At 66.7% G+C, this 56,500-nt stretch carries 54 protein-coding genes, 2 pseudogenes and 1 riboswitch (1 of these 57 cut by a window edge); of the genes and pseudogenes, 27 read left to right on the top strand and 29 right to left on the bottom strand.

The annotated features are described in order from the left end of the window. The 10 genes and pseudogenes from A5745_RS00295 to A5745_RS00250 all read right to left on the bottom strand — a co-directional run. On the bottom strand, positions 1-769 hold the 5' portion of the coding sequence (locus A5745_RS00295) for a lysophospholipid acyltransferase family protein (protein ID WP_076114719.1). It extends 17 nt beyond the left edge of the window; 769 of the gene's 786 nt are visible here — the first part of the coding sequence; it begins with the start codon at positions 767-769; its stop codon lies off the left edge, out of view. A 5-nt stretch (positions 770-774) separates the two neighbouring features. Next, complete coding sequence (locus tag A5745_RS00290; RefSeq protein WP_076114718.1) at positions 775-2,043, bottom strand: cytochrome P450; 1,269 nt, start codon at positions 2,041-2,043, stop codon at positions 775-777. Between the two features lie 59 nt (positions 2,044-2,102). Beyond that, positions 2,103-2,761 (bottom strand): annotated as a pseudogene (locus A5745_RS00285) (maleylpyruvate isomerase family mycothiol-dependent enzyme). A gap of 90 nt (positions 2,762-2,851) precedes the next feature. Continuing rightward, positions 2,852-4,336 (bottom strand): aldehyde dehydrogenase family protein, encoded by a 1,485-nt coding sequence (locus tag A5745_RS00280; RefSeq protein WP_076114717.1) that lies wholly within the window; start codon positions 4,334-4,336, stop codon positions 2,852-2,854. Positions 4,337-4,427: 91 nt separating this feature from the next. Next, positions 4,428-5,642 carry a cytochrome P450 gene (locus A5745_RS00275; protein WP_076114716.1) on the bottom strand — a complete coding sequence of 405 codons (1,215 nt, stop codon included), beginning with the start codon at positions 5,640-5,642 and terminating at the stop codon, positions 4,428-4,430. Beyond that, entirely contained in the window at positions 5,642-6,607 is a 966-nt protein-coding gene (locus tag A5745_RS00270) for an SDR family oxidoreductase (protein WP_076114715.1), read from the bottom strand. Before A5745_RS00270 ends, A5745_RS00275 begins: the two co-directional genes overlap by 1 nt. Further along, on the bottom strand, positions 6,600-7,742 hold the full coding sequence (locus tag A5745_RS00265; RefSeq protein WP_076114714.1) for a spirocyclase AveC family protein: 1,143 nt from the start codon (positions 7,740-7,742) through the stop codon (positions 6,600-6,602). Before A5745_RS00265 ends, A5745_RS00270 begins: the two co-directional genes overlap by 8 nt. A gap of 3 nt (positions 7,743-7,745) precedes the next feature. Continuing rightward, a complete protein-coding gene (locus tag A5745_RS00260) occupies positions 7,746-8,858 on the bottom strand; it encodes an ABC transporter substrate-binding protein (RefSeq protein ID WP_076114713.1) in 1,113 nt (370 codons plus the stop codon). An 87-nt stretch (positions 8,859-8,945) separates the two neighbouring features. Next, on the bottom strand, positions 8,946-9,800 hold the full coding sequence (locus A5745_RS00255) for a CbbQ/NirQ/NorQ/GpvN family protein (RefSeq protein ID WP_076114712.1): 855 nt from the start codon (positions 9,798-9,800) through the stop codon (positions 8,946-8,948). Between the two features lie 64 nt (positions 9,801-9,864). Beyond that, entirely contained in the window at positions 9,865-11,577 is a 1,713-nt protein-coding gene (locus A5745_RS00250; RefSeq protein WP_076114711.1) for a nitric oxide reductase activation protein NorD, read from the bottom strand. A 98-nt stretch (positions 11,578-11,675) separates the two neighbouring features. Here A5745_RS00250 and A5745_RS00245 point away from each other — a divergent pair, with 98 nt between their 5' ends. The 8 genes from A5745_RS00245 to metE all read left to right on the top strand — a co-directional run bounded on the left by A5745_RS00245 (position 11,676) and on the right by metE (position 21,611). After that, positions 11,676-12,839 (top strand): acyl-CoA dehydrogenase family protein, encoded by a 1,164-nt coding sequence (locus A5745_RS00245; protein ID WP_076059343.1) that lies wholly within the window; start codon positions 11,676-11,678, stop codon positions 12,837-12,839. Next, positions 12,836-13,936: an acyl-CoA dehydrogenase family protein gene (locus A5745_RS00240; RefSeq protein WP_076059341.1), complete on the top strand. Its 1,101-nt coding sequence runs from the start codon at positions 12,836-12,838 to the stop codon at positions 13,934-13,936. Before A5745_RS00245 ends, A5745_RS00240 begins: the two co-directional genes overlap by 4 nt. Continuing rightward, a complete protein-coding gene (locus A5745_RS00235) occupies positions 13,933-14,862 on the top strand; it encodes an SDR family NAD(P)-dependent oxidoreductase (protein ID WP_076114710.1) in 930 nt (309 codons plus the stop codon). The genes A5745_RS00240 and A5745_RS00235 overlap by 4 nt, the downstream gene beginning before the upstream one ends. Further along, positions 14,862-15,509, top strand: coding sequence for a nitroreductase family protein (locus A5745_RS00230; protein ID WP_076059337.1), 648 nt, complete (start codon positions 14,862-14,864; stop codon positions 15,507-15,509). The genes A5745_RS00235 and A5745_RS00230 overlap by 1 nt, the downstream gene beginning before the upstream one ends. 86 nt (positions 15,510-15,595) lie before the next feature. Further along, positions 15,596-16,903 carry a TetR/AcrR family transcriptional regulator gene (locus A5745_RS00225; protein WP_076114709.1) on the top strand — a complete coding sequence of 436 codons (1,308 nt, stop codon included), beginning with the start codon at positions 15,596-15,598 and terminating at the stop codon, positions 16,901-16,903. 96 nt (positions 16,904-16,999) lie between these two features. Next, positions 17,000-17,842, top strand: a complete 843-nt coding sequence (locus A5745_RS00220) for an SDR family oxidoreductase (protein ID WP_076059334.1) — start codon at positions 17,000-17,002, stop codon at positions 17,840-17,842. A gap of 548 nt (positions 17,843-18,390) precedes the next feature. After that, positions 18,391-19,032 carry an SDR family oxidoreductase gene (locus A5745_RS00210; protein WP_076114707.1) on the top strand — a complete coding sequence of 214 codons (642 nt, stop codon included), beginning with the start codon at positions 18,391-18,393 and terminating at the stop codon, positions 19,030-19,032. A 9-nt stretch (positions 19,033-19,041) separates the two neighbouring features. Continuing rightward, positions 19,042-19,238, top strand: a riboswitch (cobalamin riboswitch). A gap of 90 nt (positions 19,239-19,328) precedes the next feature. Further along, positions 19,329-21,611 carry a 5-methyltetrahydropteroyltriglutamate--homocysteine S-methyltransferase gene (metE, locus tag A5745_RS00205; protein ID WP_254848466.1) on the top strand — a complete coding sequence of 761 codons (2,283 nt, stop codon included), beginning with the start codon at positions 19,329-19,331 and terminating at the stop codon, positions 21,609-21,611. Here metE and A5745_RS00200 read toward each other — a convergent pair. After that, on the bottom strand, positions 21,608-23,347 hold the full coding sequence (locus tag A5745_RS00200) for a DUF3556 domain-containing protein (RefSeq protein WP_076059327.1): 1,740 nt from the start codon (positions 23,345-23,347) through the stop codon (positions 21,608-21,610). The two genes, metE and A5745_RS00200, sit on opposite strands and share 4 nt — an antisense overlap. Before the next feature lie 122 nt (positions 23,348-23,469). On the opposite strand from A5745_RS00200, the gene A5745_RS00195 reads away from it, so the two are divergent. Continuing rightward, positions 23,470-23,697, top strand: coding sequence for a hypothetical protein (locus A5745_RS00195; RefSeq protein ID WP_076114705.1), 228 nt, complete (start codon positions 23,470-23,472; stop codon positions 23,695-23,697). Positions 23,698-23,807: 110 nt separating this feature from the next. Here the strand turns inward: A5745_RS00195 and prpD are convergent, their stop codons facing one another. After that, entirely contained in the window at positions 23,808-25,298 is a 1,491-nt protein-coding gene (prpD, locus tag A5745_RS00190) for a 2-methylcitrate dehydratase PrpD (protein WP_139329366.1), read from the bottom strand. Between prpD and A5745_RS00185 the strand changes: the two genes are divergently transcribed. Together A5745_RS00185 and A5745_RS00180 are read left to right on the top strand one after the other, a co-directional pair. After that, positions 25,239-26,483 carry a diguanylate cyclase gene (locus A5745_RS00185; protein ID WP_083662621.1) on the top strand — a complete coding sequence of 415 codons (1,245 nt, stop codon included), beginning with the start codon at positions 25,239-25,241 and terminating at the stop codon, positions 26,481-26,483. The two genes, prpD and A5745_RS00185, sit on opposite strands and share 60 nt — an antisense overlap. Before the next feature lie 136 nt (positions 26,484-26,619). Beyond that, a complete protein-coding gene (locus A5745_RS00180) occupies positions 26,620-28,002 on the top strand; it encodes an FAD-dependent oxidoreductase (RefSeq protein ID WP_076114702.1) in 1,383 nt (460 codons plus the stop codon). Between the two features lie 4 nt (positions 28,003-28,006). On the opposite strand, the gene A5745_RS00175 is transcribed toward A5745_RS00180, so the two are convergent. Further along, positions 28,007-28,516 (bottom strand): DoxX family protein, encoded by a 510-nt coding sequence (locus tag A5745_RS00175; RefSeq protein WP_076114701.1) that lies wholly within the window; start codon positions 28,514-28,516, stop codon positions 28,007-28,009. A 17-nt stretch (positions 28,517-28,533) separates the two neighbouring features. On the opposite strand from A5745_RS00175, the gene A5745_RS00170 reads away from it, so the two are divergent. The 3 genes from A5745_RS00170 to A5745_RS00160 are packed head-to-tail and all read left to right on the top strand — an operon-like array spanning position 28,534 to position 31,449. After that, positions 28,534-29,199: an NADPH-dependent F420 reductase gene (locus A5745_RS00170; RefSeq protein ID WP_254848465.1), complete on the top strand. Its 666-nt coding sequence runs from the start codon at positions 28,534-28,536 to the stop codon at positions 29,197-29,199. A 46-nt stretch (positions 29,200-29,245) separates the two neighbouring features. Further along, entirely contained in the window at positions 29,246-30,838 is a 1,593-nt protein-coding gene (locus A5745_RS00165) for a pyruvate, phosphate dikinase (RefSeq protein ID WP_175879739.1), read from the top strand. Continuing rightward, entirely contained in the window at positions 30,835-31,449 is a 615-nt protein-coding gene (locus A5745_RS00160; RefSeq protein WP_076114699.1) for a MarR family transcriptional regulator, read from the top strand. Before A5745_RS00165 ends, A5745_RS00160 begins: the two co-directional genes overlap by 4 nt. Position 31,450: 1 nt before the next feature. Here the strand turns inward: A5745_RS00160 and A5745_RS00155 are convergent, their stop codons facing one another. The 3 genes from A5745_RS00155 to A5745_RS00145 form a co-directional block, all read right to left on the bottom strand. Continuing rightward, complete coding sequence (locus A5745_RS00155) at positions 31,451-32,701, bottom strand: WS/DGAT domain-containing protein (RefSeq protein ID WP_076059313.1); 1,251 nt, start codon at positions 32,699-32,701, stop codon at positions 31,451-31,453. 4 nt (positions 32,702-32,705) lie between these two features. Continuing rightward, entirely contained in the window at positions 32,706-33,611 is a 906-nt protein-coding gene (locus A5745_RS00150; protein WP_076059311.1) for an alpha/beta fold hydrolase, read from the bottom strand. 93 nt (positions 33,612-33,704) lie between these two features. Next, complete coding sequence (locus A5745_RS00145; protein WP_076059309.1) at positions 33,705-34,181, bottom strand: VOC family protein; 477 nt, start codon at positions 34,179-34,181, stop codon at positions 33,705-33,707. A gap of 138 nt (positions 34,182-34,319) precedes the next feature. On the opposite strand from A5745_RS00145, the gene A5745_RS00140 reads away from it, so the two are divergent. After that, positions 34,320-35,180 (top strand): alpha/beta fold hydrolase, encoded by an 861-nt coding sequence (locus A5745_RS00140; protein ID WP_076059307.1) that lies wholly within the window; start codon positions 34,320-34,322, stop codon positions 35,178-35,180. Here the strand turns inward: A5745_RS00140 and gnd are convergent. Both gnd and A5745_RS00130 read right to left on the bottom strand, forming a co-directional pair. Next, entirely contained in the window at positions 35,173-36,195 is a 1,023-nt protein-coding gene (gene gnd / locus A5745_RS00135) for a phosphogluconate dehydrogenase (NAD(+)-dependent, decarboxylating) (protein ID WP_076059306.1), read from the bottom strand. The two genes, A5745_RS00140 and gnd, sit on opposite strands and share 8 nt — an antisense overlap. A gap of 14 nt (positions 36,196-36,209) precedes the next feature. Further along, positions 36,210-37,619: a glucose-6-phosphate dehydrogenase gene (locus A5745_RS00130; protein WP_076114698.1), complete on the bottom strand. Its 1,410-nt coding sequence runs from the start codon at positions 37,617-37,619 to the stop codon at positions 36,210-36,212. Between the two features lie 117 nt (positions 37,620-37,736). On the opposite strand from A5745_RS00130, the gene A5745_RS00125 reads away from it, so the two are divergent. Beyond that, complete coding sequence (locus tag A5745_RS00125) at positions 37,737-38,564, top strand: adenylate/guanylate cyclase domain-containing protein (protein ID WP_076114697.1); 828 nt, start codon at positions 37,737-37,739, stop codon at positions 38,562-38,564. Here the strand turns inward: A5745_RS00125 and A5745_RS00120 are convergent. Further along, entirely contained in the window at positions 38,540-38,725 is a 186-nt protein-coding gene (locus tag A5745_RS00120; protein ID WP_076114696.1) for a hypothetical protein, read from the bottom strand. The genes A5745_RS00125 and A5745_RS00120 overlap by 25 nt on opposite strands. 212 nt (positions 38,726-38,937) lie before the next feature. Between A5745_RS00120 and A5745_RS00110 the strand changes: the two genes are divergently transcribed. Continuing rightward, the gene (locus A5745_RS00110; protein WP_076114694.1) at positions 38,938-39,627 is read left to right on the top strand and encodes a guanylate cyclase; all 690 of its coding nucleotides are present in this window, start codon (positions 38,938-38,940) and stop codon (positions 39,625-39,627) included. Between the two features lie 5 nt (positions 39,628-39,632). Here A5745_RS00110 and A5745_RS00105 read toward each other — a convergent pair whose 3' ends face one another. The 4 genes from A5745_RS00105 to A5745_RS00090 form a co-directional block, all read right to left on the bottom strand. Then, on the bottom strand, positions 39,633-39,956 hold the full coding sequence (locus A5745_RS00105) for a putative quinol monooxygenase (protein ID WP_076114693.1): 324 nt from the start codon (positions 39,954-39,956) through the stop codon (positions 39,633-39,635). Positions 39,957-40,279: 323 nt separating this feature from the next. Further along, the gene (locus A5745_RS00100) at positions 40,280-40,870 is read right to left on the bottom strand and encodes a peptidoglycan endopeptidase (RefSeq protein ID WP_371336747.1); all 591 of its coding nucleotides are present in this window, start codon (positions 40,868-40,870) and stop codon (positions 40,280-40,282) included. Positions 40,871-41,014: 144 nt separating this feature from the next. Beyond that, entirely contained in the window at positions 41,015-41,350 is a 336-nt protein-coding gene (locus A5745_RS00095) for a hypothetical protein (protein ID WP_139329367.1), read from the bottom strand. A 70-nt stretch (positions 41,351-41,420) separates the two neighbouring features. Beyond that, on the bottom strand, positions 41,421-41,819 hold the full coding sequence (locus A5745_RS00090) for a VOC family protein (RefSeq protein WP_076114691.1): 399 nt from the start codon (positions 41,817-41,819) through the stop codon (positions 41,421-41,423). Between the two features lie 200 nt (positions 41,820-42,019). Here A5745_RS00090 and A5745_RS00085 point away from each other — a divergent pair, with 200 nt between their 5' ends. Together A5745_RS00085 and A5745_RS25260 are read left to right on the top strand one after the other, a co-directional pair. Further along, positions 42,020-42,409: a DUF732 domain-containing protein gene (locus tag A5745_RS00085; RefSeq protein WP_076114690.1), complete on the top strand. Its 390-nt coding sequence runs from the start codon at positions 42,020-42,022 to the stop codon at positions 42,407-42,409. Between the two features lie 222 nt (positions 42,410-42,631). Then, positions 42,632-42,901, top strand: coding sequence for a DUF2510 domain-containing protein (locus A5745_RS25260; RefSeq protein ID WP_076114689.1), 270 nt, complete (start codon positions 42,632-42,634; stop codon positions 42,899-42,901). 135 nt (positions 42,902-43,036) lie between these two features. Here the strand turns inward: A5745_RS25260 and A5745_RS00075 are convergent, their stop codons facing one another. Together A5745_RS00075 and ychF are read right to left on the bottom strand one after the other, a co-directional pair. Then, positions 43,037-43,465 (bottom strand): hypothetical protein, encoded by a 429-nt coding sequence (locus A5745_RS00075; protein WP_139329365.1) that lies wholly within the window; start codon positions 43,463-43,465, stop codon positions 43,037-43,039. Between the two features lie 66 nt (positions 43,466-43,531). Further along, positions 43,532-44,629 carry a redox-regulated ATPase YchF gene (gene ychF / locus A5745_RS00070; RefSeq protein WP_076114687.1) on the bottom strand — a complete coding sequence of 366 codons (1,098 nt, stop codon included), beginning with the start codon at positions 44,627-44,629 and terminating at the stop codon, positions 43,532-43,534. 131 nt (positions 44,630-44,760) lie between these two features. On the opposite strand from ychF, the gene A5745_RS00065 reads away from it, so the two are divergent. Continuing rightward, positions 44,761-45,963: a DUF6542 domain-containing protein gene (locus A5745_RS00065; protein WP_217695254.1), complete on the top strand. Its 1,203-nt coding sequence runs from the start codon at positions 44,761-44,763 to the stop codon at positions 45,961-45,963. Here A5745_RS00065 and A5745_RS00060 read toward each other — a convergent pair. Next, entirely contained in the window at positions 45,960-46,964 is a 1,005-nt protein-coding gene (locus A5745_RS00060) for a 4-hydroxy-3-methylbut-2-enyl diphosphate reductase (protein ID WP_076114685.1), read from the bottom strand. The genes A5745_RS00065 and A5745_RS00060 overlap by 4 nt on opposite strands. A 96-nt stretch (positions 46,965-47,060) precedes the next feature. On the opposite strand from A5745_RS00060, the gene A5745_RS00055 reads away from it, so the two are divergent. From A5745_RS00055 to A5745_RS00040, 4 genes are all read left to right on the top strand, one after another. Continuing rightward, the gene (locus A5745_RS00055; RefSeq protein WP_076059283.1) at positions 47,061-47,666 is read left to right on the top strand and encodes a lipid droplet-associated protein; all 606 of its coding nucleotides are present in this window, start codon (positions 47,061-47,063) and stop codon (positions 47,664-47,666) included. After that, positions 47,663-48,913, top strand: a complete 1,251-nt coding sequence (gene xseA / locus A5745_RS00050; protein ID WP_076114684.1) for an exodeoxyribonuclease VII large subunit — start codon at positions 47,663-47,665, stop codon at positions 48,911-48,913. The genes A5745_RS00055 and xseA overlap by 4 nt, the downstream gene beginning before the upstream one ends. Next, positions 48,906-49,163, top strand: coding sequence for an exodeoxyribonuclease VII small subunit (locus tag A5745_RS00045; protein ID WP_076059369.1), 258 nt, complete (start codon positions 48,906-48,908; stop codon positions 49,161-49,163). The genes xseA and A5745_RS00045 overlap by 8 nt, the downstream gene beginning before the upstream one ends. A 61-nt stretch (positions 49,164-49,224) precedes the next feature. Continuing rightward, on the top strand, positions 49,225-50,319 hold the full coding sequence (locus A5745_RS00040; protein WP_076114683.1) for an NAD-dependent epimerase/dehydratase family protein: 1,095 nt from the start codon (positions 49,225-49,227) through the stop codon (positions 50,317-50,319). A 26-nt stretch (positions 50,320-50,345) separates the two neighbouring features. Here the strand turns inward: A5745_RS00040 and A5745_RS00035 are convergent, their stop codons facing one another. From A5745_RS00035 to A5745_RS00025, 3 genes are read right to left on the bottom strand one after another with little or no spacing between them, the layout of a single operon-like run. Further along, positions 50,346-51,893 (bottom strand): carboxylesterase/lipase family protein, encoded by a 1,548-nt coding sequence (locus tag A5745_RS00035; protein ID WP_076114682.1) that lies wholly within the window; start codon positions 51,891-51,893, stop codon positions 50,346-50,348. Positions 51,894-51,899: 6 nt separating this feature from the next. Next, on the bottom strand, positions 51,900-52,697 hold the full coding sequence (locus A5745_RS00030) for a dienelactone hydrolase family protein (RefSeq protein WP_076114681.1): 798 nt from the start codon (positions 52,695-52,697) through the stop codon (positions 51,900-51,902). 11 nt (positions 52,698-52,708) lie between these two features. Next, positions 52,709-53,398, bottom strand: coding sequence for a DUF4245 domain-containing protein (locus A5745_RS00025; protein ID WP_076114680.1), 690 nt, complete (start codon positions 53,396-53,398; stop codon positions 52,709-52,711). A 79-nt stretch (positions 53,399-53,477) separates the two neighbouring features. Here A5745_RS00025 and glpX point away from each other — a divergent pair, with 79 nt between their 5' ends. From glpX to A5745_RS23905, 3 genes and pseudogenes are all read left to right on the top strand, one after another. Further along, positions 53,478-54,533, top strand: coding sequence for a class II fructose-bisphosphatase (glpX, locus tag A5745_RS00020; RefSeq protein WP_170874436.1), 1,056 nt, complete (start codon positions 53,478-53,480; stop codon positions 54,531-54,533). Positions 54,534-54,560: 27 nt separating this feature from the next. After that, positions 54,561-55,961, top strand: a complete 1,401-nt coding sequence (locus tag A5745_RS00015) for a class II fumarate hydratase (protein ID WP_076114679.1) — start codon at positions 54,561-54,563, stop codon at positions 55,959-55,961. A 29-nt stretch (positions 55,962-55,990) separates the two neighbouring features. Beyond that, positions 55,991-56,500, top strand: a pseudogene (locus A5745_RS23905) (hypothetical protein); the annotation flags it as partial.

The raw sequence follows: 56,500 nt of genomic DNA, 5'->3' as shown, positions 1-56,500 counted from the left end.
ACCGGCGCTCGCTGGCCAGTCGATCGAGCGCGGTCTGCATCACCGCACGCACATGCGCGTCGACGTCGGAGACTTCCGGCTTGTCGCCGAACCGGGCGCGGATATCGATCGGTTTCAAAACATCGGTCACGATCTTGGTCGGCAGCGGGAGATTGGGCGGCATAATCACGCTCAACCCGAACGGGAACCCCAGGGTCACCGGCAGAATGTCCGACCGAAACCGCGACAGGCCCAACCGCTTCGCCAACCAGGTCCCTCGAGTCAAGAACAACTGGCTCTCCTGCCCGCCGACGGACACCGCCGGCACAATCGGCACCCCCGCGGCGATCGCCGACCTGACATATCCCGTGCGCCCATTGAAGTCGACGACGTTTTCGGCCAATGTCGGCCGGTACGCGTCGTAGACGCCGCCGGGGAAAACCAGCACGACTCCTCCCGACCGCAGCGCTTTGACGGCGTTTTCCGTGCTGGCGTGGATCACGCCAAGACGCGTGAACACGCCGGCCAGCGGTCCGGCAAACATCCCGTCGTGACCCAGCGTGTACAGCGGGCGGTCGTAGCCGAATTTGCGGTAGAACGCTGAGGCGAAGATCAGCACATCGGGCGTCAGCATGCCGCCGGAATGGTTGGACACCAGCAGCGCGCCGCCCCGTACCGGCAACGATTCCAACCCGCGCACCTCGAAGCGGAACCAGCGCCGCGCTACGGGGCCCGCCGCATTGACGAGCCGCTCCGTGAATCCGGGATCCCACCTGGCGGTTTCGTGCATAGCGCTCACGCGATCGGGCTGAATCCCAGGTGCAGCTCGGTGAGGCCACGCATCTGCCACGTCGGTTCGTAGGTATAGCGCCGGGCATCTGGAGGACCGTGCTGTTCCTCGGCGATGCTGATGTCTGCCATCCGGTCGAGGATGCGATTGAGCGAGATCCGTCCCTCGGCCCGGGCCAGGGGTGCGCCGGGGCAGGAATGATTGCCCCGTCCGAACGCGATATGTTCGCGAACATTGGTCCGGTCAATGCGAAACTCGTTGGGGTCATCGAATTTACGGACGTCCCGGTTGCTCGCACCGGGAAGTAGCATCACAGTGCTGCCCGCCGGAACCTTGATGTCACCGATGGACGTCGATGTCCGCGCCATCCGGAAATGACACTTGACCGGACTTTCCATGCGCAGTGTCTCTTCGACGAAAGTCGGTATCTTGCTCCGGTCTTCGCGAAGCAATTTTTGGAGCTCCGGATGTTCGGCGATCGTTCGTACGGCGAAGCTGAGCAACTTGGTGGTCGTTTCCTGTCCGGCAGCGAACAGGAAGGTGGCGAGCCGGACGACGTCGATGACTTCGGGAGTCGAGCCGTCGGGATACTTCGCCAGGGCCAGCTCGGTCAGCACGTCGGATCGCGGTTCGCGGCGGCGCTCGGTGATGTGAGTGGTGAACTTTTCGTCGAGGTACTCGAGCGGGTTGTGTGCGCGCGTCACCGAGTCGTCGTCGATCCCGCCAGGGACCTGGCCGGAGAACGCCGCCCGAAACTCCTCGTGGTCTTCCGTCGGAACACCCAGCAGATCGGCAATCACCAATCCCGAAAAGGGTCGCGCGTAGTCATCCAGGAACTCACACGTTCCGCGGGAGACGAACTCGTCGAGCTGCGCATCGGCGAGCCGCCACATGAAGTCTTCATTTTCCTTGAGCCGCTTGGGAGTCAGCAGGCGGCTGAGCAGCCCCCGCGTCCGGGTATGGTCCGGCGGATCCTGGGTGACGATGTGTTCGCTCATCGGGATCTGCGTGCGATGCTGCTCGATCAGCTCGCCGATGTCGTCGCCCACGGGCTCGAAGGGCAGGCCCGAAAAGGGGCCGGCGACCGAGACACATGAGGAGAAGGACGGATCCTTGTACACCGCGAGGGCTTCCTGGTGCCCCGTTATCGCCATGACGCCCTGTTCGGGTTGCGGCATCACCGGGCAACGGCCGCGCAGGTGGTCGAAATAGGGGTACGGATCGGGGATAAGGGAAGCGTCGGTGAAGAAATCGACCGAGTCGAAATCAGTCATTCCGTCATACCCTTTCGCGCGTCACCCGGCCCTCCGTCAAATCTAGAACGGAACAAAAATTAGGTCAAATCGCCAGGAGGAGCAGGTACCCGCTCGAGCAGCCGTGCCAGGCCCGGCCCTTCGAGCAGATGCAAGAGCGCGGTGCGGCCGCTGACCGCCATCATGAGCGCGGCGACCGGTCCGCGAATCTCGGCACCCCTCCCCCAGGTCCGACGAATATCGTTAGCGCGCAGGCTGATCCCGCGCAGGCGGCCCAACGGAACGAAACCGAACGGCCACGGACCGGTCAGGAAATCCATCGCCAGCGCCGGCAACTGCGGGTCGGGGGCAAACGGCAGGCCGAGCGGGATCCTGATGTCGCCACCGTGCACCAGGACGTCAGCCAACGGATCGAGTGGGCCGAACAACGGCGGACTGATCCGGCGATCCGCGCATTGACGCAGGCTGGCGGCGATATCAGAGGCCGGCCGCCGCGCGCCCTGTCGGGCCAACTCGTCGATCGCGCGCGCCATGCTCCGACGGCGCAGCGCGAGGCTCAGAAATGCCGGGGTTCCGTCTGTGATGGTGCTGACGATATGGGCGGCCACCGTCTTGACGTCCCAGCCATCGCACAGGCTGGGGGTGGCCAACTGCGCCTCGTCCAAACGATCCAGCAGATTCCGATGCGGCGCCGTTCGTCGGCGACGGCGGCGAACACAAACTCGCGTTCTTCTCGCATCCGCGGCTAGACCTAATGCGTCGAGATTGCCGTCATGGCTGCGATCGGCTCCAAAACCACAACCCTGACGGCAATCTCGACGCCGGCAACTCAGCCGACGGGATAACCCACGGATTTGATCTCTGTGTACTGGTCGAACCCCGCGACGCCGTTCTGGCGGCCCACCCCGCTGTGCTTGTATCCGCCGAACGGGGTGTCGGCGCCGTACGGCGCCCCGCCATTGACGCCGATGAAGCCGGCCTTGATCCGGCGAGCCACCGCCAGCGAATGCTCCAGCGAGCCCGACATCACGTTGCCGGCCAATCCGTACACGCTGTCGTTGGCGATCCGGATCGCGTCCTCCTCGTCGTCGAACGGGATCACCGACAGCACCGGCCCGAAGATCTCCTCTTGGGCGATCGTCATGGAGTTGTCGACGTCGGTGAAAAGCGTTGGGCGGATGAAGTATCCCTTGTCGAAACCGGTCTCCGCGCCGGGCCCACCGACCAGTGCAGTGGCGCCCTCTTCGACGCCCTTCTTGATGTAGCTCGTCACGCGGTCGAACTGTCGCTGCGAGATCACCGGACCGCACAGGGTCGCGGGATCCTGGGGGTCGCCGCACGTGACGTTCTCGTAGATGCCCTTGAGGATTGCCACACCCTCGTCGTAGCGAGACCGCGGCAACAACATCCGGGTGGGATTGGCGCAGCCCTGGCCCGCGTGCATGCACGGGGCGATGCCGATCGCACATGCCAATCCGAAGTCGGCGTCCTCGAGAACGATGGTGGCCGACTTGCCGCCGAGTTCGAGGAACAGCCGCTTCATCGTGGCAGCGCCTTTTTCCATAATCCGCTTGCCCACGACCGTCGAGCCGGTGAACGAGATCAGGTCAACCTTGGGCGAGAGCGTAAGCTCTTCGCCCACAAAGTGATCCGAGGCGGTGACGACGTTGACGACGCCGGCCGGGATGTCGGTCTTTTCGGCAATCAGCCGGCCCAGCCGGGTCGCGTTGAACGGGGTATTGGGCGCTGGTTTGAGCACCACCGTATTGCCAGTTCCCAGCGCCTGGCCGAGCTTGTTGAGGGTGACCTCGAACGGGAAGTTCCACGGCACAATCGCGCCGACTACGCCCACCGGCTCCCGCCAGACCTTGATGGAGGTGTTGGCGCCGGTCAGGCTGATCACGCGGTCCCCGAGGTCGGTTTCCCACGCGTACTCGTCGATCAGTCGCGCCGGGTACTTCAGTCCGTCGGCCAGCGGGGCGTCCAGCTGGGGGCCGAAGGTGATGGCCCGTGGGGAACCAACTTCGAGGATGAGTTCCTCGCGCAGCTCCTCCTTCTCGGATTCGATCGCGTCGTGCAGTTGCAACAGGCAGCGCTTGCGAAGCTCGCGGTTGGTCGACCAGTCGGTCTCGTCGAAGGCGCGCCGGGCCGCGTCGATGGCCCGGTGCATGTCCTCCTTCGACGCGTCGGCGACCTCGCCGAGCGATTCCTCGGTCGCCGGGTTGATGTTGGTGAAGGTGCCCGCCTGGCCCTCGACGAGCTTGCCGTCGATCATCATTTTGGGCTCGAAGCGAACCTTTACAGCCTCGGTCATATCTGTCACTCTCTTCTGCGTCGTTTGAAGGGCTACGGAGAGCCTTACTGGAAACTAGCCGATTGACAAGTTGCAACCGCTGCGGGGCTGGTCACTGGGGGTCGAACAGCACCGGGACCGACGTCGGCGACCGGAAAACCTGCCCCCGTATGTGCGGGTCGTCCCCGTCGGGGTCCAGTCGAAGATTCGGCAGCCGGTCGAGCAACAGGTTGATGGCGGTGCGCATCTCCAGCCGCGCCAGGTGCATGCCGAGGCAGACGTGCACGCCGTGCCCCCAGCCGAGGTGTCCCCTGGCCTGTCGGTAAATGTCGAACGTGTCGGGATCGGGGTAGCGGTCTTCCTGCCGGTTGGCTGATCCCAGCATCGGCATCACCGTCGAGCCGGCCGGGATCGGCACCCCGCCGAGTTCGGTGTCGCGGGTGGCAACCCGGGTGATGGTCAGCAGGGGCGGTTCCCACCGCACGCCCTCTTCGATCGCCTGGGGCAGTAGCGATCGGTCCGCGCGGATGGCGTCCATCTGCGCGGGGTCGGACAGCAGTGCCAAGAGCAGGCTGCCCAGCGCGCGATAGGTGGTCTCCACCCCCGCGGGCAGCAGTAGGCGCAAGAACGAAAAGATCTCCTCGTCGTCGAGCTTCTCCCCGTCGATCTCCGCGTGGGCCAGCGCGCTGATCAGATCGTCCTTCGGTTCGGCGCGGCGGGCGTCGAGGATCGGCGCGAAGTAGTCACATAGCGCGGCCGACGCCGCGAGCCCGCGTTCCGGATTGAGGATCCAGCTCAGCAGGGAGATGGACCAGCGCTGGAATTGCGGATAGTCCTCCTCCGGCAGGCCCAGCAGGCCGGCAATGATCTGGCTTGGATAGTCGAAGGTGAATTCCTTGACCAGGTCGGCCTTGCCCTTCGCCGCGAACTTGTCGATCAGGCTGTTGGCGACGCGACCGACCAGCTCGTCCTCCCAACGCGCTAAGGCCTTCTGCGAGAACGCCTTTGACACCAGCGACCGCAGCCGGCCGTGCACCGGTTCGTCCATGCCGAGCATCACGCCTTCGCCGAGCACCGGACCGAACGCCGCGATGACAGCCGCCGACGAGAACGTTTCGTTGTCGCGCAGCATCTGCTGGGCTTCCTCGTGGCGGTAGACGATGAACACCGGCTTGGACTCCTCGTGGGGCATTCCCGAGGTGTCCAGGCGCTGGACCGGCTCCTCGCGGCGCAGCCGCGCCAGTTCCGTGTAGGGGTCGCGCACGTCGCCGGAGACGGCGTCGTCGAAGGCGCCGAAGTCTTCCAGGTCGTCGAAAAGCTGTTCCATTACTGCTCCTTTGATCCCAAGCGCCGCAACACCGACGCCGGTAGAACTCGAGCGGCGAGCACCATCAGCCGTTGGCCGGCGGTCAGCGGCCATGTCCCGCCGCGCATCGACCCCTGTCTGGGGATGCCCAGCACGATCCGGGACATGTGGTGCATGCCCGAGGCCGGGAGGATCCTGTTGAGCGCCAACAGCATCGAGGCATCGGGTCCCACGCCGCGACGACGGAACGGCACACGGTCGCCCAGCGCCTTGACCAGGCCGTCGGTGAACCGCTCGGGTGGCCTGGCGAAACGGATCGCGAAACGGCCGCGGGTGTTCATGGTGGTATGCAGCCGCGCGTAGGGGCCGTCGAAATCACGGTCGTCGGTGGTGCCCGCGTCGGTGATGATGTCGGTGTCGTACACGCCGGTCACCAAAACGGTGACGCCGAGGCCGAAGGGCGCGATCTCGCACGCCATCGCCTCACCCCATCGCTCCAGCGCCCCCTTGGCCGCGGAATACGGCGCGGTGCCCGGCTGGCCGCGCACGCCGGACGCGCTGGACACCAGCACGATGCGTCCCTCGCCGGCCGCGCGCATCGCCGGCAGCAGCGCCTGGGTGAGCGCGACGGGGCCTATGACGCTGGTGGCGAACATCTTCTGCCACAGCTCCGTGTCGGTCTCCTCCACCATTCCGGCGGCGGAGATCCCCGCGTTGTGCACCAGCGCGTAGGGCGCGCCGACGGCTTCCTCAATTGTCTTGGCGGCAGCGGAGATTGACACCGCGTCCGTAAGGTCGAGCTGCACGCCGACGAGACGGTCGTCGTCACCGGCCGCTCCCGTCGCCTCGCGCAGCGCCGCGATCCCCTTCTCGGGTGCGCGCATCGCCGCGATTACCCGCCACCCCTCGCGGTGGAGGCGCACCGCCGAGGCGAAGCCCAGGCCACGGGAAGCGCCGGTGATGACGACGCTACGAGGATCAGCCATTCTTACTCGGGGTTGCACAGGCACCCTCACCGGGCGCCGGCGGTTGGACTTGCGGTCGGCCGTTGGGTTCCCCGCTCGCCCAGGTCGACCAGATGCCGACCGAGTACGGGCCCTGCGCCCCTGCCTTCTCGTAATACCCTTGCGGGTCATACACTTTGGCCTCCGGGTAGGGCCACGGGCAGGCCACCGAAGTCGCCGCATGGCTGACCTTGATAGCCCAGAACCACGCCCCGTACGCGAAGTAGGAGACATTGATAATGGCGAACATCACGAGGAAGGTGCCGAGCACCGGGCGCGTCGGAAAGACCTTGGCCTTGGCGGCCAGCTTCTCCGCCACCGATTTACCCGTGTCGTCGCGATAGCACAGGATCGCCGCGGGCACCATCACGAACGTCACCGAGAAGGACTCCCAGATCAACGGGAACTGGAACGTCGTGCCGGTGAATACCGAGCCCCAGGGAATCACCTGCGAGTAGATGTACATGCCCCAGTGGATGAGGGTGTTTTCCAGAAACGCATCCATGACGAAGCCGATCACCATCGTGATCAGACCCAGGCACACCAACGGATGTCGCGACACGAACGCCTGCGGCCTGTGCTTGGCCTGCAGCTTCCGCAGGATCCAGACGGCCGGAAAGTAGGGGCCGAAATAGAACATCACGTAACCGAAAACTACAAACGGTTCGACCGTCGGCGACAGCGACACCAGCGGCCACGACTCCGGCCAGTGGACGAGATCGGGGTTGTACACCGCGAACGGGGCCCAGTTCATGATCGGGTCCTGCCACACGATCAGCGTCGTGCACAAGAACATCAGCATGACCGGACTGCCCGGATTCCGTCGCCAGCCTCGGATAAAGACCAGCAGCAGCACAATGAGCGCCACCACAGTGGCAGCATCCAGGAACCCGATGTAGTCCAGCCCGAATTGGAACTTGACCGGGCGCGGCCGGCCCACGACATTCGGGTTGGCGACCCGCGGATCCAGGGCGACACGGCGGTTCGCGATGAAGAAGAGCGCGAACGCCGCCAGCGCAGCGCCGGCGATCCAGCCACCCCAGCCGCGTTTGCGGCTTCGGGGCGGCGATTCCGGCTTCTCGTCGGCGGCAAGCGGTGCGGATTGGTCAGTGCTCATTTCTCACTCTCCGAAGCGATCGACCAAGTGCGAGTTGGTGCCGTCGGCGTCCAGGGTGCGTGCGACCAGATAGCCGGCACCCATCCACGCGCGCCGCGTCCATTTGCCGAAGGAGACCCGGGTGCCGGGCGCACCGGAGGCGGCGGGCATCATCTTCACCCGCTCCAACGCCTCTTTAACGCCGCGCGGGCTGAGCGGGTGCGCATCCGCGAACGCACGCACAAGTGTGGCGGCGACGTCACGGTTGACCACCGACACGCAATATTCGGGGCGGCTACCGTCGTACTTCTCGGCGTAACGATCGAGGAAGTCCTGGCCGACTCGATTCGCCTCGTCATACTGATCGACCCCGACCCAGCCCATGAATGCGTCCCACATGATCGGGTTCACCCACGCGTTCTGGAAAGCCGTCGTCGTGAATCGCGGCGGGTCCCAATCGACGGCCTGCAGCGCCGGGTTGATGAACACGATCCCAAAGCCGAAGCCCAGATGCACGATCGCTTCGGCCTTCGCATCGTGCAGGGTGCGGACGGCTTCATTGATGTCCTGCGCGGTTTGGGCGATCGCCGCTTCAGCAACGATGCGAATGCCATTGCGGCGGCAAGCGCTTCGCAGGTTCTTGAGGTAGCTCTCGCCGATCAGGTTCTGCTCGACGAGGACGCCGATCTCGGAGAGTCCGCGTTTGGCGACGAGGTCCGCGATGAAGATCGGCTCGTCGGTCATCGAACCCTGCGGGAAGGAGAACGTCCATTCGCCCAACCAGTCGTCGGTGCCGGTGACGCTGATGGCGGGGACCTTGAACCGTTCTTGGATCGCCTCGCGGGTGGGCACGCAGTTGTCGGTGATGTGCGGGCCGAACACCACCAGGCAGCCTTCGTCGACGAGCTCGCCGAAGGCATCGATCACCGCCTTGACCGACCCCTTCGGCAGCCCCTCCACTTCGCGGTAGATCATTTGCACCGGGCGATCGATCAGGCCCTGTTGAAGGGCTTCGTCGAACACGAGGTCAAAGCACCGCGTGAAACTCGCCATCAATTCCTCGGGAAAGCCCGGCGGCAGCGTGAAGTCCATCAGATAGCCGACCTTGATCGGCTCAGCAGTGCTTTCGTAGGACATCTGACCTCCCGGGTGGCGATCTCGTGCGCGCCGATCCGAAAACCTAATATTTGTTCAGACCCTAGCGGGGCCGGTATACAGCGTCAATCATCGCGCCCCATCAACCCCGGATCCGCCCAGATAGATGTCGACCATCTCGCCCAGGCCTTTGCCCACGGCCACGTCGTCGGTCAGTGGCCCGGCGATCGCCGCCCGGGCCGCCTCTTGCAGTGTCAGGCCCTCCGCGACGAGCCGGCCCGCCGCGATCAGCACGCGCGTCGAGGCTACCTCGCGCAACCCACCGGTTTCCAGCCGGCGGATCGCCTGCCCGAAACGCACCAGCTCGGCTGCGGTCGCATCGTCGACACCCGACTCGTGCGCAACGATGGCCTCCTCGACATCTGCTGCGGGGAAACCGAATTCGATGGCGACCATGCGCTGACGTGTGGAATCCTTCAGGTCCTTGAGCACACTTTGATAGCCGGGGTTGTAGGACACCACGAGGCCGAATCCGGGGGCCGCGTCCAGTGTGACACCGAGCCGTTCGATGGGTAGCTGGCGGCGGTGGTCCGCGAGTGGATGCAGCACCACGGTGGTGTCCTGACGGGCCTCCACGACTTCGTCCAGATAGCAGATCGCGCCCTCGCGCACCGCCCGGGTGAGCGGACCGTCCACCCACACCGTCTCGTCGCCCTGCAGCAGGTACCGACCGACCAGATCCGCGGTGGTGAGGTCGTCATGGCACGCGACGGTGATCAGCGGCCGGCCGAGGTCGAAGGCCATCGCCTCGACGAAGCGGGTCTTGCCGCACCCCGTCGGGCCCTTCAAGACGAGGGACAAACCCTGGCGGTACGCCGCCTTGAAGATTGCCTCTTCGCTGCCAATCGCCTTGTAGTAGGGCCGCACCGTGTCCGCCTCGGGGGTCACGCCGTTCCGGTAAGCGACTCCGGACTCGTCGGCCATTGCGTCCCCTCTGTCAGCCGCAGCACCGCGGTGTTTTCGAGCCTATCCGGAACAGATGTTTGTTTCAAGCCCGCTGAACAGCTGGTTTGGACACCCTTCGATGAACCTCAGCCGATCGTAATGCGGACCGGAAGAGCGGTCCGATCACGCCGGCGAGCTGATCGGGCCGCGCGATCGTCGCGTGCGCGGTGCTGCCGAACACCCGGCGCAATGACTGCACATCGGTTCCCGCGCCGATCGTCAGACATACGCAGCCGGTGCCGCGGCGGCGCGCCTCGATCAGGGCGCGGCGCGCATCCGCGGCACCGTAAGCCCGCTCGTAACCGTGGTCGTACGCGAGCCCGTCGGACAACACCACCAACAGCCGCCGCGACGTGCCTCCGCGTGCCTCGAGCACCGCCGAGCCGTGGCGGATGGCCGCGCCGAGGCGGGAATACGCGCCGGGTTCGAGGCTGTTAAGCCGCTTCATGACCCGGGAGTCGAGATGGTCGTCAAACCGTTTGACGGGCACCATGTTCACCGCGCGCCGGCCCTGCGAGTAGTAGGCGTAGAGCGCGACCCGGTCGCCCAGATCGTGCAGTGCCACAGCGAGATTGGCGACCGCCGCACGCTGTTGTTCGTGCACCGTGCGTCCGACCGTTCCTGGCTCCGCCGCCGACCCCGACACGTCGAGCAGGAGCAGCACCGACAGGTCGCGTCGGCGCCGCAGGCTGTCGAGGTATACCGCCTCGTCGGGCACCGACCCGGCCAGCACCTCGACGCGAGCTTCGACCGCGGCGTCGATATCGATGTCGTCGCCCTGCGGCTGGCGGTGGCGGCGGTGCAGGCCCATCCCCAGTCGCGATAGCGGGCGCCGCACGCCGATGGCGGCATCGATCGCGTGGGTCGCCGATGGCTTGATTTCCCCCTCGATTTCGCGCACGGTGCACCACGCGGGCCGGTAGCTCCTGCACGTGACATCCCATTCCGGATAGGTCACGCCGTCGACGTCGCTGTGGGTTTCGTGGTCGTCGACCTCCTCGCTCGCGGTTGACGCCAGCGAGGCGACGGCGTGCAGGCCGCGGTTGGCGGAGTTCGTCCGGTGCGTCGGGGTATCCGCGCCGGGCGGACCACCGCCGCTCCCGGTCTTACGCGCCGAAGACAGCATCTTCTTCAGCCACTTGCCGATGAAGCCGCCCCCGCCCACCGGGCTGGTGAACATGTCCGGGTCGTCGGAATCGTCGATCGCGCCGTCCTCTAGCTCCTCGAGTTGCTTCGCGCCGTCCCCGCGCGGGACATGAACGGCGTTGCGCCGGTCCTCAGGCTTGGCCGAACCCGCGGCCAGTACCTTCGCGGCACGGATCACCCCGAATTCCGGCGGCGGGTCGTCGATCGCCTCCCTGCTCTCGGCAATTCGCAGGGAATCGACGGCCGACCCGGTGCGACTCGCGACGTCTCGGTTGCCCATCGATGCCAGCGTGCCCGGCAGCAGATAGCTATTGGCGACCAATGCGCGATGACCCTCGATCGCCAGATACCGCTTGGCCAGCCGTGGACGCCGGACCAGGGAACGCACCACGTCGGGGTCCAGGCTGCCGGCCGCGAGCATCGAGGCCTGGACGGCAACCGCTTCGAGTTTCGCGCGGGCCGGCGCGGAAGGATCCAGGTAAATCGTCTGGCCGTCGGTCCACGACGGCTCACCCGGTTGCAGTTCAGCCACCGCCACCGCACTGCCCGCAAGGGCGGAGGCCAGCAGGCCGAAAACCTGCGGCTGGTCGCCAGGAGCGTCGCTCGGCACGCTCCACCTCCGAACCTTGGACCGCGTTGACCAAATATCTGTTCCAACGTAAAGTCCGGGGCTTGGCCCAGTCAATCGCGCGAGGTAAACAAGAGAACGTGGATTTCTCCTACCCGGCGGAGGTGGAACAGTTCCGCGCCGAGCTGCGCGACTGGCTGTCCGCGAATCTGACCGACGAGCTGATCGCCGCCCGTCGCCCCTCCGGCCGCGACGACGCCACCTTCGCGATGCTGCGCGCCTGGAACCACACGATGGCCGACGCCGGCTGGGCGGCCGTGTCGTGGCCGCGCGAGTACGGTGGCCGCGGGGCGACGGTTCTGGAGCAGCTGGTCTACACCGAGGAAACCACGCGCGCTCGGGCACCGTTGCCGCTCAACGTCATTGGCATGAACAACATCGCGCCGGCGATCATGCAATACGGCACCGAGACGCAGAAGACGACGCTGCTCCCCCGCATGATGCGCGCGGACGACATCTGGTGCCAGGGGATGTCCGAGCCGGAAGCGGGATCCGACCTGGCCGCGCTGCGCACCCGCGCGGTGCGCGATGGGGACGACTTCGTCGTCAACGGACAGAAGATCTGGACCTCGCTGGGGCATCGCGCCGACTGGTGCCAGCTCTATGTGCGTACCGATCCGGAGGCCCCGAAACACAAAGGGATCTCGTGCCTGATCGTCGACATGACGCTGCCCGGCATCGAGGTCCGCCCGCTCGTCACCCTCAACGGCGACACCGATTTCGCCGAGATCTTCTTCCACGACGCGCGAGTTCCGGCGGACGCGCTGCTGGGCCCGCTGAACGGCGGCTGGCAGGTGGCCACCACCACGCTCAGCCACGAGCGCGCCGGGGCCGCACGGCTCTACGCCGAGATGCAGGTGCGGCTGGAGGAATTGGTGTCCGACTTCGCCGCCGCCGATGACGCGCAGGGCATCCTTCAAGACCCGGTGACACTGCGTCGCCTCGGCGAAATCGGGGTGCGCATCAAGTATCTCGAATTGCTGTGTCAGCGCTCGATTTCGGCGACGCTGCACGGCGGCTCGGACAAGACTGCCATGGGCTCGGCCAGTCTCGCCAAGAGTGTCTGGGGTGAGATCGGACAGGACATGGCCGCCCTGGCCTTCGACGTGCTGGGCACCGGCGGGGAGCAGCACCGGTGGGCTGACTACCGCCTGACGTCGCGCTCACTGACCATCGCCGGCGGCACGACCCAGATCAACAAGAACATCACCGCCCAACGCGTGCTCGGATTGCCGCGCCAATGAACCTCGAATTGAACGACGAGCAGGTCGCGCTCCGCGACACGGCGCGACACTTCCTCGCCGAGAAAGCCCCGATTTCTGGACACGTGCGCGCTCTACTCGACGACCCGACCGGTACCACCGGCGCCGTCTGGCGCGGCCTCGCCGACCTCGGAACGACCGGGCTGTTGGTGCCGACCGAGTACGGCGGCGCCGGCATGACGATGGTCGAAGCGGGCATCGTGGCCGAAGAGCTCGGCGCCGCCCTGCACCCGGGACCGTGGCTGTCGAGCGCGGTTGCCGCGCCGCGCGCGCTGGCCAGGCTCGGCGTTGGGGCCGAAGCGGCCGACCTTTTGACCGGGATCGCCGACGGAACCACGATCGTCGCCGTCGGACCGCTCGATCGCAATGACGCTGCGGTCAGCGCCGCCGGGCGCGACCGCGACGGCGTGCTGCGGGGCGAGGTCACCATATCCGACGCAGCCGCGGCGAACGTCCTGCTCGTACTCGCCGAGTACGAGAACGGGACCGGGCTTTTCGCGGTGAAGACCGACTCCGCCGGCATTTCGGTGGCCCCCCAGCGCGGTATCGACCAGACCCGCAAGCACTTTCGAGTCGCGCTCGATGACGCGCCCGCACACCGGCTGGCCACGTCGTCCCCGGACGCCGTTGCCGCGGTGGTCGACGACGTGCTCGTTGCCACGGCCGCCGACGCGCTCGGCGCCGCGCGGGCCGTGATGGACCTAGCCATCGAATATGCCAAGGTGCGAAAGCAGTTCGGTCAGGTCATCGGCTCGTTCCAGGCCATCCAGCATCTGTGCGTCGACATGTACGAAACGGTCGAGTTGGCCCGCAGCGGGGTGATCCACGCGTTGTGGGCGGCGGACCACGCCGATGCGCAGCAGCGCCATCTGGCAGCGTTGCGGGCAAAGGCGTTCGCCGGACGATTGGCCACCGTGGGCGATACCGCGATCCAGGTGTTCGGGGGCATCGGCTACACCTGGGAACACGATGCCCACCTCTACCTCAAACGGCTGCTGAGTTGGAGCGAGTTCCTTGGTGGCCCCGACGGCTATCTCACGGAACTCGGTGCGCGTCTTGCGAAAGACGCTGTCTCATGATCGATTTCACCGACCAGGTCGCGATCGTGACAGGAGCGGGCCGGGGGCTCGGCCGGCTGTATGCGCTGGAGCTGGCCCGACGTGGCGCCTCGGTGATCGTCAACGACCTGGGCGGCACGATGCACGGTGACGGGTCCGACGCCACGGTCGCGGACCAGGTCGTCGCCGAGATCGAAAGGGAGGGCGGCGTGGCCGTGGCCTCGCACGACTCGGTCGCCAGCCCGGAAGGCGGCGACGCGATCGTCGAGATGGCCCTCGCGCGCTTCGGCCGGCTCGACGCCGTGGTCAGTAATGCCGGGATTTTCAACAGCATTCCGTTCGACGAGCTGTCCGCGGACGACTGGCGCAAGATGCTCGGCGTGCATCTCGACGGCGGGTTTTACCTGAGCCAACCGGCGTACCGGGTGATGAAGCGGCAGCGCTATGGCCGCTTCGTGTTCATCTCCTCCTCGGGCGGCATGTTCGGCCAGCCGTTGGAAGCCCATTATGCGGCGGCCAAGGCCGGGCTGGTCGGGTTGTCGAACGTGATCGCGATCGAGGGCGCCGAGCACGGCATCCTCTCCAATACCGTGCTCCCGTTCGGCTTTTCGCGCATGGTGACCGAAACCGTGGGAGACCCGAAAGCCCTTGACGAAATTGGGTTCTTGGGCGTGATCAAGCCCGAGCTGGTCATACCCATGGTTGTTTTCCTGGCGAGCCGGGCCTGCCAATTCAGCCACCAGAACTACTCGGCCTGCGCCGGTCGTTTCGCCCGTGTCTTCGTCGGCCTCGGCCAGGGCTGGCTCGCCGAGAAAGACAGCACCCCGACCGCCGACGACATCGATGCTCACCTTTCCGAAGTCTCGGCAACCGAACCGTTCACCGTGCCCGACTCGATCTTCGAGGAAGTCTTCGCCGTGGCGGCCCAGCTCGGCGTGGGCACCTGATGGACATCGAGTATTTGCTCACCGCAACCCGGTCCGCGCGCAAGTCGCTCGACCTGGACGCGCCCGTCGACATCGACGCCATTCGAGAGTGCCTGCGCATCGGGTTGCAGGCCGCCAACGGCTCGAACCAGCAGGCGTGGCGGTGGCTGGTGGTGACAGATCCCGTGTTGCGGGACACAATCGCCGAGCTGTACCGACAGGCTTATCTGCTCAGGGTCGGCGGCCACCTGCTCGCCGAGATGCTGCCGGCCGGAACGCCGGAGGGCCGGCTCATGTCGTCGACGGAGTGGTTGGTTGAGAACATGGCGCGGGTGCCGTTGTTGGTGATCCCCTGCTATCAGCCGTACCTGCCGCGCATCGACGGCGACGAGTCGTTTCACCAGGCCACGCTCTACGGATCGATCTTCCCGGCGGTGTGGAACTTTCAACTGGCGTTGCACACCCGCGGCTACGGAACGTGCGTTACGACATTGCACCTGCACCGCGAAGGCGAGATCCGGCAGCTGCTCGGGATTCCGCAGACGTACGTCCAGGGCTGCCTGCTGCCGGTGGGCCGCCTGAAGGCAGGGCACACGTTTCGGCCGGCCGCCAGGCGGCCCGTCGAGGAGGTGGTCGCGCGCGATCGCTGGGACGGCCCCAGCCTTTAGAATGGGTCCATCACCGCTGTATGCAGCGAATTCATTCGAGGAAGTCTGATAGCCTTTAACAAAGATTTGGTTCGGCGGGAGGACGAATGGCCAAGGCCGAATCATTGGCTGCCAGGCGACCGGTGGATCGTTTGGACCACGGCGGCACGGACGATTCCGGAACGCGACGCACCGAGATCCTGCAGACCGCTGCGTCGCTGATCGCCTCCTCGGGACTGCGGACGTCGTTGCAGGAAATCGCCGACGCGGCAGGCATTCTCCCCGGCAGCCTCTATCACCATTTCGAGTCCAAAGAGGCGATCCTCGTCGAGTTGATACGCCGGTATCAGGACGATTTGAACCGCATCGGGCTGGCGGCCCAGGCGAGACTTGACGAACCCGACTCGAAGCCGGTCGCGGAGCAGATCATCCTGTTGGGATCCGCGATCGCCAATTGCGCCGTGCAACACGGGGCGGCCCTGCAAATGTCGTTCTACGAGGGGCCGAGCGCGGATCCCGAGCTGATGAAGCTAACCCAGCAGCAGCCCACCGCGATTCAGCAGGCGATGCTGCAGACGCTGCGCGCCGGCCGGTGGAGCGGCTACATCAAACAAGATATCGATCTTCCCACGCTGGCCGACCGCATCTGCCAGACCATGCTGCAGGTCGGGCTCGACGTCATGCGCCACACCGCTCCCGCCGACCAGGTGGCCGAGCTGCTGTGCCGAATCATCTTGCAAGGGTTGGCGGCCCGGCCATCTACCGATTCGGCGTTGGACCGGTCCAACGCTTTCAAGGCCGCCAGTGACGTGATCGAGACGTGGGCCGACGACAGCGAGGCCGATCCCAGCGACAAGGCGGCCCACATCCGGGCCGTGGCACGAACGGAGTTCGGCCGCAAGGGATACGAAGTCACCACCATCCGGGACATCGCCTCGGCCGCGGGCATGGGTACCGGGACCGTCTATCGCGTGATCGGATCCAAGGACGAGCTCCTCGCGTCGATCATGGAGTCATTCGGCAGGAAGGTCGAGGCGGGATGGGTCAGCGTGCTGCGTTCGGATGCCACCCCCGTCGAAAAGCTGGACGCGCTCAGCTGGGTCAACGTCAACGCACTGGACCGATTTTCCGACGAGTTCCGGATTCAGCTTGCCTGGATGCGGCAATCCCCGCCGAACACTCCCAACCCCGGTTGGCTGTACGCAACGCGGCTTCGCCAGATGAAATCACTGCTCTCCGAAGGAATCCGGTCGGGTGAGATCCGCATCGACGCCGGCTCCACCGCGATGCTGGCGCGGTGCGTCATCGGCCTGCAGTGGATACCGGAGAACATCCTTCGCGCCGTCGGCCGTCGGGCGGCGCTGGTGCACGCCCGCGACACCTTCCTGCGTGGTGTTGCCGTGCGCGGCAAGTAAGGCCGCCAATCCGGACCCGGTATTGAGCCAAATAACTGTTACCCATACAGTTGAGCAGTTAGAACCGGGTTGGCAGTTACGGAGAAGGGGATTTCCATGACCATTGTCGATCGGCTGCGCTACGACGGCAAGCGCGCGCTCGTTGTCGGTGGTGCGACAGGCATGGGCGCCGCGGCGGCCAAGTCAGCGGGCGAGCTCGGCGCCGAGGTCATCGTGATGGACTACGCGCCGGTGAACTACGACGTCGCCAAGTCCATCCAGGTTGACCTGCGCGATCCCGCGTCGATCGACGCCGCGCTCGAGCAGCTGGACGGCCCGGTCCACGCCGTGTTCTCGGCCGCCGGCATCGCCGAGGGAACCACGGACCTGATGGCAATCAACTTCCTCGGCCACCGCTACCTGCTCGAACGCCTGCTCGAGAAGAACCAGCTTCCCTCGGGTGCGGCAATCTGCTTCATCTCCTCGGTCGCCGGCATGGGCTGGGAGAACGACTTGGACTTGCTGAACGAGTTCCTGGCCACGCCGGACTTCGCGACGGCACAGGAGTGGGTGAAAGCGCACGAATCGGAAGGCATCATCCACTACGGCTTTTCCAAGAAGGTCGTCAACGCCTATGTGGCCACCCAGGGCTACCCGCTGCTGAAGAAGGGCATCCGCATCAACGCGATCTGCCCGGGTCCCACCGACACCCCGCTGGCCCAGGCCAACGCCGACCTCTGGCTCACCTTCGCGCAGGACTACCGCGACGAGACCGGCTCCAAGGTGCACACGCCGGAGCAAATGGGCGATGTCATGTGCTTCCTCAACAGCGCCGCCGCGTTCGGCATCAGCGGGATCACGCTGCTGGTGGACTACGGGCACACGATGGCGTCGCTCACTGGCGCCTACCCGCCCGGAAAGCCGATCATCGACCTGATCATGGGGCGGGTAAAACTCTGACGGCGGCAGGTGGTGGGTCAGTGCGGCCGGCCCACCATCCCCTAGGGTGCCGGCGCCTCGTTAGGGGGCACACCCAATGACGCGGCACGTGGGGTTGTCCGCCGTCGGTGGGGGATTCGTTCCGTCGTAAAGATCGCTGGGCAGCTTGCCGTCATAGGGAACATTGCCCTTCCCGTTGACCCAGTAATAGGTGTGGCAGACATTCCAGTCCCAGCCGTAATGTGGGCCTGGCCCCGTCGGGTAGTAGATGGAATCCCCTGGGCACCAGTGATGTGGGCCGGGTCCTTGCGCCTGGGCGATGCCTGCGCCCAGCCTGCCACCGGCAAACAGCAACGTCGCCGTCGCTAGCCCTGTGATTCCTCGTCGTAGGCTGCGGGTGCTGTTCATGTCGCGTTTCTCCTTGTTCAGCGCGGCCTCCCCGGCGGGCGGCAGGGGGTGTTACCGCATTTTTGCTGACTCAAAATTTGCACCGCCTGCGTTGCTACCGATCCCAACATCGCGGACCAGCTTTCTCACCCTGACCCACGACACGGCAGTACCGTCGGGGCATGGCACGCATCGTCATCATCGGCGGCCACGGCAAGGTCGCGCTGCAGCTGGCCCACATCCTCTCCGAGCGCGGCGACGAGGTGACCTCGGTCTTCCGCAATCCCGAGCACTCCGACGACGTCGCGGCCACCGGCGCCCAGCCGGTGGTGGCCGATATCGAGCAGCTGGATACCCCCGCGCTCGCCGAACTGCTGAGCGGGCACGACGCGGTCGTCTTCTCCGCCGGAGCCGGTGGTGGCAATCCGGCGCGCACCTATGCCGTCGACCGCGACGCCGCGATCCGGGTTATCGATGCGGCCGGGCAGGCGGGCGTGCCGCGGTTCGTGATGGTGTCGTACTTCGGTGCCGGTTCGGATCATGGTGTATCGCAAGATAATCCGTTCTTTCCGTACGCCGAGGCCAAGGCCGCCGCCGATGCCCATCTGCGCTCCAGCGCGCTGGACTGGACGGTGCTGGGACCGGGCCGGCTCACCCTCGAACCCGCCACCGGCCGGATCGCGATCGGCAAGGGCAATGGTGAGGTGTCGCGAGCCGACGTCGCGCTTGTCGTCGCGGCCACGCTGGCAGACGACTCCACCATCCGCCGCACCATCGGATTCAACAATGGCGAAGTGCCCATCGCGGAGGCGCTGGCCGACTGACGCGCCGGCATCGAGCGAGGCATGTTAGACACGCGTCGCGAGAGGGAACCCGGTGAAAGTCCGGGACAGTCCCGCAGCGGTATGCAGGAACGACCGCCGTCGCAACGCACTGATTTCAAAGAGACCGGAAAGCGACGGCCAGTAGGAGCAACTACGACAATGGGCGCCTGCGAGTCCGAAAACCTGCCGACTGTGCCGGGCGCGCCGCGTCCGGCGGGCTCATCGCCTCGTGGAATGGGCGTTTGGCCGTGGCCGTTGCGGTTGGTGTGCCAAACCGTCGAATGAAGGACGACATCGTGACTCACTTCGTAAGTAGTCAACCATTCACCGCCACGGTTACCGGCTCGCCGCGCATCGGCCCGAAACGCGAACTCAAGCGCGCGACCGAAGGCTACTGGGCCGGACGCACCAGCCGATCGGAATTGGAGTCCGTCGCCGCCACATTGCGCCACGACATGTGGGCAAGCCTGGCGGCCGCAGGCCTGGATTCGGTGCCGGTGAACACCTTCTCGTACTACGACCAGATGCTCGACACGGCCGTCATGCTCGGCGCCCTACCGGCCAGGGCCGCGAATGTGCCCGACGAGCTCGACCGATACTTCGCCGCCGCGCGCGGCAATGACGAGGTCGCGCCGCTGGAGATGACCAAGTGGTTCGACACCAACTACCACTACCTGGTTCCCGAGATCGAGCCCGCAACCCGGTTCGCGCTGAACCCGGACAAGGTCCTTTCCGAGCTGAAAGAGGCGCTCGGACAAGGTATTCCGGCGCGTCCGGTCGTCATCGGACCGGTGACCTTCCTGCTGTTGAGCAAGGGCGTCAACGGCGGGGATGCACCGATCGGGCGACTGCAGGAGCTGGTCCCGATCTACTCCGAGCTGCTGTCGCTGCTCGCCGACAACGGCGCGCAGTGGGTGCAGTTCGACGAGCCGGCGCTGGTAACCGACATCTCCCCCGACGCGCCCGCGCTGGCCGAGGCCGTCTACAACGCGCTGGGCTCGGCGAGCAACCGCCCCGCGATCCACGTCGCGACCTACTTCGGCGACCCGGGCGCGTCCCTGGCGGGGCTTGCCCGCACACCCATTGAGGCGATCGGCGTCGACCTGGTCGCCGGCACCGAGACGGCCGCGGCCGGCATCCCGGAATTGGTCGGCAAGACCCTGGTGGCGGGCATCGTCGACGGACGCAATGTCTGGCGCACCGACCTGGAGGCGGCGCTGGGCAAACTGGCGACCCTGCTCGGCTCGGCGGCCAACGTCGCGGTATCGACGTCGTGCTCGACGATGCACGTGCCGTACTCGCTGGAGCCGGAAACCGAGCTCGACGACGCCCTGCGCGGCTGGCTGGCCTTCGGGCGGGAGAAGGTCGCCGAGGTGGTGACGCTGGCGCGGGCGCTGCACGACGGACGCGACACCGTCGCCGACGAGATCGCGGCGTCCAACGCCGCCGTGGCCTCCCGTCGCGGCGACCCGCGGCTGCACAACGGACAAGTCCGGGCCCGGATCGACTCGATCGTCGCGTCGGGCACCCATCGCGGTGACGCGGCCGCCCGCCGCGCGAGCCAGGAGGCGCGGCTACAGCTGCCCCCGCTGCCGACCACGACGATCGGCTCGTACCCGCAGACGTCGGCAATCCGCAAGGCACGCGCGGCCTTTCGGGCCGGTGAGATCGACGAGGCCGAGTACGTCGGCAAGATGCGCAAGGAGATCGCCGACGTCATCGCGCTGCAGGAGCAACTCGGCCTGGACGTGCTGGTGCACGGTGAGCCGGAGCGCAACGACATGGTGCAGTACTTCGCCGAGCAGCTCGAGGGCTTCTTCGCCACCCAGAACGGCTGGGTGCAGTCCTACGGCAGCCGCTGCGTGCGCCCGCCGATCCTTTACGGCGACGTGGTGCGCACCCATCCGATGACGGTCGAGTGGATCACCTATGCGCAGTCGCTGACCGACAAGCCGGTGAAGGGGATGTTGACGGGACCTGTCACAATCCTGGCGTGGTCGTTCGTCCGCGACGACCAGCCGCTGGCCGATACCGCCAACCAAGTGGCCCTGGCCATTCGGGACGAGACCGTGGATCTGCAGGACGCCGGTATCGCGGTCATCCAGGTCGACGAGCCGGCGTTGCGCGAGCTACTGCCGTTGCGTCGCGCCGAGCAGGACGAGTACTTGCGTTGGGCCGTAGGCGCTTTCCGGTTGGCCACGTCTGGGGTAGCCGACTCGACGCAGATCCACACGCACCTGTGCTACTCGGAGTTCGGCGACGTCATCGGCGCCATCGCCGACCTCGACGCCGACGTCACGTCCATCGAGGCGGCGCGCTCACACATGGAGGTACTGGACGACCTGAACGCCGCCGGCTTCGCCAACAGCGTAGGTCCGGGCGTCTATGACATCCACTCGCCGCGGGTGCCGAGCGAACGCGAAATGGCCGAGTCGTTGCGTGCGGCGCTGCGCGCCGTTCCGGCGCAACGGCTTTGGGTCAATCCCGACTGCGGGCTGAAGACCCGCAACGTCGACGAGGTCACCGCGTCGCTGCGGAACATGGTCGCCGCCGCGCGGGAAGTCCGGGCGTCGGCCTAGGTTGACGCGGCAGTCCCGGACAGCACCTGGACCGGGACGTCGTCGGCCCACGGTTGCCGGGTCACCATGTCGGCGACCCGGACGATGCCGCGCTCGAATTCGCCTGTGGCGGCGTCGACTAGGCGATATTCCTGGGTCTGCTTGTGGATCGGCTGCGCGTCGAGCAGGACCACGCGCACCTCGCCCGGCTCGAAGTGACAGCGCTCCTGCATCGCGGTGATCAGTTGTTCGTTGTGCATGTGGCCGTCGCCGAAGTTCCAGCCGATGGCGGTGCTGCAGATGCGCTCGCCATCGGTGATGACATAGTCGTCCTCGTTCTGGCCGGCCATCGCGCGGTGCGCCAACGTGAACAGCGCGCGGCCATGCGTGTTGAATCCGCGGAACGCATAGCCCATGTAGATCGGGATCTGCGCGGCTTCCGGGCTGCCGTAGAACCGCTCCAGCTGCGCCTGCGGCATGCTGGCGATCGCCACGATGCCCCGGCTGATCTTGTCGTTGGCCGAAGGCTTGATGCACCACAGCGTGGTGTCCCAGTTTCCGGCGTAATAGCGCATGCCCGGCAGGAACGAGATCTTGCGCGGGAACATGTTGCCCAGCGCGACGATTCCCGCGATGACGACGAACAGGATCGCCACCGGCACAGGGTGTTTCAGATCGCCCAAGCCCAAGCGGGCATGCGCGACGAACAACGACAACACCCCGAAGATCATGAAGACGTTCCACTCCAGCGGCACCCCCATGGGGATGGACACCAGGATTCCCAGGTGGAAGCACACCATGACGATGGCCGCGATCGTGGTCGGCCAGCCGCCGTGGCAGAAGAACAGCGGCAGCGGGACCAACATCTCGATGGCGGTGCTCAGGTGAGCGAGCAGCCGCGACAGCAGCCCGGGCCGCAGGTCGTCCGGGAACTTCTCGAAGAAGCGCCGTTTCAGCCATCGGGGCCGCATCAGCGGGTTGTTGGACATCATCGTGGAGATCACGAACGGGAAGTGCTTGTTGAGCTTCGACGTCGCCGCGCCCATCCAGATCACCAGAAACACCAGCTTCGCGGCGACGATCATGTCGACGCCCCCGAATAAGAACGTCACCGTCAAGGTCACGTACACCTCGCCGCGGGCGGCGAGAAAGATCACCTTGTCGCGTAGCCCCAGCACGCCGACGAGGAGCAGGATCGTCACGATTTCCCACGTCGGGAGCAGCCCGATCGTCGTGCCGAGCTCGGGCACCGGCCCGGTACCGTCCGAGAAGAGCGCCCGCAGCGTCACCAGCAACAGCAGCGCGTACAGCGCGACATCGAACGGGGTGCGCTTGGTGCCGCTGGTCCCCGGCACGCGATCGGGCCACGGTGGCAACCGGATGGTGCCGAACCGCATCCAGTACAGGATCGAGCCCAGGGGTGGGAAGAACCGGTTGTTCAGCGGACCGAAGCCGCAGCCCAGCCCGATCACCTCGAAGAGCATCGTGTAGAGCACGACCTTCTCGAACACGATCGGTTCCGACCACCACGACGCGACGTTGGTGAACCCGCCGATTCCGTTGGTGGCCGAGGCAAACAACCACGCGAAAAGGATGTAGAGAAGGATTTTGACGACGTAGAACAGGTGCAGCGCGACGGGTGTGCCGAAGCCCACCTCGGCCCAGTGCTTGGCCATCGGGCGGATCTTCTCGCTGCGGGTGCCCTTGCTCCACTCGGCCATGTCGATCTGCGGCAGATCAGGCTTGAGAAATCCCATGGTTTGACAGATTAGAACGCGTTCTAGGCGCATGGCTTGGGTAGGGGCAAGAATCCTTTGCCTGCGGCTCTTTCGCCGGATACGGTGAGGTCGGGTCGGCATGTCCTGGGGAGACATCCATCATGAGCAAATTTCGATACGGCATCGCGGCGCTGATCGCTGCCGTGGCACCGGTCGCATTCGCCGCGGCGGGCGGTACCGCTCGCGCCGACCCACCGGCACCCGGAGATACGTGCACGGTATTGCACGCAACCACCAAAGACGTCAATGCCCGGATGATGTGGTGCAACCCGACGATGACCGGCGACCACACGCTGGTGTGGCAGTACGGCGGACCCTCCACGCCTTAGCCCGACCGCTCGAGTGTGCGCAAACGGCTTCGAGTGTGAGCCCACGGCGGCGACACGCCGGGCGGATTCACCCACGATTCACACTCAAAGCCAAGGCAGCACAATCGAACTCAGCCGAAGATCCCCGGCGGGATGACCGGCGCCGTCTGCAGTACCCGCGGGTCGATCACCACGTTCAGCGCATCCACGGCCTCGAGCTCGGCCAGCGATTCCACCGCGGACAGAAACCGGCGCTGCTCGGCGGGGTCGACGATGCCGTCGGCGAGGTCGGAGAACTTCTGCACATACTGCGGGCGCCGAAAAGGCCGCGCCCCCAATGGATGTGCGTCGGCGACGGCCAGCTCGTCACAGATCACCTCGCCGCTCTTGAGGGTCACCTCCGCCCGGGCGCCGAAGGCCGGATCCGTCGAGTGGTACCGGCGGGTCCATTCGGGGTCTTCGACGGTGGAGATCTTGCGCCACAGCTCGACGGTGTCGCGCCGGTGGGCACGCTCCGGCGCGTAGGAGCGTTCGTGATGCCAGGCGCCGTCCTGCAGTGCGACGGCAAAGATATAGGGCAGCGAGTGGTCGAGCGTTTCCCGTGACGCGTCGGGATCGAACTTTTGCGGATCCCCAGATCCCGTCCCGATCACCACGTGGGTGTGGTGGCTGGTGTGCAGCACGATCGAGGCGACCTCGTCGAGATCGCCTAGGCGCTGGCGCAGCCGCCGTGCCATGTCGATCGGCGCCTGACTCTGGTACTCCGCCGAATGCTCCTTGGTGTAGCTGTCCAGGATGGCCCGCTTCGGCTCGCCGGGAGCGGGCAGCGGCACGTGATACTCGCGCTCGGGTCCACCCAGCAGCCAGGCGATCACGCCGTCCTCGCCCTCCCAAATCGGCGCCGGTGAGCGCTCGCCGCGCATCGCCCGGTCGACCGCCTCGATGGCGATCTTTCCGGCGTGCGCCGGCGCGAACGCCTTCCAGCTGGAGATCAGGCCCTTGCGGGATTGGCGGGTGCTCGTTGTCAGGTGCAGCGCTTGTCCGATCGCGTGGTAAATGGTCTCGGTGTCCAGCCGAAGCATGGTTCCCAGACCGGCGGCCACCGAGGGTCCGAGATGCGCGACATGGTCAATCTTGTGCTCGTGCAAGCAGATTCCGCGCGACAGGCCGATCTGGATTTCGTATGCGGTCGCCACGCCGCGCATCAGGTCGGCACCGGGCACGCCGAGCTGCTGCGCCACCGCGACGAGTGGCGGGATGTTGTCGCCGGGATGAGAGTATTCCGCGGCCAGAAACGTGTCGTGGAAGTCGAGCTCGCGCACGGCGACGCCGTTGGCCCACGCCGCCCATTCGGCCGAATAACCGCCCCCGACGCCGAAGACCGCAGCCCCCGGCCGCGCGGGATGCGCCAGCGCCTGCATGCGGGCCACGGCGACCGGACGGCGCAGCACGGCCGCGGCGCTGACGGCGGCGTTGTCGATGATCCGATTCGCCACCATCTCCGCGGTATCCGGCTCGACGGCAACCGGATCGGCGGCGACCTCGGCGATCTTGGCGGCCAGATGTTCGGCGCGCGGAAAGTCATCGGAGCTACGCCGCGTCCGAACGGTATGCACCAACATGAGCCGCACCCTATGCAAAGCCGGTTGCGGGTCAATATTCGAACTGGACGTTTGCCGATTTGTCACAATTGCTCCCCCGACCGGAGTTTGATGCTGAGCTATCTCCGAAGGGAGGTGCGAAGCGTGTCCCGATTCGCGTCGTGGCTGGCTCGGGCTGATCAGTTCGACTGGATCACGGATATCTTGCGCGACCGCGGGCTGCTTCGCGCGACGCAGTGGACCCTGGCCGTCATCTCCCTGATATCGGCGCTTGTCCCGGTGACCTCACTGCTCAGCACGCATCACCGCACCGCCGGGGTCGTGCTCATCAATGCGACCGCGGCAGGGTTCGTCGTTGCGGTAAGTGTCTTCTGGTTGACGCGCTGGCCGACCCGGATCCAATCGGAAATCTTCGGGGTTGTCGCCGCGACATGCATTGCCGGGTGGAGCCTGACCCAGCCAACCGCCGCCCTGGCGGCAGTGGGCTGCAGCGCTCTCGCGATTAATAGCGGATATGTCGCGCTGTTTCACAGCAATAGACTTCTGGTGTTCAACGTCGGCTTGGCGGTCACAGTCTCTGTCGTGGCTGCCGTGCACCTGGCTCGCGAGAGCGACATCGGAACGGGAATCGCAGCGTTTTGGGTGATCTCAATGCTCAACTTGTCGGTCCCCCTGGCGATGCGCGGGATGTCGCGGGCAATGGGGACATACGCAGTACGCGCCGACGAAGACGCGCTGACCGGCCTGTTCAACCGTAGAGGGTTCATCGCCGCGCTAACCCGCAGACTGACCAATCCACACGCTGACACGACCCATCTGACCATGGTCATGATCGACCTCGACGCGTTCAAACGGATTAATGACACCTTCGGTCACGCCGCGGGTGACCGCGCGCTGATCGCCGTCGCCGGCGTGCTGCGGCAGCAAGTGTCGCCGACGGCAATGGTTTGCCGCGCGGGCGGGGAAGAGTTCCTCATCGCCGCCACTAGCCCGTCGCCGGACGCCGAGCCAATCTCGGCGCGATTGCGTGCCGCCATCGCCGCGCTTCCCCTGGGACTGACGGCCAGCATCGGTACGGCGACCGCCGAACTACCCCCGATGGGCACATTCGACGCACTCGGACTCATTGAAAAACTCATCGACGTCGCCGACAGCGCGATGTACACGGCCAAACGATGCGGTGGCAATCGGGCCCATCACCTGTGAACGGCCGCGGCCCGGCCCGCAACCGGTCCGCAAGTCAAACCATCGAGCAACCCGAGAAATCCGGGTAAACACGCCACGTCGCGCGCCGCTATCGGTGTAGTTTGCTGCTGGGGCGGGGCTAGGTGAGGAGCCAGTCGTGGCCGATGTCGATTATTGCGTGGTCGGAGCGGGTTTCGCCGGTTTGACGGCCGCGTTCCGGCTGAAGCAGGCGGGCCGCTCGGTGGCCCTGCTGGAGGCGCGCGACCGGGTCGGCGGTCGCACGTTCACCGTCACTCGTGACGACGGCGTGTGGATCGACCGCGGCGGCGCCTGGATCGGGCCTGGCCAGGACCGGATCTACGCGATGATGAGCGAATTCGGTGTGCCGGAATACAAACAACACCTCGACGGTGAATCGATGATGATCGTCGGCGGCAAGAAGCACCGCTATGGCGGCACCATCCCGTGGACCATGAGCCCCTGGGCCGTCACCAACCTTGGCATCGGTTTGCTCTCGTTCGACAAGATGTGCAAATCGATCCCGCTCGAAGCGCCGTGGGAGGCAAAGCACGCCGCCGAGTGGGACCGCATCACCGTTGGTGAATGGATCGCGAACAACACCATGTCCAAGCAAGCCCGCGAGATGCTGGACATGGTGCTGGCCGGCACCTACACCTCGGCGGGGTCGGAGACGTCGCTGCTGTGGGCGCTGACGCAGATGGGGTCCTCCGGCGGGGGTGCGACGTTCGTCATTTCAGTCAAGGGCGGCGCCCAGGAAGCCCGGCCCGTGGGTGGGATGGGCGCCCTGCACCGCCCGATGGTGGCCGCACTGGGCGACGCACTGCACCTTTCGCAGCCGGTCCGGCAGATCACCCAAGACGACGACGGCGTGACCGTGACCGCGGACGGTTTGACGGTGCGGGCTGGGCGGGCCATCGTGGCGATACCGTTGGCGGTCGCCAGCTCGATCGTCTACGAGCCGATGCTGCCGGTGGATCGGGCGCTGCTGCATCAGCGGATGCCCAGCGGCGCGGTCATCAAGATCTCGGCGATCTACGACGAGCCGTTCTGGCGCGCTGATGGGCTGTCCGGCCAGTCGGCCGCACCGGGAACCCCGGCCTCACTGACCATCGATGCGTGCACGGACACCGGTAACCCCGGGATCATGTGCGTCATCACCGAAGGCCCCGCGGCGCGCCGGCTGACAAAACTCGACGAGGCCGAACGAAAAGCGATCGTCATCGGCGAACTCGTGGATCGCTTCGGCAGCAAGGCCAAAGCGCCGCTGGAATTCCACGAGCAGAACTGGACCACCGAGCGCTACTCCGGCGGCGGGATGATCGGCCACGCCCCGCCGGGCGTGCTCACCGAGTTCGGATACACCCTGCGCGAGCCATGCGGCCGCGTCCACTGGGCCGGGACGGAGAGCTCCGCGATCATGTGCGGCTGGATCGACGGCGCGATCCGCTCCGGCGAACGCGCGGCGGCCGAGGTGATGGCACTCGATACCGAGGCGGTCGCCTCGCCAACGCCGGCGTGACGACTTACCCGGCTTGCTTTGCAGGCGGCCGGTAGAAGATCAGCAACTGGCCGATGGCCCCGCCGAGGCCGAGCGCTACCGACAGCACCAGGCCTGGCCAGCCGTCGAGCCAGTTCTTCCCGAAGATCAGCCAATCCAGGCTGAGCCGCCCGGCGCCCAGCGTCGCCACCACCACGGCGCTGACCGCCAGCACCAGGTTGTACTCCCAGCCCTCCTTGACGATGAAGAAGCCGTTGGGGCGATGCACAGTCCACGCCGCGACCAGCATCAGCGACACGAAGCCCGCGGCCGGGATCGGGGTAAGCAGCCCGGCGGCCAGCCCGAGTCCGGCGGAGACTTCCGTGGTGGCGGCCACGGTGGCGTGGAACTTACCGGGCTTCATGCCGATGCTCTCGAACCATCGCGCGGTGCCCGGTATCCGGCCGCCGCCGAAGAACTTGTTGAAGCCATGCGCGGCGAGTGTCAGTCCCAGCACCAGCCGCAGGATCAGTAACCCGACGTCATACACATTCATAGCTGCAAACCTAGATCATGGGTCAGTCGCGTTCGCGAGTAGCGTTCCTGGACGGAAAGGAGTCCGGCATCAAGATCGCGATCATCGGCGCCGGCAATGTCGGCACCACGTTGGGCACCGCCTGGCGCAATCGCGGCCACCAGGTCACATTCGGTGTCCGCAACCCCAGCGACCCGAAATACGCCGCGCTCGGCGGCGTCGAGACGAACGAATCCGCCGCGGCCGCCGCCGAAGTCGTCGTGCTGTGCACGCCGTGGCAGACGACGCAGTCGGCGGTGCAGGGCTGCGGCGACCTCACCGGCAAAGTCCTCATCGATTGCACCAACCCGCTGACCCCCGACGTCACGGCATTAGAAGTCGGGCACTCCACCTCGGGCGGGGAAGAGGTCGCGAAGTGGGCGCCCGGCGCCCGGGTCTGCAAGGCGATGAACCAGATCGGTTTCCCGATGATGGACGCACCGCAACTACCGGGCCAACCGGTGATGTTCGTCTGCGGCGACGACGACGAGGCCCGGTCTGTGACCGCCGGGCTGGTCGCCGAGCTCGGCTTCGAGACCATCGACGTCGGCGACCTGACGCTGGCACGGCTGCTCGAGCCCTACGGGCTGCTCTGGATCCACCTGGCGCTGCGTCGCGGGTTCGGCACGAACTTCGGCTTCGGACTGCTGCGCGGAGGCTCCTGACATACTCGTCGAGGCCTGCTGGGAAGGTCCCACCGGGGGCGGGCCGCTGACGAGGGGGTGCACCGTGGCGGTCGTGTTGCTCGACGGCGACGCGAATCTCCCGCGCGAGCTGCTGGGCAACAAGGGCCACGGCATCGACGTGATGCGCCGGCAGAATTTGCCGGTGCCGCCCGCGTTCTGCATCACCACCGCAGTGGGCCTGAAGTATCACGCCCACCCGGCGGCGACGATGGATGCCATCTGGGACGAGGTGCTGGACGGGATCAGCCGGCTGGAGGCCGAGACCTCACGCACCTTCGGGCGGGGCCCGCGTCCGCTGCTGGTGAGTGTGCGCTCGGCAGGCACACACTCCATGCCCGGCATGATGGACACGATCCTGAACCTGGGTATGAACGACGCCGTGGAGCACGCACTCGCCGCGCAGGCGACGCCCGAGTTCGCCCGCGACACCCGACGGCGGTTCACGGCCACGTACCAACGCACTGTGGGCGATACCTCAGGACCCTTACCCGCCGACGCGCATGCGCAGTTGCGCGCGGGCATCGAAGCCGTGTTCGCCTCGTGGAATTCACCGCGCGCGGTCGCCTATCGCGCCCACTACGGCCTGGACGACCGGGCAACGACCGCCGTGGTGGTGCAGGCCATGGTGTTCGGGAATCAGGGACCCAATTCCGGTGCGGGGGCAGTGTTTTCGCGCAATCCGATCACCGGCGCCGACGAACCGTTCGGTGAATGGCTGCCCGGCGGCCAGGGCGACGACGTGGTATCCGGGCTCGTCGACGTCGAACCGATCACCGCATTGCGCGCCGAGCAACCGGACGTCTACGACGAGCTGATGGACGCCGCCCGCAGCCTGGAGCGGCTCGGATCCGACGTACAAGAGATCGAGTTCACCGTCGAAGAAGGCAAGTTGTGGCTGCTGCAGACACGGGCGGCCGAGCGCTCCGCGCAAGCGGCGGTGCGGCTGGCGCTGCAACTGCGGCGCGAGGGGCTCATCGACGACACCGAGGCGCTGCGACGGGTGACGCCGGCGCACGTCGCCGCCCTGCTGCGTCCGTCGCTGCAGCCCGAAACACGGTTGGCCGCACCGCTTCTGGCGACCGGCCTACCCGCCTGTCCCGGCGTGGTATCGGGCCAGGCGTACACCGACGTCGACGCGGCACTGGACGCCGCCGACCGGGGTGAGCCGGTCATCCTGGTGCGCGATCACACCAGGCCCGAAGATGTCCGGGGCATGCTGGCCGCACAAGGCATCGTCACCGAGGTGGGCGGGGCGGCCAGTCACGCCGCGGTGGTGAGCCGCGAACTGGGCCGGGTGGCCGTGGTGGGTTGCGGCCGCGGAGTCGCGGCGGAGCTGGCCGGCAGGCAGATCACCGTCGACGGCAACGAAGGCGAAGTGCGCGAAGGCAATCTGACACTTTCCGCGTGGTCGGAGGACGATACGCCCGAGCTGCGCGAACTGGCCGACATCGCACGAGCGATCGCCCCGCTGCGCGCCCACACCACCGGCGACCACCCGAGGCTGAACGACACCTCCGAGGCCGCGGTGCGCGCGGCCCTGGACGCCGGGCACAGCGACGTGGTGTCGGCGACCCCGCTGATCGTCATGCTGACCGCGTTGAAGTTGGCGGGCCAGTGACGGAATTGGCCGTGCTGCAAGCGGTCCGGCTGAAGGGCCGGGTGGCTCCCCCTGACTTGGCGAAGACGCTGGGCGAAGAGCTCGACGGCGTCACCACCACCGTCGAACGGCTGACCGCGTCGGGCTTGTTGGTCGACGGCGCGACGCTGAAGCTCAGTTCCAGCGGCCGCGCCCGGCTGGAGCATCTGCTCGCCGAGGAGCGAACGGGCATCGACTCGGCCGCAATGGCCGCCGCCTACGACGACTTTCGTTCCGTGAACGCCGATTTCAAGGCGGTGGTCACCGACTGGCAACTGAAAGGCGGTCCGGGCGGCGAGCCCAACACCCACGACGACGCCGAATACGACGCCGCGGTGCTGGCCCGCCTGGACGAGGTGCACGCCCGGGTGGTTCCGATCATCGACGCGGCCGCCCGGCAGCTACCGCGGCTGACGTCCTATTCGTCGAAACTGCTTGCGGCACTGGGCAAAGTCAAGGACGGCGAGAGCGCCTGGTTGACCAGGCCGCTCATCGACTCCTACCACACCGTGTGGTTCGAACTGCACGAGGAGCTGATCGGCGCCGTCGGCCTGACCCGCGAACAAGCGGCAAAATCCGGCGACGCGCAATAGCTCACAGCGCCGCGTCGAGCAGTTGCACGTAGGCATCGACGCCGGCGCCGTGCCGAAAGGCCGACTCCGCGGCATGCACGCTGATCGCGACGGTATCGCCGATGCCGTGCACGCCGTGCGTCAGGCTCATCGCCGGCGACAGCGCCGGGTATCCGGCCGTCAACACCACCGGCGCACCTCCGAAACTCAGATCCGCGGGGCCGCGATTGACGCTGGACACCACCGTGTTGCCGGCTACCTGCGTCGGCCTGGCGTCGGCATCGAATTGCGAGATGCCCCAGCGCAGCAGTGCAGCGGGCACCGCCGCGAACGCCCGGTCGGCCGAGCGCATGGCCGGGTGCTCCATGCGACGCCGGCCGTTGGCCAGGTCGGCCGCGATCCGCTCGATGCGCGCGTTCGGGTCAAGATCGGGATACAGCCCGACAACGACGTTCGCGAAATGGTTATGGGCATGCGGCACACCGGGTTTAGCCATCGGCACCTCGGCCCCCAGCGACTCGGCGGCGTCGCCCAGGAACGCGGACAGCGCCGTGGAGACCGCCGCCAGCACCCCGACCGTGACGGTCGGCCCGGGCACCTGCGAGCGGTGCCGCACCAACGTACGCACCGAGCGGACGCCCTCAGGGCGTTCATTGGTGGGCAGCGGCGGCCGCGAGCCGACCCCGGGCGCCACGAGTCCCGCGCGGGTGTCGCGGACCAGCCGCTGATGGGTGCGGGCCGCCTCGACCGCCCGCCACGGCAGAAAGCCCGCCCGCGGCCGTGTCACCCCGGGCACCGGCGCGGACCGGCCGAAGAGCCATGCCGCCATCGCCGAGGCACGGGCGCCGTCGCCCAGCGCATGCGCGACCTGCATCACCGCGACGCAGCCCGGGCCGGCGGCGCCGGGAATCCCGCGCACCGGCGTGAAGACGTGCATCCGCCAGGGCATCCGGCGGATGTCGAGCTGGTCTTGTGCGAGCGCGACGACGGCAGCCAGGCAGCCGCGCCAACTTTGATCGACCAAGTCGTGACAAACCACCCGCTCCGGCCCGACGGCCGCGGGCACCCAGTGCGGGTAGGTCATTCGGCTGCCGTCGTCGACCCTCATCCGCAGCTCCGCGCAAGCATCGGCGCGACGGCGAAGCTGTTCGACGGCATGCCCCAGATCGGCCGGCGCACCGTCGAATGCGTAGAGCAGGAACTGATCGTTGGGCAGCTTGGCCGACATCCAATAGAACTGGGCATCGACGGCCGCCATGCGGTGCGCCGACACGGCTTCAGCCGGATGGGCCGACAAACGCGAGCACCAAGTCGGCGACCTTGTCCGGCTGTTCCAGCTGCAGAAAGTGACCGGCGTGCTCGACAATGGCCGCCTCGCTGCCGGCGGGGAGCGCCTTTTCCGTCCAGTGCGTGAAAGCCGATGTCATGCAACCGTCGTCGCGACCATGCAGATACAAACTCGGCAGGATGGGCGCCTCGGTCCAGAGCCGGTTCAACTCGGCGTAGCGCTGCGGGGCTCGGGTGTTGCGCAGCGTGGCCCGGTACGGTCCCAGCGCCGCACGCCAGCTCTCCGCCGTGCCGATCGCGGCGTCGACATGGCGGAGATCCTCATCCGCGTGATAGCCGGGCGACCACCGACGCCACAACAGCGGCAACACCCAGGACGCGGAACGCTCTGGCAGCCAAGGCAATTGGAAGTAGAAGATGTACCAGCTGCGCAGCAGCTGACGTGATAGCAGGCGGGCCAGCCGGCCGCGCTCGGTCACCCGTCCCAGCGGGCGGAACGCCGCGGACACCGGCACCGACATGATCACCGCCTTGACGAACGGGCTGTCGGGCATCGCGGCCAGGCCGGTGGCCGCCATTGCGCCCCAGTCGTGTCCGATCACCACATCGCGCTCGGTGCCGCCGGCCGCCGCGCGGACGCGCAGAGCATCGTCCATCAAGGCACCGACGTGAAAACTGCCGTCGGCCGGGATCGCCGACGGGGCGTATCCCCGCATGAACGGCGCGACGACTCGCCAACCGGACGCGGCCAACCGCGGAGCCATCTTGCGCCACCCGTAGGCGGTGTCGGGGAAGCCGTGCAGACACAGCGCGATCGGGCCGTCGCTCGGACCCCAGGTCAGCGCCTTCAGATCCCCGCCGGGGCCGGGCACGTCGATCCAGCCTGGTTCACCCATCTTGACTCCCTGTTCGGCGCGTCCGCACGGACCAACGTACCCGTGCGGATATAAGACGGGAGCGACTCGGCGATGGGTGAACTATCGGGCGGCCTACGGGATGAGCTCCGCTGCCTTTTCCAGCTCGGCGATCACGATCTTGCGCATCCCATACATCGCCTGGGTGGCCGCCGCCGCGCGGGCGCGGTCCGGGTGGCCGATCAATTCGAAGAGTCGGTCGGGAATGATCTGCCAACTCAGACCAAAGCGGTCCTTCAGCCATCCGCACTGCGATTCCTCGCCCCCGTCGCTCAACCGGTCCCAGTAGTAGTCGACCTCGTCCTGGTCCTTGCAGTGGATCGTGAACGACACCGCCTCGCTGAAGTTGAACGTCGGGCCGCCATTGATGCCGATGAATCGCGTGCCGTCCAGAACGAAGCTGCCCGACAGGACCGTGCCCGGCTCGCCGGGTCCGGCCTCGGTGGTGCGGTTGAAGCCCTCGATGTGTGAATTGGGGAACACCGAGGTGTAGAACCTGGCCGCGTCCTCGAGGTTGTGGTCGAACCAGAGCGAGGGCGTGATCGATGGCATGCCGCCTCCTTCTTCTTAGTGCAGGGTGTGTACTTGACTGACCCCGACGACGTCAGAAACTCACCGCCGCCGGGGCCCGCTCGGGGGTGAATAGACAACCTAGGTAACGTCGGAGGACGACCTACCGAGAGGACGCCCATGAGCGCCGTTAGCAGCAGCCCTACGACGGTCGAATTTTCCGGTGCCGGCGGGATCACTCTCGTCGCCGACGAATGGAACCGCGGCGCCACCAACCGGCCAACCATCCTGATGCTGCACGGCGGCGGTCAGAATCGGTTTTCCTGGAAAAACACCGGGCAAATCCTGGCCGACGACGGGTTTCACGTCGTGGCGCTGGACTCCAGAGGCCATGGTGACAGCGATCGCGCGCCCGACGCCGACTACGACGTCGAGACGCTGACCGCGGACGTGATGCGTGTCCTGGACGCCATTGGGCGCCCGGTGGCGATCATCGGGGCGAGCATGGGCGGGCTGACCGGCATCCTTGCCGCCCACCGGGCCGGCCCCGCGCGGGTGACCAGACTGGTCCTCGTCGACGTGGTACCGCGATTCGAGAAGGGCGGCAGCGCCCGCATCCGCGACTTCATGTTCAGCGGCCTCGACGGATTCGAATCGCTCGAGCAGGCCGCCGACGCCGTTGCCGCCTACCTGCCCTACCGGGAGAAGCCACGCAGCCCCGAGGGGCTGAAAAAGAACCTGCGGCTGCGTGACGGACGCTGGTACTGGCACTGGGACCCGGCCTTCATGACCAAGCCCGGCGACGACCCCGAGCTGCGCACCGAGAATTTCGAGCAGGCGGCCAGGGGACTGACGATCCCGGTTTTGTTGATACGCGGGAAGCTCTCGGACGTCGTCAGCCCCGAGGGCGTCAAGCATTTCCTCGCGACCGTGCCCAATGCGGAGTTCGTCGAACTGTCGAACGCGGGGCACACCGCCGCCGGCGACGACAACGACGCCTTCAGCGAAGCCGTCGTAACCTTCGTCGAGCGGGTTAGTTAGCGGGCTTCTCCGCGTGCCCGCCGAACTGCTTGCGCATCGCCGAGAGCGCCTTGTTGGCGAAGTCGTCGAGGCTGCGCGAGGCGAAGCGGGCCTGCAGCGCCGTCGTTAGCACCGGCGCGGGAACGCCCTCGTCGATCGCGGCGATGGCGGTCCACCGGCCCTCGCCGGAGTCGGAGACTCGTCCCGAAAACTCCTTCAGCTCAGGCGATTCGTGCAGCGCGATGGCGGTCAGATCCAGCAGCCAGGAACCGATGACGCTGCCCCGGCGCCACACCTCGGCGACCTCGGGGATGTCGAAGTCGAACTGATAGAACTCGGGGTTCGACAGTGGCGCCGTTTCGGCGTCGCCCTCCTGCACGTGCTTGCCGATGTCGGCGTTGCGCAGAATGTTCAGCCCCTCCGCGAGCGAGGCCATCATCCCGTACTCGATCCCGTTGTGCACCATCTTGACGAAGTGCCCTGCGCCGGACGGACCGCAATGCAAGTAGCCCTGCTCCGATTGCGCCACCTCACCGTCGCGGCCCGGCGTACGCGGTGCCGCGTCCACGCCGGGTGCGACGCTGGCGAAGATCGGCTCGGCACGGGCGAACGCCTCGTCGTCCCCGCCGATCATCAGGCAGTAGCCGCGCTCGCGGCCCCACACCCCGCCGCTGGTGCCACAGTCCAAAAGGTGAATACCGTTGTCCGACAATGTCTTCGCATGACGGATATCGTCGCGGTAGTACGAGTTCCCGCCGTCGATCACGGTGTCGCCCGGCTCGAGCGTGGTGGCCAGCTCCTCGATCACCCCAGTGGTGATGGTGCCCGCGGGAACCATTACCCAGACGACGCGTGGTGCGTCGAGTTTGTCGCGGAGCTCCGCGAGGGAACTCGCCCCGGTGGTCCGCTCTTCACCGGCCATCGCCTTGACCGCGTCGGGATTGTGGTCGTACACCACACATTCGTGTCCGTCCTTGGCCACGCGGCGCACGATGTTGGCGCCCATTCGGCCAAGTCCGATCATGCCTAGCTGCATTTGCTTGGGTCTCCTTACTGTGCTGAGGACGTGCTTCGCGGCATCCACGGCTCCTGCCAAGCGTGGTGACCATGCAACAGTGACCGCGCGGCGTCGGGCCCCCAGGAACCGCGGTCATACGGGTGGATTTCGGACGGGTTGTCCAGCAGGGGCTGCACGATGCGCCACGTCTCTTCGATGCTGTCTATCCGGGCGAAGAGCTGGCGATCGCCGGTCAGCGCGGCTTGAAAGAGGCGCTCGTAGGGTCGCTCCGGCTCGCCCAGGTCCTCGGCGAACAACGAGTCCAGGTGAACGTCGCGCCATTTGTCGCCCACCTGCGCGGAGATCTGGACGCGCATCCCCGGGTCGGGGTCGATGCGCAGCACGATCTGGTTGGGCTCCGCGGGTCGGCAGTCGGGCAGGAAGGCCAGCGCCGGGACACGGCGCAGAAACAGCCGCACCTCGGTGACCTTCTCCGGCAGCGCCTTGCCGGTCCGCAGGAAGATCGGCACCCCGGCCCAGCGCCAGTTGTCGATCTCCGTGCGCAGCGCCACGAAGGTCTCAGTCTGGGAATCCTTCGGCACTTCGGGGACGTCGGTGTAGCCGCGGTACTGACCGCGCACGCAATGGTCGGGCGATAGGGCCGGCATCGCGCGGAAAACCTCGGCCTTCTTGTCGTTGAGGTCGTCGGCGCTGGAGCCGACCGGCGGATCCATCGCCGCCAGCGCCAGCACTTGGAGCAGGTGGTTTTGGACGACGTCGCGCAGGGCGCCTACCGCGTCGTAGAACTTGCCGCGGGTCTCGACGTCGAAGTTTTCGGCCATGGTGATGTGGATTTCGGAAACGCTGCGCCGGTCCCATAGTTCGGCGAGCGCGTGGTTGCCGAAGCGCAGGCACTCCAGCTCGAGGACGGGTTGCTTGCCCAGGAAGTGGTCCACCCGCAGGATCTGGTCTTCGTCGAGCACCGCACGCAGCCGCGCGTTGAGTTCGCGCGCGGAGGCCAGGTCGTGGCCGAACGGCTTTTCCACCGCGACGCGTGCCCGCTCCAGCAGGTCGACTTTCGCGAGGTTCTCCACGATCGGCGCGAACAGGGACGGCGGCATTTCCAGGTAGTACAGCGGGCGATAGTCCGAGCCGATCATGTCGGCCAGGCGGCTGTAGAGCGCGCTGTCGGTGACGTCGCCGTGCAGGTAATCCAGCCGGCCCGCCAGCCGGTCGAACACCGCGTCGTCGATCTTCTCGCCGGTGTCGCCGATCGATTCGCGCGCCCGCTCGACCAACTTCTCCACGGACATATCGTCGCTCGCCACGCCCAGGATCGGGCAATCCAGTAGCTTGCGGGCCTCGAGCCGATACAGCGCCCGGAACGTCATCTTGCGGGCCAGATCGCCGGTTATTCCGAAGATCACCAGCAGGTTTGACGAACCACCTCCGTCGTCGGCCAAGACCGAACCTCCCAAAAGTGACCTATCGGCTCGCTTGAGACGCACTACCCGGGGCCGTCCGGGCTCAACCCTAGACAGTGCCGGTAGGCCCGACAACCGATCGCCGAGTTTGGCAGGATTCCTGGCGTGGGTGATGCGCTGCATATCGCGGTCTACGCGTTCGGCGGGATTGCGGCCGCCGAAGCCATCGCGCTCGTGGTGCTGTGGCAACTGCTGGCCCGCACCCGGCAAGAGGTCGACGACCTGCGACAGCGCATCGACGCCCGCACTCAGCTGCTGTCGGGCGGTCGCGAGGCCGTCAAACGGGTTTGGAACACCGCCAACCTGGTGCGCAAGGAGGGTTTCGGCGCGGCCGTGCGCAGTTCGATCGAGGACCTCGCCGACTGGGCCGAGGTCGAGCGGCCCGACCTCGCCCGGGTCACGCCGGACGGCCGCGTGGTGATCTTGTTCTCCGACATCGAGGAGTCCACCGCGCTCAACGAGCGCATCGGCGATCGCGCGTGGGTCAAGCTGATCAGTTCGCACGACAAGCTGGTTCAGGATCTCGTGCAACGGCGTTCCGGACACGTGGTGAAGAGCCAGGGCGACGGATTCATGATCGCCTTTTCCCGCGCCGAGCAGGCGGTGCGGTGCGGAATAGATCTCCAGGACGCGCTACATCGGGACGCAAAGCGAAAGCGGCACGAGGAGATTCGGGTGCGCATCGGCATCCACATGGGTCGCTCGGTGCGCCGCGGTGACGATCTGTTCGGGCGCAACGTGGCGATGGCGGCACGGGTCGCCGCACACGCCGTCGGTGGCCAGATCCTGGTGAGCGAACCGGTGCACAACGCCCTGAGGGATTGCGACGACATCACCTTCGACGAGGGCAGCGAGGTTGAGCTGAAGGGCTTTTCCGGCAGCTACCGCTTATTCGCCGTTCAGACCGAACGCGATTCGGATTGAAAACCCTCCGGGTTGGACTCGGCCAGCCGCTGATGCAACCTGGCCCGGATCTCGTCGGCGGTGTAGGCCCGCCGTTTACGTTGATCGCGCACCACCAGCGCACCGCCGGCGACGACGCCGGCGACGCCGGCCAGGCCGATCCACTTCCAAATGTTGCGCATAGTTGACAGGCTATTACGGCCATGGACACCCTTCGCGACAAGACCGCCGTGATCACCGGAGCGGGCAGCGGCATCGGCCGCGCGGTCGCGTCCGCGCTCGCCGAGAGGAGGCCCGGCAATCTACGTGCGGCCCAAAAACATTGGCGTCACGACTCCCAGATCGCATGCGAACCCGAAAGGCGCGCACCGATGACCGATGACGGCGGGATTACATGCTGACCCTGGACCAGGCACTCAACGAGACCCGGACGGGTGACCTGTGGCTGTTTCGCGGGCGGTCGCGGCCCGATCGCGCAATTCAGACGTTGACGAACGCCCCGGTGAACCACGTCGGCATGACGGTAGCCATCGACGATCTGCCGCCGCTGATCTGGCATGCCGAGCTGGGCGACAAGCTCACCGACATGTGGACCGGCAGCAACCATCGCGGCGTGCAGCTTCACGATCTGCGGCAGGCCGTGCTGCAGTGGACCGATCGCTACCAGCAGCGGTGCTGGTTACGACAGCTGACGCCCTATGCCACCCGCGAACAGGAAGACAAACTGCTGCGGGTCATCGCGCGCATGGACGGCACCCCCTTCCCGACCACCGCTCGGCTGACCGGCCGGTGGTTCCGCGGCCGGCTGCCGACCATCAACGACTGGGTGCGAGGAATTCCGTTGGTGGATAAGAAGGTTCGCGAGCAGACGCAGCGCCGAAGGGAACAGCGCAAGATGAGCCTGGAGACGGCCTACTGCGCGGAGACGGTGGCGATCACCTACGAGGAGATGGGCTTGCTCGTCACGGACAAGGATGCGCATTCGTTCGACCCGGGCTCGTTCTGGAGCGGCGACACTCTCCCACTGGCGCCTGGCTACCAGCTGGGCGAGGAAATCGCGATCTCCGTCGGACAGCCCGACTAGATCGGTCAGTCGACCGACATCTCCCCCATCTTCGACCAGCCCGTCGCGTCGATCGTCTGGCTGATGATCTTGGGCGTGGCCTGCAGCGCCTGCGGCAATTCCCGCATCGCGCGCTGGAAATGATCGCTGTTGACGTGGACGCCGCCGGCGTCGGCGTCGCGGAAGGCTTCGACCAGGACGTACTCGGCCGGATTGTCGAGGCTGCGCGACCACTCGAACCACAGGTTGCCCTCTTCGGCGCGGGTGGCCGCCGTGAACGCGGCGACTAGTTCCGGCCAGCGGTCCGTCCACTCGGGCTTCGTTTCGAACTTCACGACGATGAAGATCATGGCCGCTCCCGCCTTCGCTCGGAACTCTCGTGGGCCTGCGCAGCGTCAGGATACGTGCCGCCCGTGCCGACGGTCGCTGCCAATAGAGATTTGTTCGCAGTCGGCCCGCCCAGCAAAATCCGCCCCGGCATCGTCATCGACGCCTGGGGCGGACTTTGTATTGGTGACGCTGTGACAATTGCTCACCTGGATAGTGACGTAGCACACAAACCGTTGTGGTTCGGACCTATTTCACTTTTCCCAGGCCCGCAATGCAAGCAATGTGACCAATGTTGCGCAGCGGTCCGCCGCATTAACCGACAGACGTGCGATGCGTTTTTTGGTCAATTCGCAATTCCGGGATCGCCGGGCGGCGGCAAATCGGGCGCCGGCGGAGGCGGCGGCGCGGGAGCCACAACGCCAATCAAAAGCGGTGGCGCGTCCGGCGGCGGGGGTGCGTCCGGCAGCGGCGGAGCGTCCGCAGGCGGAGGCGGAGCGTCCGGGGGCGGAGGCGGAGCGTCCGGCGGCGGGGGCACGAGCATCTCTGCGTCCGGGGGCATCGGCAGGAACATGTGATGTGTGAATCCGGCCTGGTAGGCGCCCGCTCCGCCGATGTGCACGCCGCCGCGCTCACCGCTGGATACGGGGGTCCCGTCCGGCAGGGTGACCGCGGTATGGCCACCGTTCCATCCGATGACCAAGGCGTTCGGGGCGGTTCCATATTGGAAGCCCCGTGCCAATAAAGCGGATTCTTCATTTCCAGTGTTAAAACGACTTCCAAAAACCGGCCTGTCAGTCGCCGCATTGGCAACCCAGGAAGCAAGACCGGAACAGTCGGTCCCGGCCGGAGAATCTCCGCCCGGAATATACGGCGTCCCGGAAACCTGGTTGATGAGCGACATCAACGTAGCGAGAACAAACATGGCCAGGGACATTAGCAACGAGATACTTAGCAAGCCAAAATTTGTGGCGGGTATCACGTGTAAGCCAAAAAATGGCTTGGACCGCATACCCAGCAAATTTATTACACAAAAGTATATTTACGGATACGAATGGCTAGCCGGGAGCGGTCGACAGCCCTAGGGGTGGTCGTAATCCCGCTCGGTGTCCGCCATCTCACGCGACACGTCGGCCTGCTCACGCCGGGCACGGGCTTCGCTGCGCTCCACCCCTTCGGTGATGCGTTGCAGCCGCTCCCGTTCACGTTTCGCCGCCGTGCCCTCGCGTTCGTCCGCGCGCTGCTCGCGTTCGTCGGCGAGCTGCTCGCGCTCATCCGCGATGCGGTCCCGCTGATTAGCGACCCGATCTCTTCGGCCAGCGATCCAGTCGCGTCTTGCGGCCTCAGTCTCGCGCCGCTCCAGAGCCTTCTCGCGCTCATCCAGCGCGGCGGCCCGGCGTTCATGTTCCTCGGCCATGTCGATATGGCCATCGGCGACCACGCTTCACCTTAACGCTGCGACGCAGGAAAGGCTCCGCGTGGCATCGTCAGACGCCAAACTTGGCACGGGCCTCCTCCGTGACAGGGGTGAACAGGTTGACGAGGTTTCCATCCGGGTCGCGGAACAACAGAGCGCGGTTACCCCACGGCATGGTCGTCGGCTCGGTCACGACCTCGCCCACGCGTTCGCGAAGTCGCTCGTACTCGGCATCCACGTCCTCGACGATGAACTCCAGGATCGCGCTCCGGTTGGCCGCCGGCTCAGCGGATCCGTCCCCAAACAGTGGCACGGTCTTGTCGCTGCCGATCGCCAGCGTGCCAATCGGCGTCGGAATCTCGGCGAAGAGCTCGTTGCCCCATACGGCGGAAACGTTGGTGACCATCTCGTAGAAAGCGACGAGCCGATTGACGTCGCCCGTGATGATGCGGGTCGAAATGAACTTCACGAAACCTCCCTGGGGCCGCGGCGGTGACGCGCGGCGATAGCGCTTGCGTGAGGCATGCTAGGCACCCGGTCCGACAAGCCGGCGCGCCCGGCGTCGGCGCCGCAAGACGCGCGGCGGCGGCGGGAGTTAGTTAAGCTGCGATGGAATCTCGTCGCGAGTTCGCTGGTCACGGGACACCGCGGACCAACCAGGGGGATGCCATGGTCGTGAGAGCCATAGCGTTGATGGTGCTTTCCGTCGGGTTGGCCGTGCCCGCGCACGCCGACGCCACCGACGACGCATTCATCACCAACCTCAACACCTCCGGCATGGATTACGGCGCACCCGAGAGAGCCATCCAGGTCGCGAAAACCGTCGTGTGCGCCACCCTCAGCGATAACCCCAACACCAGCAACGCGGATCTCGTCACCAAGGTCACCAACGCCACCAACTGGCCACCCCTCAATGCTGCCTACTTCACGGGAGCTGCGATCCAGGCCTACTGTCCCCAGTTCGGCTCGCTCACCCCTCCCGCTGTCCCCAGCCCGGCCCCCAGGGGCCCCGGTGGTGCTCCATCACCATCCCCGACGTCACCCGTCGAAGCGGCGTAATCGCGAACACCGCACCCCGATAGTGGCCCCGGGATTGGTGGCGACCAGAAGCATCAGACGCTGAAGCGGAAGTCGACCACGTCGCCGTCGGACTGTCATGGGCTCCTGCCGGCGCCGGGCCGCCTTGGCCGCCGCCAGGGACCAGCTGCATCAGCGTTTAACCGGTAGGTGCCCCGGGTATCAGATCGGCGTTGCCCACCCGTAATAGAGGAGGTGCAGGCAATGGTGTTGTCCGGTGCCATTAATTCCCTCATATGGATTCTGGTCCTCATTGCGATCATTGCGGTAGTGATCGCCGTCGCCCGAGCGGTGATTAGACCAAGGGATGCCACCGTCGTGGAGCAGCCAGTCGTGGAGCAGCCGGTTGTGCGCCAAGCGCCGCCGGCTGCTAGTAGTTTGACGCCTGGGTGGTACCCCGATCAGAACGACCCGAGTTTGATGCGTTACTACGACGGTCGAGTCTGGACGGCGCAGACTCAACCTCACGCGTAGGCGGGTTACCGCGGTCACCGCGCCAATACCCGCATCGGTTCGTCTTTTTCCGACTGAACCCGCGCTAGCGCCCGGCTGCCTTAGCAGAGGTTGTTTGAAAGCGGAACTCGACCACGTCGCCGTCGGCCAAAGCGACTACTGCTGACCTTCGAGCAGACGGGCGTACGGGTCCTCCTCGGCCCCAACGGATTCCGGCATCGGATAGTACGTCTTTATCAACAGATTGCCGTCGTCGTCCCACGCAAACGTCTCGATGCTGTATGCCATTTGCACGTTCGGCTCAGTGCCGAAGCGGTTCTCGCACACCCAGGCCATCTCGTTCCCGTTGACCTGAACCGTGATCATTGTGATCTTGAGAATCGACTGGAACATGTCGAAGGCATCGGATGTGGCAGTGGCGAAACCGTGCTTTTCCTCGGTGCCGACCGGGTCGAACATGCGGACCTCGCCAGGGCAGATGGTGCGCCACGACGCTACCCACTCGTCCTTCTTGCCCTGATTCCATAACTCAGCGTGCTTGGCTGCGTGTGCCAAACGAGCCTGACGACTCGGAACCTTGCTCATCTCAGCCGTTCCCCTTGCATCAACGTGAGGGTCAGGATAGCTGGACACCTGTCCAGTCGGAAGGGTCTATGCCTTGGCTTTCGACGTAGACGTTGATCCGAAGCGGAACTCCACCACGTCGCCGTCGGCCATCACGTAGTCCTTGCCTTCCATCCGCACCTTGCCGGCGGCCTTCGCCGCCGCCATCGACCCGGCCGCGATCAGGTCGTCGTACGACACGATCTCGGCTTTGATGAAACCCTTCTCGAAGTCGGTGTGGATCACCCCCGCCGCCTTCGGCGCGGTATCGCCCTGGTGGATGGTCCAGGCCCGCGCCTCCTTGGGGCCGGCGGTCAAAAAGGTCTGCAGCTTCAGCGTGTGAAAACCCGCCCGGGCCAACGCATCCAGACCGCGTTCGGTCTGCCCGATCGATTCCAGCAGCTCGGCGGCCGACTCGTCATCGAGCTCGGTCAATTCCGATTCGATGGCCGCATCGAGGAACACGGCGTCCGCGGGCGCGATGAGCTGACGCAGTTCGGCGACCCGCGCCGCATCGGTGAGCACCGCCTCGTCGGCATTGAAGACATAGAGGAACGGCTTGGTGGTCAATAGGTTCAGCTCACGCAGCACCGAAGTATCGACCCCAGCGGCGAACAGCGTCTTCCCGCTATCCAGCACCTGCTGGGCGGCGAGCGCGGCGTCGTAAACGGGCTTGTGCTCCTTGTTGGTGCGGGCTTCTTTCTCCAGCCTGCCCAGCGCGCGTTCCAGCGTCTGCAGATCGGCCAGGATCAGCTCGGTCTCGACGACCTCGATATCGGATTGGGGATCGACGTCTCCGGCCACGTGGGTGACGTCCTCGTCGGAGAACACCCGGACCACCTGGCAGATCGCGTCGCATTCGCGAATATGCGACAGGAACTTGTTACCCAGGCCCGCCCCCTCGGAGGCCCCCTTGACCAGGCCGGCGATGTCGACGAACGTCACGGGCGCCGGGACGATGCGCTCGGAATTGAAAAGCTCTGCGAGCTTGGCCAACCGCGGATCGGGCAGCGACACGACGCCCTCGTTCGGTTCGATCGTCGCGAACGGGTAGTTCGCCGCCACCACGTTGTTCCGGGTCAGGGCGTTGAACAGGGTCGACTTGCCGACGTTGGGCAGGCCGACGATTCCCAGGCTCAGGCTCACGGGAAACCAAGTCTAGGGCTGCGTCGAGGCGCCGGGCGCCGTGGATCGCTCCTGCCCGAACGGCATGGCACGCCCACCGACGCTAGATGGTCTTTACGGCCGATTCGTCCCATTGCCGGTACGGTCTACATGTGTCTGCAGAGCGGGCCAGATCGGCTGTGGAACCTGCCCACCGCGCGATCCTCCCCAATATCCCAGGTGTGCCGTGGTGGGCAGCGCTGGTCATCGCCGTCAGCGCCGCCGCCATCGGGTATGCCATCGACGCGGGATCGGGACACAAGGAGCTGACACACGTCTTCGCCGGCCTCTATATAGCGGGCTGCCTGGCAGCGGTGCTGGCCGTGCGCCAGGAAGGCCTGTTCACGGCAATCATCCAGCCGCCGCTGATACTTTTCTGCGCCGTGCCCGGCGCCTACTGGCTATTCCACGGACGCAAAATCGGTCACCTGAAAGACCTGCTGATCAACTGCGGGTATCCGCTCATCGAGCGGTTCCCGCTGATGCTGGGCACGGCCGGCGCCGTCCTGCTGATCGGACTCGTCAGGTGGTATTCCGGCACGTCCAACCGAAAGACGTTGGCCGCCAACAAAACCGACGAAAGGCCCAGCGCCACCGAACGAAAGCCTTTCTTTGGCGGCGTCAGCGCGAAACTGAACTCATACCTGGGCCTCGGTTCGGCGGACGACGATGCCGACGAGGCCGCGTCCGCCCGCCCAAGGCGGGCCCGCGCGAGCGCACGGGACACGGCCACGAAGACCGGGCGGGCAGCGCGCGGCGATCGTTCCGCCACCCGTTCGACCCGAACGCGATCCCGCCGGCCTTTCCCGGAAGACCCGGACGAGCCGGTGGCCGATCGTCCCCAGCGTCGGCGCCAGGCCCCACCCCGCGACGTCGACCCTGCCGACCCGCCGCGCCGGTCGCGCCGCCGTCCCAGGCCCGACGGTGATCCAGACGTGCCCGCCCAGCCGCGGGAAAGCCGTCGGGATCCGCGGACGCGCCGCAATCCGTACGAGCGACCGGCACCCCGCAGCAGTCGGTTCGATGATTACGACAGGTATGAGCCGCCCGGATCCTCCGAGCGTTTCGGCCGGTACGAGCCCTACGACCCTTCTTACGAGGCCCCGCGGCGTCGCGGCGGCACCGGCGGCGGGTCGAACGGCGCGGATTCGACGCACCACCCGATCTCGCGCGTGCGCTACCGCGGGGAAACTCCGCTGGATCAGCCGCGCGGCGCGCCGAGAGCCGAACCCCGCCCCGAACGACGGGGGCGGTCACGGGCGCACGGCCGGTCTCAGGGCCGGCCCCCGGCCGACTCCTGGGAATACGACGTCTAGCGACCCGACCGGATCTCGCGGGGCAGGGCGAACACCAACGTCTCCTGGGCGGTCGTCACCGGTTGCACCACGTCGTAGCCGTAGTCGGCGAGGCGTTCCAGCACGCCGCGCACCAGAACCTCGGGCACTGACGCGCCGGAGGTGACCCCCACTGTGGTCACGCCCTCCAACCACGTCGGGTCGATGTCGTCGGCCCAGTCGACCAGGTGAGCGGCCGCGGCGCCGCCGCCCAACGCGACTTCGACCAGCCGCACCGAATTCGACGAGTTGCGGGACCCGACGACGATCACCAGTTCGCACTCGGGCGCCATCGCCTTGACCGCGACCTGCCGGTTCTGGGTCGCGTAACAGATGTCGTCGCTGGGCGGGTCCTGCAGCTTCGGGAAACGCCGCCGCAGCCGCTCGACGATCTCCATGGTCTCGTCGACCGACAGCGTGGTCTGCGACAACCAGACCACCTTGTTCTCGTCGCGGACGGTGACGTTGTCCACCGAGCCGACCCCGTCGACCAGCTGCACGTGCTCGGGCGCCTCCCCGGCGGTGCCGATGACCTCCTCGTGACCCTCGTGGCCGATCAGCAGGATGTCGTAGTCGTCACGCGCGAACCGCCTGGCCTCGTTGTGCACCTTGGTCACCAGCGGGCAGGTGGCGTCGATGGTGTGCAGGTTGCGTTCGGCGGCCGCTGCATAGACCGTCGGCGCGACGCCGTGAGCGGAGAACACCACGATGGCGCCCTCGGGAACCTCGTCGGTCTCCTGGACGAAAACGGCACCCGCCTTGACCAGGGTGTCGACCACGTGGCGGTTGTGCACAATCTCGTGGCGCACGTAGACCGGGGCGCCGTGCTTCTTCAGGGCGCGCTCCACCGTCTCGACGGCCCGATCCACCCCGGCGCAGTAGCCACGCGGCTCCGCCAGGAGCACCCGCTTACGGGTGGGATCGGCGACCGGCGTCCCCGACTTCACAGCGCCGGGAATCCCCACATCGACAGTCGGCGGCATGACATTCAGGGTACGGGCCGCCGCGCCACGGGGCACATAGTCCAGCCCGCGCGGGCGGGCTTGGAGTTATCCGCAGCTGCTGGCAGGCTTGGACCCATGGCTACTGCACCGTATGGAGTTCGGCTACTGGTCGGCGCGGCGACAGTCGCCGTCGAGGAGACCATGAAGCTGCCGAAGACGATCCTGATGTACCCGATGACGCTGGCCAGCCAGGCGGCGCACCTGGTGATGCGCTTCCAGCAGAACCTGGCCGAGCTGGTGATCAAGGGCGACAGCACCCTGGAATCCATCTTTCCGCCCAAGGACGAAAATCCGGAGTGGGCGACGTTCGACGAGGATTTGGCTGACGGCGCTGAGAACGGGGCTCCCGCGATGCAGCCGGAAGGCGGCAACGGCGATCGCCGGGCCGAGGGGCGCTTCGCCCTGTACTCGGTGACCGAGGCACCCGAGGCCGCCGACCCCCCGATGAAGCCCGCGAGAATATCGACGAAGTCGGCGGCGGCCGACACGGGAGTTCCGGAACCGGCGGTCGCCGCCGAACTCGACTATCCGGCGCTGACGCTGGCCCAGCTGCGCGCCAGGCTGCAATCGCTGGCCGTCGACGAACTCGAAGCGCTGCTGGCCTACGAGCAGGCCACCAAGGCCCGGGCTCCGTTCCAGACGCTGCTCGCCAACAGGATCACCCGCGCGAACGCGAAGTGACCCGAGCGGCGAATCCGGAGCCGAACTCCGCGGAGAACCCCTTCCCGGTGCGCGCCGTGGCGATCCGCGTCGCGGGCTGGATCGACAAACTTGGCACCGTATGGGTCGAAGGGCAATTGGCCCAGATCAACATGCGCAATGACTCCAAGACGGTGTTCATGGTGCTGCGCGATCCGGCGGCCGACATGTCGCTGACCGTGACGTGTCCGCGCGACTTGGTGCTGGGTGCGCCGGTCAAACTGGCCGAGGGTACCCAGGTGGTCGTGTGCGGCAAGCCGTCGTTCTACACCGGGCGCGGCACTTTTTCGTTGCGGCTCAGCGAGATTCGCGCTGTTGGGGTCGGCGAGCTGCTGGCGCGCATCGAAAGGCTGCGCCGGCTGCTGGACGCCGAAGGGCTCTTCGATCCGCGGCTAAAGCGACCAATTCCCTTCCTGCCCAACATGATCGGATTGATCACCGGGCGGGCCAGCGCCGCCGAACACGACGTGACGACGGTGGCGAGCGGGCGGTGGCCCGGAGTGCGGTTCGCGGTGCGCAACACCGCCGTCCAGGGCCCCAACGCGGTCGCGCAGATCGTCGACGCGCTCCGCGAGCTCGATCGCGATCGCGAAGTCGACGTGATCGTGCTGGCCCGCGGCGGCGGCAGCGTCGAGGACCTGCTGCCGTTTTCCGACGAGACCCTGTGCCGCGCGATCGCCGCCTGCCGCACTCCGGTGATCAGCGCCGTCGGCCATGAACCCGACAACCCGCTCTGCGATCTCGTCGCCGACCTGCGCGCCGCCACGCCCACCGACGCCGCGAAGAGGGTGGTCCCGGACACCGCCGCGGAGCAACGGCTGATCCACGACATGCGACGGCGCAGCGCGCAGGCGCTGCGCAATTGGGTATCGCGCGAACAACGCGCGCTGGCCCAGCTGCGCAGCCGCCCGGTGCTGGCCGAGCCGCTGACCGCCCTGACGGCGCGCGCCGAAGAGATTCACCGCGCGCGTTCGGCGGTTCGCCGCGACATCACGCGGCTGATCACCGCCGAGACCGACCGCGTGGGCCACCTGGCCGCGCGACTGGCCACGCTGGGCCCGGCGGCGACCCTGGCCCGTGGATACGCCGTGGTGCAGACGGTCCCGGCAGGTGGGGCGCCGGCGGAGGTGCTGCGGTCAGTCCAAGACGCGCCCGCGGGCACCCGCCTGCGGGTGCGGGTTTCCGACGGCGCCGTAACGGCGGTGAGTGAGGGGCTGGCCGATGGTTGAGCAAGACGGCTTGGACGACGGTGGCGGGGCCCGGCCGATTACGCCTATTAGTCAGCTTGGCTATGAAGCTTGCCGGGACGAGCTGATCGAAGTCGTGCGGCTGCTCGAGCAGGGCGGGTTGGATCTTGATTCGTCGCTGAAACTATGGGAACGAGGCGAGCAGCTGGCGAAAAGGTGCGAAGAGCACTTAGCTGGCGCGCGCAAGCGAGTCGAGGATGCGCTCGCCGCCGGGCAGGCCGAGGAAGCCTGAACGCGGCGCTGCGGCGAAAACGATTCCAAAATTTTTTCCCAAACTGGAACACGTTTCAGTTATGCTTCGCGGCATGGGTGATCCATCACTGACAACCGAACTCGGCCGAGTCCTGGTCACCGGCGGCTCAGGGTTTGTCGGCGCAAACCTGGTGACCACCTTGCTCGACCGCGGATACCAGGTGCGTTCCTTCGATCGCGCCCCGTCGCCACTGCCACCGCATCCGCAGTTGGAGGTGCTGCAGGGCGACATCACCGACACGTCCGTGTGCGCCGCGGCCGTCGACGGGATCGACACGGTGTTCCACACCGCGGCGATCATCGAGCTGATGGGCGGCGCGTCGGTCACCGACGAATACCGCCAGCGCAGTTTCGCGGTCAATGTCGGCGGTACCGAGAACCTCGTGCACGCCGGGCAGGCGGCAGGGGTGAAGCGCTTCGTCTACACGTCGTCCAACAGCGTGGTGATGGGCGGAAAGAACATCTCCGGCGGGGACGAGACGCTGCCCTACACCAGCAGGTTCAACGACCTGTACACCGAGACCAAGGTGGTCGCCGAGCGGTTCGTTTTGTCGCAGAACGGCATTGGGGACATGCTGACGTGTGCCATCCGGCCCAGCGGCATCTGGGGCCGTGGAGATCAGACGATGTTCCGCAAGCTGTTCGAGAGCGTGATCGCCGGCCACGTCAAGGTGCTGATCGGCCGCAAGTCGGCGCGCCTGGATAACTCCTACGTGCACAACCTGATTCACGGTTTCATCCTGGCCGCCAAGCATCTGGTGCCCGGCGGGACCGCGCCAGGTCAGGCGTATTTCATCAACGACGCCGAGCCGATCAACATGTTCGAGTTCGCGCGCCCGGTCGTCGAGGCCTGCGGCCAAAACTGGCCGCGGATCCGGGTTAACGGTCCGATGGTGCGCGCCGCGATGACCGGTTGGCAGCGAATGCATTTCCGATTCGGGATGCCGGCGCCGCTGCTGGAGCCGCTGGCCGTCGAGCGGTTGTATCTGGACAACTACTTCTCCACCGAGAAGGCACGGCGCGACCTGGGCTACGAGCCGCTGTTCACCACGGAGAAGGCGCTCTCGGAATGCCTGCCCTACTACGTGGACCTGTTCCGGCAGATGAAAAACGAGGCGGCCAAGGCGACGGGCTAGCACCGCTCCGGCCCACGCGAACTGCGCTACCGGAAACCCACCATCTCGCTACCCCAAGCCGCCCGGATGTGCGCATCGGGATCGCTGGCGACGACGTCTACCTTGTCGATGATCAGGCAGGCGCGATCGTCATCCCGGTAGGCCGTCCAATCCGGCTCGCCGGCCGGGCCCATGGGCTTACCGTCCGTGGCGAAGTTGATCCACCGGGTGCGTACCCTTTTCGAGACCGCCCTGGCGGTCTTAGTGCCGCCGAGCTTTAAGGTGGGATCCTTCTGCGCCCCGAGATTGCCCCATACGTAAGGCAATTCGGTGGCGTGGGCGGCGCCGACCAACAACAGTTTCAGCAACGGCGTGGCATAGTCGAAGCGATACAGATACACCGGCGCCACCCTGCTGTGGCCCTCGGCCAGCCACACCGTCGGCATCCGGAAGCCGACGTCGGTGGCGATGCTCATAGACCTTGCCTTGGCCCGCCGAAATTGCGAATACGCCGAGCCGATCTGCTCTGAGGTGGGCAACTGCAGGTCGGGCTGCTCGGCGGCGATCTGGGTGAACATCGACGTGATCGCGCGCGGCGTGATCGGCATCAGCCGCGAGCGCAGCAACCGAAACAGCGCCGCCTCGTGCTTGTTGGTGCCGATGATCAACGGGACCGGATGCGAGCGGCCGTCCTGCGCCGCCTTCACCGGGTAGTCGTGCAGCAGATCCCCGTCGACGATCGGAACGAACGCAAGCGTGCCCGGGTTGCGCACGGGCACTTCGTCGAACACCCGCTGCGACGCGGCCAGCAGGGCGGAGATCGGCACGCCGGGCAACCGGTCCACGTCCGACGGCGCGATTCCCAGCTTGTCGAGCACGCTCACCGCGACCTGACGAGCCCGGTCGCGGTCGTACACCGATGTGGCCGGCGAGCTTTGCGCGATCGCACCGGTGAACAGGCCCCGGGCCGCCGGGGTGGCGAGCAGTGTGGTCACGATCCCGGCGCCCGCGGATTCGCCGAACAGCGTGACCCTGTGCGGATCGCCGCCGAATGCCGCGATGTTGTCGCGCACCCAGCGCAGCGCGGCAAGCACGTCATGCAAGCCGATGTTCGAGTCGAAGCGCCGCCGCGCGGTATTGAACGACGAAAGGTCGAGGAAGCCCAGCGCCCCGAGCCGATAGTTGACCGTCACCACGACGACCTCGCCGCCGCTGACCAACCTGCGGCCGTCGTAGAGCGCTTGGCTGCCGGACCCCAGCACGTAGGCCCCGCCATGCAGCCATACCATCACCGGTTTTCCGTCGCCGGGTGCGGTGTCCCCCGACGCCCAGACGTTGAGGCTCAGGCAGTCTTCGTCCTGGGGCGCCCCCAGCTCCAGCGGCATGTTGGGAAAGGACGGCTGCGGGCAGGCGGGCCCATAGGAGGTGGCGTCGGCGACCCCGGCCCATCGCTGCGGGGGCTCCGGCACCCGGAAGCGCAGGTCGCCGACGGGCGGCGCGGCGTAGCGGATGCCCTTCCACGTCCTGGCGCCGCCGGCGTCAGCGCCCCGAACCGGGCCATACGTGGTTTCGACCACACGCTCGTCGAGCACCATGCGGCCCTAGCTGAGCCGCGCGCTGAGGAACTCGACCACCCGCTTGCGTGCCTCGTACGCGGGCTGACCGTCGACCTCACGGACCTCGTCGGTCAGCACCGAATGGGCCATCTTGCTGAAACCGCCTTCGTTGCCCGGGCCCGAGTCGATCTCGATGATCTCGAACGCGTCGCCGAGGCGTTCCTTGATCGCCGCGAACCGTTCCCGCGGCACGATCCTGTCCTCGCTGAACCGCAGGCCCATCGCGCACAGGCCGTCGTTGGCACAGCGATCGGCGATGGTGGCCATCTCCGGTTCGCTCAACCCGGTATCGCGGCGCTGCGCCCGGCCCAACGGCAGCGGGACGGACGGCTGGGATAGCACCGGGGCCAGCACGCTGTCGTCGACCGCGGCGGCCAGCGCGAAGCCGCCGGTGAAGCACTGGCCGATCACGCCGACGCCCTTGCCCGGCGTCGACGCGTTGAGGTCACGGGCCAGCGCGCGCAGGAACAGTGACACCGGTCGCGGCTTGTTGGTCGCGAAGGCCGCGAATTCCTTTGCGACACAGGCGCGTGCGATGGTCGCGGCCGTGTAGCCCACCGTCGCGGCCCTGCCCGGCTCACCGAAGAGCGACGGCATGGCGACCGTGAAACCGTTGTCCACCAAGTGGTTACCCAGCGCCAGCACGCCGGGGTGGATGCCGGGTATCTCGGGAATCAGCACCACCCCGGGTCCGGCGCCCTTGCGGTAGACGTCATGGGTGTAGCCGCCACCGGTGAACGGTGACGCGGACCAGCCGGACAGGTCGGCTTCGGGTGCGGTCACGCGGGTCCCTCCTATCGGGTTGGCAGGGGCGGCTGGGATTGGGTCGCCGCGGCCAGCGTACGAAATTGGTCGGTGTTTCCGGCACCCGTGATTGCGACCTGGGTGGCGCCACCCGGAGCGGTGAGCCGGGTGGTCCACACCGGCTCGGCGTCCGCGCCGCCTTGTCCGGCGCCCTGGTACACGACCCAGTGGGTGCCGGCGACGTCGACCGCCCCGGTGGGGTACGCAGTCGAGTGGATCGAGCCGACCAGCTTGTCTTCGTCGGCGTTGCTCTGGGTCAGGGACAGATACATCCCGGTCGGGCTCAGGTATCCCACGGTCGACGTGGCCGCGTTCAGATGCTGGCCCGTCGATGGGTCGGTGCGCCCGCCCTGGATACCGCCGCGGCTACCGGAGTTGGGTTGCCAGCCGGCGGGCAACTGCGGCAGCCGAATGGGGAATCCGAGCGCCTGCGCGTCCGCCCGCAATGCCGTCGCCGCGTCGTAGGACGGGACCGTTCCCTTGTTCGTCCCGCCCGGCTGGAAGGAACACATCCCGACCAGGCCGGCCAGCAGGATGCACCCCAGCACCAGCGGTGCCAGCGACCAGAACATGTCGCGCCCGTCCTGCAACAGCCGCGGTTTCGCCGGCCTGGGAACGGGCCCGGGTGCCGGAACCTGCTCGCCGGCCACATCGGCGTTGGGCTGCAGCTCCTCGGTCATCCTGTGAGTATCCCAGTCCGTGATCACCGCCCAGAGCCCAGCTCCAGCGGACGGATCTGCTTCTGGGAGAATCACGGCCATGACACGTGAGGGCGACCGCTCGTCGCAGGCACGCCCGCGCGGCGAAGCACCGGATCGCAACCTAGCCATGGAATTGGTGCGGGTCACCGAAGCCGGCGCCATGGCCGCCGGGCGGTGGGTCGGTCGTGGCGACAAGGAGGGCGGCGACGGCGCCGCGGTCGACGCGATCCGCGAACTGGTGAACACGGTGTCGATGCGCGGCGTGGTGGTCATCGGCGAGGGCGAGAAAGACCAGGCGCCAATGCTCTACAACGGCGAAGAGGTCGGTAACGGGGACGGTCCCGAATGCGATTTCGCCGTGGACCCCGTCGACGGCACCACGTTGATGAGCAAGGGCATGCCCAACGCGATCTCGGTGCTCGCCGTCGCCGATCGCGGGGCGATGTTCGACCCGTCGGCGGTGTTCTACATGAACAAGATCGCCGTGGGGCCCGAGGCCGCGCACGTGCTGGACATCACCGCGCCGATCGCCGAGAACATCCGCGCGGTCGCCAAGGTCAAGGCGTTGTCGGTGCGCGACATGACCGTGTGCATCCTGGACCGCCCGCGACACGCCCAGTTGATCAAGGATGTCCGCGACACCGGCGCCCGGATCCGGCTGATCACCGACGGCGACGTGGCCGGGGCGATCTCCGCATGCCGGCCGGAGTCGGGCACCGACATGCTGGCCGGAATCGGCGGCACGCCGGAGGGCATCATCGCCGCCGCGGCGATCCGCTGCATGGGCGGCGCCATTCAGGCGCAGCTCGCGCCCAAGGACGAACCCGAACGCCGCAAGGCGCTCGACGCCGGCTACGACCTCGACCAGATATTGACCACCGAGGACCTGGTGTCGGGCGAAAACGTCTTCTTCTGCGCCACCGGGGTCACGCAGGGCGACCTGCTCAACGCCGTGCGCTACTACCCCGGCGGCTGCACCACCCAGTCGATCGTGATGCGCTCGAAGTCGGGCACCGTGCGGCTGATCGAGGCCTACCACCGGCTTTCGAAGCTGAACGAATACTCCGCGATCGACTTCACCGGCGACAGCTCTGCCGCCTATCCCCTGCCCTGATCAATCCAAAGCGAGGAAAGCCGATCTATGGCCGACACCGAGTACCGCATCGAGCACGACACCATGGGCGAGGTCCGGGTACCCGCAAAAGCGTTGTGGCGCGCCCAAACTCAGCGGGCGGTGGAAAACTTCCCGATCTCGGACCGGGGTCTGGAACGCACTCAGATCCGCGCCTTGGGCCTGCTGAAGGGAGCCTGCGCGCAAGTCAACAAAGACCTGGGATTGCTGGCACCGGAAAAGGCTGACGCGATCATCGCCGCGGCGACAGAGATCGCCGATGGGCGCCACGACGACCAGTTCCCGATCGACGTGTTTCAAACCGGTTCGGGCACCAGTTCCAACATGAACACCAACGAGGTGATCGCGTCGATCGCCGCGGCCAACGGCGTCACCGTGCACCCCAACGACGATGTCAACATGTCGCAGTCGTCGAACGACACGTTCCCAACCGCCACCCACATCGCGGCGACCGAGGCCGCGGTGCGGCATCTGATCCCCGCGCTCGAGGTCCTGCACGGCGCGCTGGCGACCAAGGCGCGCGAGTGGCGCACCGTGGTCAAATCCGGCCGCACCCACCTGATGGACGCCGTACCCGTCACGCTCGGACAGGAATTCAGCGGATACGCCCGCCAGGTCGAGGCCGGGATCGAGCGGGTACGCGCCACGCTGCCCCGGCTGGGCGAACTGGCGATCGGCGGCACCGCGGTGGGAACTGGACTCAACGCTCCCGAAGGCTTCGGCGCCAAGGTGGTCGAGGCGCTGGTCGACAAGACCGGTCTGAGCGAATTACGCACCGCGGCAAACTCTTTCGAGGCACAGGCCGCCCGCGACGGGTTGGTGGAGGCGTCCGGTGCGCTGCGCACCATCGCGGTGTCACTGACCAAGATCGCCAATGACGTTCGCTGGATGGGTTCGGGTCCGCTGACCGGCCTGGCCGAGATTCAGCTGCCGGACCTGCAGCCTGGCAGCTCGATCATGCCGGGCAAGGTGAATCCGGTTCTGCCCGAAGCGGTTACGCAGGTGGCCGCGCAGGTGATCGGCAACGACGCCGCCGTCGCGTGGGGTGGCGCCAATGGCGCCTTCGAGCTCAACGTCTACATCCCGATGATGGCCCGCAACATCCTGGAGTCCTTCAAGCTGCTGACCAATGTGTCAAAGCTGTTCGCGGAGCGCTGCATTACCGGTCTGTCGGCTAACGTCGAGCATTTGCGCGAGCTGGCCGAATCGTCGCCGTCGATTGTGACGCCGCTGAACTCGGCCATCGGCTACGAGGAGGCCGCCGCGGTGGCCAAGCAGGCGCTCAAGGAGCGCAAGACCATCCGCCAGACCGTCATCGACCGCGGCCTGATCGGCGACAAACTGTCGATCGAAGAGCTGGACCGCCGGCTCGACGTGTTGGCGATGGCCCGCGTACAGGACGACGCCTAGCCGGCGGACTAAAGGATGGTGGTTGGACGATGACGGTACCGCCCGGTGGTCCCTACGGAACGAATCCATATGGGCAGGACCCATATTGGGGTGGCCAGCCCCAGGGCGGCCAGCCCCAAGGCGGCCCGCCCCAAGGCGGCCCGTACCCCTACCAGCAGGGCAGCCCCTATCCCTACCCGCCGCCGGGCCAGTACGCCAGTCCCTATGCGCCCCAGCAGTACCCGCAGCCGGGCCAGCAGATTCCGCCGGGCTGGCCGGGCGGTCCCTTCCCGCCGGGCCCACCGCCGCGGGGGCCTGGGTCGAAGGCGCCCTGGATCATCGTCGCCGTCCTCGCGGTGCTGGGCGTCATCGCGTTGGTGGCGACCCTGATAGTCGTGTTCGGCGGCAACGGAAACGGCGGCAACAAGTCCCCCCAGGCCACGGGGGCCTTCGGCCCCCCCCCCCGCCCCCCCCCCCCCCCCCCCCCGGGGGGGGCCAACCCCCCCCCCAGTGGGCCCCCACAGGAGGCGCGGGGGCAACCCCCCGGGCGCGCCCCCCCC

The sequence above is a fragment of the Mycobacterium sp. IS-2888 genome, assembly GCF_001954215.1.
GTDB lineage: Bacteria > Actinomycetota > Actinomycetes > Mycobacteriales > Mycobacteriaceae > Mycobacterium.
The sequence above is the reverse complement of the archived record's forward strand: the minus strand, read 5'-3'. Positions and strand labels throughout refer to the sequence as shown.

Excerpts from the sequence above, each read along its gene's own strand:
- A5745_RS00290 (WP_076114718.1), bottom strand. The coding sequence starts at position 2,043 with ATGACTGATTTCGACTCGGTCGATTTCTTCACCGACGCTTCCCTTATC.
- A5745_RS00280 (WP_076114717.1), bottom strand. The coding sequence starts at position 4,336 with ATGACCGAGGCTGTAAAGGTTCGCTTCGAGCCCAAAATGATGATCGAC.
- A5745_RS00275 (WP_076114716.1), bottom strand. The coding sequence starts at position 5,642 with ATGGAACAGCTTTTCGACGACCTGGAAGACTTCGGCGCCTTCGACGAC.
- A5745_RS00270 (WP_076114715.1), bottom strand. The coding sequence starts at position 6,607 with ATGGCTGATCCTCGTAGCGTCGTCATCACCGGCGCTTCCCGTGGCCTG.
- A5745_RS00265 (WP_076114714.1), bottom strand. The coding sequence starts at position 7,742 with ATGAGCACTGACCAATCCGCACCGCTTGCCGCCGACGAGAAGCCGGAA.
- A5745_RS00260 (WP_076114713.1), bottom strand. The coding sequence starts at position 8,858 with ATGTCCTACGAAAGCACTGCTGAGCCGATCAAGGTCGGCTATCTGATG.
- A5745_RS00255 (WP_076114712.1), bottom strand. The coding sequence starts at position 9,800 with ATGGCCGACGAGTCCGGAGTCGCTTACCGGAACGGCGTGACCCCCGAG.
- A5745_RS00240 (WP_076059341.1), top strand. The coding sequence starts at position 12,836 with ATGAACCTCGAATTGAACGACGAGCAGGTCGCGCTCCGCGACACGGCG.
- A5745_RS00235 (WP_076114710.1), top strand. The coding sequence starts at position 13,933 with ATGATCGATTTCACCGACCAGGTCGCGATCGTGACAGGAGCGGGCCGG.
- A5745_RS00230 (WP_076059337.1), top strand. The coding sequence starts at position 14,862 with ATGGACATCGAGTATTTGCTCACCGCAACCCGGTCCGCGCGCAAGTCG.
- A5745_RS00225 (WP_076114709.1), top strand. The coding sequence starts at position 15,596 with ATGGCCAAGGCCGAATCATTGGCTGCCAGGCGACCGGTGGATCGTTTG.
- A5745_RS00220 (WP_076059334.1), top strand. The coding sequence starts at position 17,000 with ATGACCATTGTCGATCGGCTGCGCTACGACGGCAAGCGCGCGCTCGTT.
- A5745_RS00210 (WP_076114707.1), top strand. The coding sequence starts at position 18,391 with ATGGCACGCATCGTCATCATCGGCGGCCACGGCAAGGTCGCGCTGCAG.
- A5745_RS00200 (WP_076059327.1), bottom strand. The coding sequence starts at position 23,347 with ATGGGATTTCTCAAGCCTGATCTGCCGCAGATCGACATGGCCGAGTGG.
- A5745_RS00195 (WP_076114705.1), top strand. The coding sequence starts at position 23,470 with ATGAGCAAATTTCGATACGGCATCGCGGCGCTGATCGCTGCCGTGGCA.
- A5745_RS00185 (WP_083662621.1), top strand. The coding sequence starts at position 25,239 with ATGTTCGGCGCGCGGAAAGTCATCGGAGCTACGCCGCGTCCGAACGGT.
- prpD (WP_139329366.1), bottom strand. The coding sequence starts at position 25,298 with ATGTTGGTGCATACCGTTCGGACGCGGCGTAGCTCCGATGACTTTCCG.
- A5745_RS00175 (WP_076114701.1), bottom strand. The coding sequence starts at position 28,516 with ATGAATGTGTATGACGTCGGGTTACTGATCCTGCGGCTGGTGCTGGGA.
- A5745_RS00170 (WP_254848465.1), top strand. The coding sequence starts at position 28,534 with ATGGGTCAGTCGCGTTCGCGAGTAGCGTTCCTGGACGGAAAGGAGTCC.
- A5745_RS00150 (WP_076059311.1), bottom strand. The coding sequence starts at position 33,611 with ATGGGTGAACCAGGCTGGATCGACGTGCCCGGCCCCGGCGGGGATCTG.
- A5745_RS00145 (WP_076059309.1), bottom strand. The coding sequence starts at position 34,181 with ATGCCATCGATCACGCCCTCGCTCTGGTTCGACCACAACCTCGAGGAC.
- A5745_RS00140 (WP_076059307.1), top strand. The coding sequence starts at position 34,320 with ATGAGCGCCGTTAGCAGCAGCCCTACGACGGTCGAATTTTCCGGTGCC.
- gnd (WP_076059306.1), bottom strand. The coding sequence starts at position 36,195 with ATGCAGCTAGGCATGATCGGACTTGGCCGAATGGGCGCCAACATCGTG.
- A5745_RS00120 (WP_076114696.1), bottom strand. The coding sequence starts at position 38,725 with ATGCGCAACATTTGGAAGTGGATCGGCCTGGCCGGCGTCGCCGGCGTC.
- A5745_RS00110 (WP_076114694.1), top strand. The coding sequence starts at position 38,938 with ATGCTGACCCTGGACCAGGCACTCAACGAGACCCGGACGGGTGACCTG.
- A5745_RS00105 (WP_076114693.1), bottom strand. The coding sequence starts at position 39,956 with ATGATCTTCATCGTCGTGAAGTTCGAAACGAAGCCCGAGTGGACGGAC.
- A5745_RS00100 (WP_371336747.1), bottom strand. The coding sequence starts at position 40,870 with ATGTCCCTGGCCATGTTTGTTCTCGCTACGTTGATGTCGCTCATCAAC.
- A5745_RS00095 (WP_139329367.1), bottom strand. The coding sequence starts at position 41,350 with ATGGCCGAGGAACATGAACGCCGGGCCGCCGCGCTGGATGAGCGCGAG.
- A5745_RS00085 (WP_076114690.1), top strand. The coding sequence starts at position 42,020 with ATGGTCGTGAGAGCCATAGCGTTGATGGTGCTTTCCGTCGGGTTGGCC.
- A5745_RS25260 (WP_076114689.1), top strand. The coding sequence starts at position 42,632 with ATGGTGTTGTCCGGTGCCATTAATTCCCTCATATGGATTCTGGTCCTC.
- A5745_RS00075 (WP_139329365.1), bottom strand. The coding sequence starts at position 43,465 with ATGAGCAAGGTTCCGAGTCGTCAGGCTCGTTTGGCACACGCAGCCAAG.
- A5745_RS00060 (WP_076114685.1), bottom strand. The coding sequence starts at position 46,964 with ATGCCGCCGACTGTCGATGTGGGGATTCCCGGCGCTGTGAAGTCGGGG.
- A5745_RS00055 (WP_076059283.1), top strand. The coding sequence starts at position 47,061 with ATGGCTACTGCACCGTATGGAGTTCGGCTACTGGTCGGCGCGGCGACA.
- A5745_RS00045 (WP_076059369.1), top strand. The coding sequence starts at position 48,906 with ATGGTTGAGCAAGACGGCTTGGACGACGGTGGCGGGGCCCGGCCGATT.
- A5745_RS00040 (WP_076114683.1), top strand. The coding sequence starts at position 49,225 with ATGCTTCGCGGCATGGGTGATCCATCACTGACAACCGAACTCGGCCGA.
- A5745_RS00035 (WP_076114682.1), bottom strand. The coding sequence starts at position 51,893 with ATGGTGCTCGACGAGCGTGTGGTCGAAACCACGTATGGCCCGGTTCGG.
- A5745_RS00025 (WP_076114680.1), bottom strand. The coding sequence starts at position 53,398 with ATGACCGAGGAGCTGCAGCCCAACGCCGATGTGGCCGGCGAGCAGGTT.
- glpX (WP_170874436.1), top strand. The coding sequence starts at position 53,478 with ATGACACGTGAGGGCGACCGCTCGTCGCAGGCACGCCCGCGCGGCGAA.
- A5745_RS00015 (WP_076114679.1), top strand. The coding sequence starts at position 54,561 with ATGGCCGACACCGAGTACCGCATCGAGCACGACACCATGGGCGAGGTC.